Annotated in this window: 63 protein-coding genes and 1 pseudogene; 43 read left to right on the top strand and 21 right to left on the bottom strand. The window is 26.8% G+C overall.

Annotated features, from left to right (window positions below; translation table 11 throughout):
- Nucleotides 1-114: 114 nt before the first annotated feature.
- A complete protein-coding gene (locus tag B8869_RS00590) occupies nt 115-804 on the bottom strand; it encodes a hypothetical protein (RefSeq protein ID WP_084229832.1) in 690 nt (229 codons plus the stop codon).
- A gap of 315 nt (nt 805-1,119) precedes the next feature.
- Between B8869_RS00590 and B8869_RS00585 the strand changes: the two genes are divergently transcribed.
- From B8869_RS00585 to B8869_RS00570, 4 genes are all read left to right on the top strand, one after another.
- Nucleotides 1,120-1,440 (top strand): hypothetical protein, encoded by a 321-nt coding sequence (locus B8869_RS00585; protein ID WP_234989694.1) that lies wholly within the window; start codon nt 1,120-1,122, stop codon nt 1,438-1,440.
- 197 nt (nt 1,441-1,637) lie between these two features.
- Complete coding sequence (locus B8869_RS00580; RefSeq protein WP_084229828.1) at nt 1,638-1,877, top strand: hypothetical protein; 240 nt, start codon at nt 1,638-1,640, stop codon at nt 1,875-1,877.
- 197 nt (nt 1,878-2,074) lie between these two features.
- Complete coding sequence (locus tag B8869_RS00575; RefSeq protein WP_084229826.1) at nt 2,075-2,368, top strand: hypothetical protein; 294 nt, start codon at nt 2,075-2,077, stop codon at nt 2,366-2,368.
- A 365-nt stretch (nt 2,369-2,733) separates the two neighbouring features.
- Nucleotides 2,734-3,294 carry a recombinase family protein gene (locus B8869_RS00570; RefSeq protein WP_084229824.1) on the top strand — a complete coding sequence of 187 codons (561 nt, stop codon included), beginning with the start codon at nt 2,734-2,736 and terminating at the stop codon, nt 3,292-3,294.
- A 110-nt stretch (nt 3,295-3,404) separates the two neighbouring features.
- Here B8869_RS00570 and B8869_RS00565 read toward each other — a convergent pair whose 3' ends face one another.
- Both B8869_RS00565 and B8869_RS00560 read right to left on the bottom strand, forming a co-directional pair.
- Nucleotides 3,405-4,490 carry an IS30 family transposase gene (locus B8869_RS00565; RefSeq protein WP_084229822.1) on the bottom strand — a complete coding sequence of 362 codons (1,086 nt, stop codon included), beginning with the start codon at nt 4,488-4,490 and terminating at the stop codon, nt 3,405-3,407.
- A 174-nt stretch (nt 4,491-4,664) separates the two neighbouring features.
- Nucleotides 4,665-5,006 carry a hypothetical protein gene (locus tag B8869_RS00560; protein ID WP_084229821.1) on the bottom strand — a complete coding sequence of 114 codons (342 nt, stop codon included), beginning with the start codon at nt 5,004-5,006 and terminating at the stop codon, nt 4,665-4,667.
- A gap of 105 nt (nt 5,007-5,111) precedes the next feature.
- On the opposite strand from B8869_RS00560, the gene B8869_RS00555 reads away from it, so the two are divergent.
- On the top strand, nt 5,112-5,480 hold the full coding sequence (locus B8869_RS00555; protein WP_084229819.1) for a phage holin family protein: 369 nt from the start codon (nt 5,112-5,114) through the stop codon (nt 5,478-5,480).
- A 37-nt stretch (nt 5,481-5,517) separates the two neighbouring features.
- Here B8869_RS00555 and B8869_RS00550 read toward each other — a convergent pair whose 3' ends face one another.
- Together B8869_RS00550 and B8869_RS00545 are read right to left on the bottom strand one after the other, a co-directional pair.
- Nucleotides 5,518-6,186 carry a hypothetical protein gene (locus tag B8869_RS00550; RefSeq protein WP_084229817.1) on the bottom strand — a complete coding sequence of 223 codons (669 nt, stop codon included), beginning with the start codon at nt 6,184-6,186 and terminating at the stop codon, nt 5,518-5,520.
- A 97-nt stretch (nt 6,187-6,283) separates the two neighbouring features.
- Nucleotides 6,284-6,748 (bottom strand): hypothetical protein, encoded by a 465-nt coding sequence (locus B8869_RS00545; protein WP_084229815.1) that lies wholly within the window; start codon nt 6,746-6,748, stop codon nt 6,284-6,286.
- 256 nt (nt 6,749-7,004) lie between these two features.
- On the opposite strand from B8869_RS00545, the gene B8869_RS00540 reads away from it, so the two are divergent.
- Nucleotides 7,005-9,407 carry a glycoside hydrolase domain-containing protein gene (locus B8869_RS00540; protein WP_084229813.1) on the top strand — a complete coding sequence of 801 codons (2,403 nt, stop codon included), beginning with the start codon at nt 7,005-7,007 and terminating at the stop codon, nt 9,405-9,407.
- A 709-nt stretch (nt 9,408-10,116) separates the two neighbouring features.
- The gene (locus tag B8869_RS00530; RefSeq protein ID WP_084229809.1) at nt 10,117-10,683 is read left to right on the top strand and encodes a peptidoglycan recognition protein family protein; all 567 of its coding nucleotides are present in this window, start codon (nt 10,117-10,119) and stop codon (nt 10,681-10,683) included.
- Nucleotides 10,684-10,790: 107 nt separating this feature from the next.
- Here B8869_RS00530 and B8869_RS00525 read toward each other — a convergent pair whose 3' ends face one another.
- Genes B8869_RS00525 through B8869_RS00515 form a run of 3 tightly spaced genes read right to left on the bottom strand, consistent with a single transcriptional unit; the run spans nt 10,791 to nt 12,788 of the window.
- Complete coding sequence (locus B8869_RS00525; RefSeq protein ID WP_084229807.1) at nt 10,791-11,972, bottom strand: HD domain-containing protein; 1,182 nt, start codon at nt 11,970-11,972, stop codon at nt 10,791-10,793.
- Nucleotides 11,969-12,307 (bottom strand): HD domain-containing protein, encoded by a 339-nt coding sequence (locus B8869_RS00520; RefSeq protein ID WP_084229805.1) that lies wholly within the window; start codon nt 12,305-12,307, stop codon nt 11,969-11,971. Before B8869_RS00520 ends, B8869_RS00525 begins: the two co-directional genes overlap by 4 nt.
- Nucleotides 12,297-12,788, bottom strand: coding sequence for a hypothetical protein (locus B8869_RS00515; RefSeq protein ID WP_084229803.1), 492 nt, complete (start codon nt 12,786-12,788; stop codon nt 12,297-12,299). The genes B8869_RS00520 and B8869_RS00515 overlap by 11 nt, the downstream gene beginning before the upstream one ends.
- A gap of 177 nt (nt 12,789-12,965) precedes the next feature.
- On the opposite strand from B8869_RS00515, the gene mobC reads away from it, so the two are divergent.
- The 7 genes from mobC to B8869_RS11535 all read left to right on the top strand — a co-directional run bounded on the left by mobC (nt 12,966) and on the right by B8869_RS11535 (nt 16,952).
- Nucleotides 12,966-13,313: a plasmid mobilization relaxosome protein MobC gene (mobC, locus tag B8869_RS00510; protein ID WP_084229801.1), complete on the top strand. Its 348-nt coding sequence runs from the start codon at nt 12,966-12,968 to the stop codon at nt 13,311-13,313.
- A gap of 33 nt (nt 13,314-13,346) precedes the next feature.
- Entirely contained in the window at nt 13,347-14,102 is a 756-nt protein-coding gene (locus tag B8869_RS00505; protein WP_084229799.1) for a Fic family protein, read from the top strand.
- Nucleotides 14,103-14,150: 48 nt separating this feature from the next.
- A complete protein-coding gene (gene fic, locus B8869_RS00500) occupies nt 14,151-14,747 on the top strand; it encodes a protein adenylyltransferase Fic (RefSeq protein ID WP_084229797.1) in 597 nt (198 codons plus the stop codon).
- A 27-nt stretch (nt 14,748-14,774) separates the two neighbouring features.
- Nucleotides 14,775-14,969 (top strand): hypothetical protein, encoded by a 195-nt coding sequence (locus tag B8869_RS00495; protein WP_084229795.1) that lies wholly within the window; start codon nt 14,775-14,777, stop codon nt 14,967-14,969.
- Between the two features lie 18 nt (nt 14,970-14,987).
- Nucleotides 14,988-15,881, top strand: a complete 894-nt coding sequence (locus B8869_RS00490; protein ID WP_084229793.1) for a HipA domain-containing protein — start codon at nt 14,988-14,990, stop codon at nt 15,879-15,881.
- A gap of 292 nt (nt 15,882-16,173) precedes the next feature.
- Entirely contained in the window at nt 16,174-16,821 is a 648-nt protein-coding gene (locus B8869_RS00485; protein WP_084229791.1) for a nucleotidyl transferase AbiEii/AbiGii toxin family protein, read from the top strand.
- Nucleotides 16,803-16,952 (top strand): hypothetical protein, encoded by a 150-nt coding sequence (locus B8869_RS11535; protein ID WP_159445215.1) that lies wholly within the window; start codon nt 16,803-16,805, stop codon nt 16,950-16,952. The genes B8869_RS00485 and B8869_RS11535 overlap by 19 nt, the downstream gene beginning before the upstream one ends.
- Here B8869_RS11535 and B8869_RS00480 read toward each other — a convergent pair.
- Together B8869_RS00480 and B8869_RS00475 are read right to left on the bottom strand one after the other, a co-directional pair.
- Entirely contained in the window at nt 16,944-17,930 is a 987-nt protein-coding gene (locus tag B8869_RS00480; protein ID WP_084229742.1) for an IS30 family transposase, read from the bottom strand. The genes B8869_RS11535 and B8869_RS00480 overlap by 9 nt on opposite strands.
- 240 nt (nt 17,931-18,170) lie before the next feature.
- Nucleotides 18,171-19,070 (bottom strand): type IV toxin-antitoxin system AbiEi family antitoxin domain-containing protein, encoded by a 900-nt coding sequence (locus B8869_RS00475; RefSeq protein ID WP_084229789.1) that lies wholly within the window; start codon nt 19,068-19,070, stop codon nt 18,171-18,173.
- 316 nt (nt 19,071-19,386) lie between these two features.
- Here B8869_RS00475 and B8869_RS00470 point away from each other — a divergent pair.
- Nucleotides 19,387-19,764 (top strand): annotated as a pseudogene (locus B8869_RS00470) (IS30 family transposase); the annotation flags it as partial.
- Between the two features lie 283 nt (nt 19,765-20,047).
- Here the strand turns inward: B8869_RS00470 and B8869_RS00465 are convergent.
- From B8869_RS00465 to B8869_RS00430, 8 genes are all read right to left on the bottom strand, one after another.
- Complete coding sequence (locus B8869_RS00465; RefSeq protein ID WP_084229787.1) at nt 20,048-20,773, bottom strand: hypothetical protein; 726 nt, start codon at nt 20,771-20,773, stop codon at nt 20,048-20,050.
- Nucleotides 20,774-20,999: 226 nt separating this feature from the next.
- Nucleotides 21,000-21,434 (bottom strand): hypothetical protein, encoded by a 435-nt coding sequence (locus B8869_RS00460; protein WP_084229785.1) that lies wholly within the window; start codon nt 21,432-21,434, stop codon nt 21,000-21,002.
- A 27-nt stretch (nt 21,435-21,461) separates the two neighbouring features.
- The gene (locus B8869_RS00455) at nt 21,462-22,223 is read right to left on the bottom strand and encodes a DUF3801 domain-containing protein (protein WP_084229783.1); all 762 of its coding nucleotides are present in this window, start codon (nt 22,221-22,223) and stop codon (nt 21,462-21,464) included.
- Nucleotides 22,224-22,241: 18 nt separating this feature from the next.
- Nucleotides 22,242-23,888 (bottom strand): relaxase/mobilization nuclease domain-containing protein, encoded by a 1,647-nt coding sequence (locus B8869_RS00450; RefSeq protein WP_084229781.1) that lies wholly within the window; start codon nt 23,886-23,888, stop codon nt 22,242-22,244.
- Nucleotides 23,889-24,068: 180 nt separating this feature from the next.
- The gene (locus tag B8869_RS00445) at nt 24,069-24,311 is read right to left on the bottom strand and encodes a hypothetical protein (RefSeq protein ID WP_084229780.1); all 243 of its coding nucleotides are present in this window, start codon (nt 24,309-24,311) and stop codon (nt 24,069-24,071) included.
- On the bottom strand, nt 24,308-24,487 hold the full coding sequence (locus tag B8869_RS00440) for a hypothetical protein (RefSeq protein ID WP_084229779.1): 180 nt from the start codon (nt 24,485-24,487) through the stop codon (nt 24,308-24,310). Before B8869_RS00440 ends, B8869_RS00445 begins: the two co-directional genes overlap by 4 nt.
- Nucleotides 24,488-25,064: 577 nt before the next feature.
- Nucleotides 25,065-26,186, bottom strand: coding sequence for a ParB/RepB/Spo0J family partition protein (locus B8869_RS00435; RefSeq protein ID WP_084229778.1), 1,122 nt, complete (start codon nt 26,184-26,186; stop codon nt 25,065-25,067).
- A complete protein-coding gene (locus tag B8869_RS00430; RefSeq protein ID WP_084229777.1) occupies nt 26,179-26,970 on the bottom strand; it encodes a ParA family protein in 792 nt (263 codons plus the stop codon). The genes B8869_RS00435 and B8869_RS00430 overlap by 8 nt, the downstream gene beginning before the upstream one ends.
- 679 nt (nt 26,971-27,649) lie before the next feature.
- Between B8869_RS00430 and B8869_RS00425 the strand changes: the two genes are divergently transcribed.
- The 6 genes from B8869_RS00425 to B8869_RS00400 all read left to right on the top strand — a co-directional run bounded on the left by B8869_RS00425 (nt 27,650) and on the right by B8869_RS00400 (nt 31,146).
- Complete coding sequence (locus B8869_RS00425; RefSeq protein ID WP_084229776.1) at nt 27,650-28,810, top strand: replication initiation protein; 1,161 nt, start codon at nt 27,650-27,652, stop codon at nt 28,808-28,810.
- A gap of 464 nt (nt 28,811-29,274) precedes the next feature.
- Nucleotides 29,275-29,493, top strand: a complete 219-nt coding sequence (gene relB / locus B8869_RS00420; RefSeq protein ID WP_084229775.1) for a type II toxin-antitoxin system RelB family antitoxin — start codon at nt 29,275-29,277, stop codon at nt 29,491-29,493.
- Nucleotides 29,490-29,759, top strand: coding sequence for a type II toxin-antitoxin system RelE family toxin (locus B8869_RS00415; RefSeq protein WP_459550380.1), 270 nt, complete (start codon nt 29,490-29,492; stop codon nt 29,757-29,759). The genes relB and B8869_RS00415 overlap by 4 nt, the downstream gene beginning before the upstream one ends.
- A gap of 191 nt (nt 29,760-29,950) precedes the next feature.
- Nucleotides 29,951-30,214: a type II toxin-antitoxin system Phd/YefM family antitoxin gene (locus B8869_RS00410; protein WP_084229774.1), complete on the top strand. Its 264-nt coding sequence runs from the start codon at nt 29,951-29,953 to the stop codon at nt 30,212-30,214.
- The gene (locus tag B8869_RS00405) at nt 30,195-30,455 is read left to right on the top strand and encodes a Txe/YoeB family addiction module toxin (protein WP_084229773.1); all 261 of its coding nucleotides are present in this window, start codon (nt 30,195-30,197) and stop codon (nt 30,453-30,455) included. The genes B8869_RS00410 and B8869_RS00405 overlap by 20 nt, the downstream gene beginning before the upstream one ends.
- Nucleotides 30,456-30,615: 160 nt before the next feature.
- Nucleotides 30,616-31,146 (top strand): hypothetical protein, encoded by a 531-nt coding sequence (locus B8869_RS00400; RefSeq protein ID WP_084229772.1) that lies wholly within the window; start codon nt 30,616-30,618, stop codon nt 31,144-31,146.
- 374 nt (nt 31,147-31,520) lie between these two features.
- Here the strand turns inward: B8869_RS00400 and B8869_RS00390 are convergent, their stop codons facing one another.
- Complete coding sequence (locus B8869_RS00390; RefSeq protein WP_084229742.1) at nt 31,521-32,507, bottom strand: IS30 family transposase; 987 nt, start codon at nt 32,505-32,507, stop codon at nt 31,521-31,523.
- A 154-nt stretch (nt 32,508-32,661) separates the two neighbouring features.
- Nucleotides 32,662-33,255, bottom strand: a complete 594-nt coding sequence (locus tag B8869_RS00385) for a tyrosine-type recombinase/integrase (protein WP_159445213.1) — start codon at nt 33,253-33,255, stop codon at nt 32,662-32,664.
- A gap of 258 nt (nt 33,256-33,513) precedes the next feature.
- On the opposite strand from B8869_RS00385, the gene B8869_RS00380 reads away from it, so the two are divergent.
- From B8869_RS00380 to B8869_RS12355, 13 genes are all read left to right on the top strand, one after another.
- Nucleotides 33,514-33,789, top strand: coding sequence for a hypothetical protein (locus tag B8869_RS00380; protein ID WP_084229769.1), 276 nt, complete (start codon nt 33,514-33,516; stop codon nt 33,787-33,789).
- Nucleotides 33,786-34,241 (top strand): hypothetical protein, encoded by a 456-nt coding sequence (locus B8869_RS00375; protein ID WP_084229768.1) that lies wholly within the window; start codon nt 33,786-33,788, stop codon nt 34,239-34,241. Before B8869_RS00380 ends, B8869_RS00375 begins: the two co-directional genes overlap by 4 nt.
- A 34-nt stretch (nt 34,242-34,275) precedes the next feature.
- Nucleotides 34,276-35,616 carry a VirD4-like conjugal transfer protein, CD1115 family gene (locus B8869_RS00370; RefSeq protein ID WP_234989693.1) on the top strand — a complete coding sequence of 447 codons (1,341 nt, stop codon included), beginning with the start codon at nt 34,276-34,278 and terminating at the stop codon, nt 35,614-35,616.
- A complete protein-coding gene (locus B8869_RS00365) occupies nt 35,613-35,972 on the top strand; it encodes a hypothetical protein (protein WP_084229766.1) in 360 nt (119 codons plus the stop codon). Before B8869_RS00370 ends, B8869_RS00365 begins: the two co-directional genes overlap by 4 nt.
- A 76-nt stretch (nt 35,973-36,048) precedes the next feature.
- A complete protein-coding gene (locus tag B8869_RS00360) occupies nt 36,049-36,405 on the top strand; it encodes a hypothetical protein (protein ID WP_084229765.1) in 357 nt (118 codons plus the stop codon).
- A gap of 18 nt (nt 36,406-36,423) precedes the next feature.
- Nucleotides 36,424-38,967: a Rib/alpha-like domain-containing protein gene (locus tag B8869_RS00355; RefSeq protein ID WP_084229764.1), complete on the top strand. Its 2,544-nt coding sequence runs from the start codon at nt 36,424-36,426 to the stop codon at nt 38,965-38,967.
- 72 nt (nt 38,968-39,039) lie between these two features.
- Nucleotides 39,040-39,738, top strand: a complete 699-nt coding sequence (locus B8869_RS00345) for a copper amine oxidase N-terminal domain-containing protein (protein ID WP_144017915.1) — start codon at nt 39,040-39,042, stop codon at nt 39,736-39,738.
- 82 nt (nt 39,739-39,820) lie between these two features.
- Nucleotides 39,821-40,627, top strand: coding sequence for a hypothetical protein (locus B8869_RS00340; RefSeq protein ID WP_084229762.1), 807 nt, complete (start codon nt 39,821-39,823; stop codon nt 40,625-40,627).
- A 4-nt stretch (nt 40,628-40,631) separates the two neighbouring features.
- Complete coding sequence (locus B8869_RS00335) at nt 40,632-41,045, top strand: PrgI family protein (protein ID WP_084229761.1); 414 nt, start codon at nt 40,632-40,634, stop codon at nt 41,043-41,045.
- A 537-nt stretch (nt 41,046-41,582) separates the two neighbouring features.
- Nucleotides 41,583-41,660: a putative holin-like toxin gene (locus B8869_RS12360; protein ID WP_412458514.1), complete on the top strand. Its 78-nt coding sequence runs from the start codon at nt 41,583-41,585 to the stop codon at nt 41,658-41,660.
- 185 nt (nt 41,661-41,845) lie between these two features.
- Nucleotides 41,846-44,227 carry a VirB4-like conjugal transfer ATPase, CD1110 family gene (locus tag B8869_RS00330; protein WP_084229760.1) on the top strand — a complete coding sequence of 794 codons (2,382 nt, stop codon included), beginning with the start codon at nt 41,846-41,848 and terminating at the stop codon, nt 44,225-44,227.
- A gap of 16 nt (nt 44,228-44,243) precedes the next feature.
- Entirely contained in the window at nt 44,244-45,539 is a 1,296-nt protein-coding gene (locus B8869_RS00325; RefSeq protein ID WP_084229759.1) for a hypothetical protein, read from the top strand.
- Between the two features lie 157 nt (nt 45,540-45,696).
- The gene (locus B8869_RS12355; RefSeq protein WP_412458513.1) at nt 45,697-45,783 is read left to right on the top strand and encodes a putative holin-like toxin; all 87 of its coding nucleotides are present in this window, start codon (nt 45,697-45,699) and stop codon (nt 45,781-45,783) included.
- Nucleotides 45,784-45,994: 211 nt separating this feature from the next.
- Here the strand turns inward: B8869_RS12355 and B8869_RS00320 are convergent, their stop codons facing one another.
- A complete protein-coding gene (locus tag B8869_RS00320; protein WP_084229742.1) occupies nt 45,995-46,981 on the bottom strand; it encodes an IS30 family transposase in 987 nt (328 codons plus the stop codon).
- 125 nt (nt 46,982-47,106) lie between these two features.
- Here B8869_RS00320 and B8869_RS12275 point away from each other — a divergent pair, with 125 nt between their 5' ends.
- From B8869_RS12275 to B8869_RS00275, 9 genes are all read left to right on the top strand, one after another.
- Nucleotides 47,107-50,841 (top strand): peptidoglycan DD-metalloendopeptidase family protein, encoded by a 3,735-nt coding sequence (locus B8869_RS12275; RefSeq protein ID WP_084229758.1) that lies wholly within the window; start codon nt 47,107-47,109, stop codon nt 50,839-50,841.
- Between the two features lie 373 nt (nt 50,842-51,214).
- Nucleotides 51,215-52,177 carry a hypothetical protein gene (locus tag B8869_RS00310; RefSeq protein WP_084229757.1) on the top strand — a complete coding sequence of 321 codons (963 nt, stop codon included), beginning with the start codon at nt 51,215-51,217 and terminating at the stop codon, nt 52,175-52,177.
- Between the two features lie 9 nt (nt 52,178-52,186).
- Nucleotides 52,187-52,426, top strand: a complete 240-nt coding sequence (locus B8869_RS00305; RefSeq protein WP_084229756.1) for a hypothetical protein — start codon at nt 52,187-52,189, stop codon at nt 52,424-52,426.
- The gene (locus tag B8869_RS12170) at nt 52,423-53,235 is read left to right on the top strand and encodes a DNA topoisomerase (RefSeq protein ID WP_084229755.1); all 813 of its coding nucleotides are present in this window, start codon (nt 52,423-52,425) and stop codon (nt 53,233-53,235) included. Before B8869_RS00305 ends, B8869_RS12170 begins: the two co-directional genes overlap by 4 nt.
- Nucleotides 53,236-53,261: 26 nt before the next feature.
- Nucleotides 53,262-54,221, top strand: a complete 960-nt coding sequence (locus B8869_RS12165; RefSeq protein ID WP_268802051.1) for a DNA topoisomerase — start codon at nt 53,262-53,264, stop codon at nt 54,219-54,221.
- Between the two features lie 97 nt (nt 54,222-54,318).
- A complete protein-coding gene (locus B8869_RS00290) occupies nt 54,319-55,305 on the top strand; it encodes an IS30 family transposase (RefSeq protein WP_084229742.1) in 987 nt (328 codons plus the stop codon).
- Nucleotides 55,306-55,696: 391 nt separating this feature from the next.
- Nucleotides 55,697-56,491: a toprim domain-containing protein gene (locus tag B8869_RS00285; protein ID WP_084229753.1), complete on the top strand. Its 795-nt coding sequence runs from the start codon at nt 55,697-55,699 to the stop codon at nt 56,489-56,491.
- Nucleotides 56,492-56,595: 104 nt separating this feature from the next.
- Nucleotides 56,596-56,871 carry a MarR family transcriptional regulator gene (locus B8869_RS00280; protein ID WP_084229752.1) on the top strand — a complete coding sequence of 92 codons (276 nt, stop codon included), beginning with the start codon at nt 56,596-56,598 and terminating at the stop codon, nt 56,869-56,871.
- 20 nt (nt 56,872-56,891) lie between these two features.
- Nucleotides 56,892-57,671 (top strand): hypothetical protein (locus B8869_RS00275; protein WP_084229751.1); only part of this gene is annotated, 780 nt, incomplete at its 3' end.

The raw sequence follows: 57,671 nt of genomic DNA, 5'->3' as shown, positions 1-57,671 counted from the left end.
TGTTCTTTCACTGTTTGATAAATAATTATAAATAGATTTATCTTTAATAAATATAAAATAAGATATAACCAGTGAATAGATTAGAATATTTATTAATATTTTTTTCTTCATAGATTAATGATAATAATTTACAGTGTTATAGAAACTATCATAGTTATAGTCTATTTGTACAGTTCGAGCCGGGTCTTTATAAGTATATTCTTTTCTTTCTTCAAAATAAGTTATAAAATTCCCTTCTACTTTATCAATTGTTCTTTTAGCACCTAAAGTATAGTACAAATTTGTTAATGGTGACGTTCCATTAGCAACCATTCCAGCAGCAAATCCCATAATAGCATTTAAAATAGTTCCCCAGCCTATAGGCCCAAAAAGCGAAGCTAATACAGCACCTAAAGCTCCTGATTTTACAGCTTCTAACTGCATACTTGTATTCTTGTAAGTCCATTCACCTAAACTTTTATAAGAAATTTCATTTTCATTTTCAACTTTTCCAACTACTTTACCATTTAATAAAATATTTGTAGAACTATCACCATTTTTCTCATAAGTTATAACATCAATTGAGTCTAAACCATGATATATCTTTGCAGTATTCTCTATATAATCAACTTCAACTCGATCTTTTGTATTTGTATAGTTGTTATCATAAGAATAAATTATTTTAGTTGGAGTTTCTTTTATCAGTTGAAAATTATCATGCATTAACATATTTTTATCGTCATTTAGCGAACTGGCATAAATCGGTGTTATTATATTTAGTATGATAATATTTATCAATAAAAATAAACTAATTTTCTTTTTCATAAATATTTCCCCCTTATATTTTTAAAATTGTTTTTTATCTCTCTTTTAATATGTACAACGGAATCTCCTCCTTAATACAAGTGTCCTATATTCTTACTAATAATATTAGTATCATAAATTCGTTTATATGAATAGTCTGTTAATATTTTTATTTAAATGTTATAATGCAATTTAGCGTTATTAAACATTGATATAAATCCTCTTCTTGAAGGTAATTATAGCAAACAACAATTTAATTTACTCGCGGAAAGTTGCTTAAAAAATCCCGAAGAATTTAAATTTTCAGCTTTTAATAATTCTATGTCTTGGGAAGAAATGCTTGAAAGAATTGAAACTAAATCATATTTGATTGAAGACGAACATACTACTATATTAGATCTTCCTGAAGAAACAAAAAAAGAAAATTATTACCTGGTTAATATTACCCGGGAAGAATATAAAGACTTTAATATATTTTGCGAACAGAATAATATAGTGTGTACTACAGAATATACTGACAAAAATTATATAACTTTAGCATTTGAAAAAGAATATGAAAATCTTATAGCTGAATTTTTTAAACAATACGCTGAAAAACAAATTTTCTTAAAAACTAATATAACTAAGAAAAAAACCTTTAATGATATCTTTAGGTGAAATAATTAATAATTTTTATCTTAATTTTCTTTAAAATCTACAATAGAATATAATGTTTTAAAAGATAATCAAAAGACTAAATATACTTAATGATTAAAGTTGGTATAATTATTCCTTGACATTATTACTATAATATTATAGTATTCACATAAGCTTAGTTAATTGCATTTATTTATAAAAAGACTTGGAGGGAAATTATGAAAAAAATCAGAAATTTGATAGTTGTCACAATGTTTGGATTAATCGTAGTTGGTTCCACGCAGGTTAAAGCTTCCGAAATGTTTTCGGTTCAAGAAATAAATAACAGAGTTTCTAATTTTGAGGTACAATCTAATTATTTAGAAATAAATAATGAAGTAAAAAATAATTTAATAAACAAGTTAGAAAAAGGGCAATTACTAGAAAGTGAAAAAAAGATTCATTACCTATACATGTAGAAGAAAATACAAACGATAATTTTCAAAAAATAGTAACAGAAACGTTTTCTGATGGTTCTGTTATTAAAACAGAAACTTTAGATTTAGAAGCAGTAGAAAAAGCATATGGCTTAAATTCTGGACAATGGAACGCTTATATTGAAAATACTGGTACTGTTGTAAGTAGTAGTTCTCAACATACAACAATTAATGGTGCAGTGGTTAAAAAAAGTTACGGAGTTTATTGGGTCGGCTTTAGTTTTGACTATAGCACTTATAGAAGTGCTGCAAGTAGAATAGATAGAGTATATTCCCCAATAAGTTCTTGTGGTGGAGGAACATGTAGCATTGGACAACCAACTATTATTAATCAAGTTGCGTCATCCACTACTCCTGCAAGAGCTGAAACCACATATACATTCACCCCAGTTGGAGGCACAGGTTCATTTTCAGGTGCAGTTGGTATAACCGTTGGTAATGATGGAGGTTATGGCGGAGCGATCCCATATTAAATAATATGAATACATTTTTAGATAAATTACCAGTTATATTCATGATAATTTCAATATTACTCATAGGATATATCATAAAAAAATTATTAGATAGTAAATAGCATGTAACTTAATATGTAATATAAACTAAGCTAATAGTGATGTTGCAAAATAAAATTATTTATTTCTGCAACATCACTTTTCTTATTTAATATCTATTATGCGATTTCTTAGACTTAAAAAGAATAATAACCTATTAAAATTTTATAAAATAGGTGTCAAAACTTCAAACATTTGACACCTATTATTTTGTCTTGTAAAATACACATATATTATGAGCTCAAAACTTGGTGTCATTTATATATTATATTTTGGAGGTTTTTTTAGTGATTTATGGATATGCTAGAGTATCTACTCATGGACAAGAAAAATATGGTAATGGTTTACAACAACAAATTGATGAATTAAAGAGATCAGGTGCGGATGAAATTTTTCAAGAATCTTTTACAGGAACAAAAATTGATAGACCTGAACTAAATAAATTACTTTCTTTATTGGAAGATGGAGATACTTTAATGTTTACTAAACTTGATAGGGTTGCTAGAAGTGCCATTGAAGGTTCTAAATTAATTAATTCTCTTTTAGAAAAAAATGTTAGAGTCCATATATTAAATATTGGCATTATGGATAATACTCCTGCTAGTAAATTAATTAGGCAAATATTTTTTGCTTTTGCTGAATTTGAAAGAGATCTTATTGTAGAGCGTACTCAAGAGGGAAGGGCCATTGCTAAATTAAAATCAGATTATAGAGAAGGTCGCCCTAAAAAATTTTCACAAAAACAAATAAATCATGCTTTAGAGTTGAAAAAATCTTATTCATATAAACAAGTTAGTGAAATGACAGGAATTTCTGTAAGTACATTAAAACGAGCTAATCGAAAATGATTAGCCCATTTATTATAGTTGATTAAATTCAATTATTTTATCTTTTTCTAAATTGCAACAATAAGTTAGCCACTTTTGAACACTAAAGTAAACCAAGTGATATAACTTCCCTAAATATCTAGGGAAGTTTTTTCTATTAACTTTAATTCTTTAATAAACGCTTCTTCAGCAGTCATATATCCTAAAATTTTCCTTGGATAATCATTCATCCAATTCATTATTCTTTCTATTTGCCTATCTGTGTAATTACCTATTTCTTCACCCTTCTTTATAAATCTTCTTATCAATTTGTGTTGATTCTCACTTGTTCCTCTTTCATAGGAACTGTATTGATGACAGTAGTAAATTTTTACATATTCACATATCTTTGTAAGGCTTGAAAATTCAAGTCCATTGTCTGATGTTATTGTTTTAAAGCCTTGCTCTTTTAATTGATTTGTTTCTTTTAGAAAACTAAGTCCTTCTTCTACTGCTTTATTTGTTTTGGAGTCTATCTTTATTATTAGTTCATATCTTGTTTTTCTTTCTGTTAATGTTAGAAGTACTGGATCTGTTTTTTTCTTACTTCCTATGACTGTATCTATTTCCCAATCTCCAAACTCTTCTCTTGTTTCTATTTCTTTTGGTCTAAACTCTATTGATTCTCCTAATGCCATCTTGTTTTTTCTATTCTTTTTGTTGTTCTTATTAGGTTTTCTTTTTAGCTTAAGTGCCAGGTCTATATTCTTTGTTTTCATCAGACCTTTATCTATCCAGTTATACATGCTTTTTACTGATGGGATTTCATTGTCATTAAAAAGATTATTTCTTTTTGCATAACCTACGCAGGCGTCAACAGACCACTTTTCTTTAAGAATCTTCTCATCTACCCAATTTAAAAATTTTTCACAAGTTAAAAATTTAGGTCTTCTTCCACAATTTTTTCTATTTTCAAGATATATTCTATGATTAAGATCAGCGAAGTATTTTACATCTTCATAAACATAAACTTTCGAATTTTGAGATACTTGTTTCTTTTGAGTAACACTAGCTTTATTAATTGCATTGTTTATTGTTTGGTGGCATCTACCTAATTTTTCAGCAATCTTCCTATTGCTATATCCCTCGCCTTTATATGCCTCTATTAAAATCATTTCTTTTTCTGAAAGGTGGCTTCCTTTAATGTTTCTCTTTGTGTTATTATTTAGATAAGTCATGTAAATCTCCTTTGTGAATTTGGTTTTTTAGTCATTACTAATATATCACAAAGTTTACATGACTTTTTTTAGTTTGATATGGCTAACTTCATTTTACAATCTTACATTAAAATATCTTTTTAAAATTAGTCAACCTAACTTAGCTATTCTTGTACTAGTATTAATTTACATAATCTAACTAGTTCTTATAAATAGGCTTCCTCTATAAAAATAATTTATTTGGTCTAACAAATTATTTTGTCTTCTATAAAAAGTTCTTTCAGATATATACAAATACAAACATAAAGCGATGCATGATTTTTCCTTGCTTAAAAATCGATAATTAAAAATTATTTTTTCATCTATAGAAGTAGCATTCATATATTCAACAATATTTAAAATTATCTGTTCTTTTTCTATATTGATTTTTATTTCTTCATTTATTATGAATAAGTAATTTTGACTTTCTATACATCTAATATATTTTTTACAATCTTTTCTCAATTCTTTTTTTAAATCAGTTCTTATATTTTTCATAAGATTACCCCTGATACAAAAATATTATTTTAGATATTAATAAAACTGCCAATATTGGCAGTTTTATTAATATTGAAAAGATATACTAATTCAGGGGTGATTTTTATGTATTATAGTTTTAGCGAAATATTAAAAATAGTAATTCAATTAAAAAATAATATTTTTATTCATATATTATTTTTAATTGTTATATTTGATGTTTTGACAGGCATAGCCAAATCAATATTAAATAAAAAAATAAAAAGTAGTGTGGGTATTAAAGGACTAATAACACACATTATAGTTATTATTTTAATAATAACTATTTGGATATATTTGACTATTTTAGATTATGAATCAATAGCTTTATATTTAAATATATTTTTTATTTTATTCTACTGTATTTCTTTAATTGAAAATTTATCTGAGTTAGGGATTCCTATACCTAGAACAATATTCGAATATGTAAAAATATGGTTTGAAAAATTAAAGTAAAAGAGAAAGTTTTAAAACTTTCTCTTTTACTATTTTTTTACTTTGTATTAAAAGTATATACTTGATTTTCATTTATAGATACAATTTTCACTTCATTATCATCAAAAATATATACTCCTGTAGGCATAAAATCTCCCTCTTGTAAATTTGCATCTAATACATAGTTTACATATATACCTTTATACTTTTCATAACTATCATCAGTGCATAACTGGCTCCTAGAAACAAATTGAAATTTATTTCCCGCATCTCTTGTACGAAGAACCGTAGGATTATCTTTTCCCAACAATATTAATTCTTGAGCATGAGCATCAAAAGTATTATTAAATGAATTTAATTGATCTGCATTATACCCCTCTTTAAAAGGTTGAGGGCCTGGATACATATATCTAATATATGAACTATCTGAGTCTTGATCTGTACTATCATCTACATAGCGTGTTCTTGCTAATGCTGATATTTCTATATATCCATCAAAATTTTCTTGAAAAAACCCAGTACCACCTGCATAAGCACCCGATCTATAGTGCTCTAGTTTATCTACAGTTTTGATTATTCGTTCTCTACATAAAGCCTTTACACTTACATAAACATTTTTTACATCCCTATCTCTTACTCTTAATTCTTGAGCACTTCCTGAAAAATCAAAGTATCCCCCAAAAAAATCTTTAGTATCAGGATAAGAATAAGCTTTTACATCACCCATGCTTGCTGCTAATGTTATATTTCCTAAGGCAAAAATAAATAATATAGCTAAACTTAATCCTTTTATAGTTTTTTCATTTTTATATTCCTTTCATAAATTATTGTTGAGCATAAATGTATCCTATTATACTACAAGGCCCAACAAACTCTACATATACATAATCATCTTTTGACAGTGCATAAAATGAAAGAGTGGTGTCGTAATATCCACTAGATATATCAGCTTCATCTAGTTTAACTCGTTTGCCATTATGATTTGCCCATATTATTAATTTTGTAGAATGTAATGGTGATACAGTTTTAGCTACCATGGTATACATAGTTGAACCATAGAGCGCATAGTTGGTATACAGAGTAGATTGACTATATCCTATACTAAAATCATATCTAGAGCCAGGAGACATGTATTTTAAATTTCCAGGAACGTTAGTCCCATACGTAATAATTGAACCTATTTTAGGTTCAAATTTTGGTACTTCTTGACAATCAACTTTTTGAGCATACAATGTTGTAGATAGGCAAAGTATAGTTAGTAATGTAAGAATTCTAGATTTTTTTAGCATAATAATCCCTCCTAAAATTTATAAAATTCTATCTACAAAACGTTTTCTTAATCCTCCTTCCTATACTTCTGTAGATAGTTTTAAACAGTTATCTACTTAATTAAACAGTTATCTACTTAATTAAACTATTTCATACTAAAATAAAAATGTCAATAGTCTTTTATTAAATGTATCATATTATTGGCAGTTTTTTTAATTAAACTTAATTTATCATCATAGTATGTTGTACAACTAATATATTTAGGGAGATGATGTTATGGATCAAATGGTACTAGAAACACAAAAATGGCTGAATGAAACTTATGGAAAAGATTCTAGATTTAAAAAGGTTGATGAGAATGGTAAAACAGGATGGCCAACAATTAATGCATTGACACGAGCATTACAAATCGAGTTAGGCATATCAAACACAGCAGATAATTTTGGGCCAGGTACACAGTCTTTATTTTCAAAAAAATGGCCTTCAGGGATATCTGAACAAAATAAAGATGATAAAACAACTTCAAATGTATATTCAATTATTCAAGGAGCACTTTGGTGTAAAGGATACTCTGTTGGAAGTGGTATTAGTCAAAATTTCTATTCTGGTACAGGCACTGCAATAAAAAAATTAAAAGCTGATATGGGAATAGGAGGAGATTCTACAGTTACTCTTGACATTATGAAAGCGTTACTATCCATGCAACAATTCGTTTTGTTATCAAGATATTGTGGAAGGTTTGTTATTAGAGATATGCAACAAAAAATAAATAGAAAATATAGAGAGTATACGGGAATAATACCAACGGATGGGCTTTATGGCAGAGAAATGAATAAAGCTATGATTAAGATATTGCAATCTATACAGGGCTATTCGCCAACTCAAGCAACAGGGAATTTTGGAAATGGAACTAAATCAAAATTAGTAACGATTACACAAAATAATTATGGATCATATCCTGACTACCTATGGATTGCAAAGGTAATGCTTATATGTAATGGATATCATGTAGAAGAAAGCGGTTATTGGGATATTTCTTTTGAAACTAGTATAAGATTATTTCAAGAAGAATATGCTCTTAGTAAAACAGGGAAAGTGGATACTGATACATGGATGAGTCTTTTTATATCAAAAGGTAACATTAGTAGAAAGGCTATAGCATGCGATACAAGATTTGAAATAACGTCAGATTTATTAAATAAATTAAAGTCAGACGGTTATGAGATTGTAGGTAGATATTTAACTGGTGGTTCATTTAAAGAAATTCGTGAAGGAGAATTACAAAGAATAATTGATGGTGGTATGAAATATTTTCCTATTTTCCAAGAAAATGGAAGAGAAATAAGTGAATTTACCTATATAAAAGGTTTAGAACATGGGGAAAAAGCAAGTGAGGCAGCATTATCAAAAGGCATTCCATCTACAGTAATTTATTTTGCAGTAGATATGGATGTATATGATTATCAGATTGATAGCAATATAATTCCTTATTTTAAAGGCATTAATGAAACTATTGATTCAAGATATTCTGTAGGAATTTATGCGTCTAGAAATGTTTGTACAAGAGTAGCTAATGTTGGATATTCTATCTCAAGCTTTGTATCTGACATGTCTACTGGTTTTAGTGGGAACTTAGGATTTCCAATACCAAATAATTGGAATTATGACCAATTTCATGAAATAAAGAAATATGGTGGAAAATGGGATTTAGATAAAGTTGCTTATAGTGGTAAAATTTCTGCGTGTAATACAGTAGATGTTCCAAAGGAATATATTTTGAGTAGTTATCTTCCTAAAGAAGTTAATGTTAAGGATTTAAAACCTACTATTTTTAATGCGATTGATTTAGTAAAAAAGATAGAGTTGGTTTATTCAAAATATCAATTAAAATCATTCCAGAATGGTAATTTCAATATTCCATTCATATATCAAGGGGTGCTGAATTTTTTGAGTAAAAAATATCTTAAAGGTTATGGTAAGTTTTCGATTGCTGTAACACCATTTGATGATTCTTTTGATGAGTATTTTAAAGCTGAAGATATCAAGATATATAACGAAGTTAAAAGTTTTATAGAAAATGAAATAAGCGATACTAAGGTAGGACTTAATGACCTACAACATTGGGCAGTAACAACACTAGCATATTGCATTTTGAATAATAGTCCAGATACGTGGGTAGGTTGGGCTGGAGACTTAGCAACAGGAATGAGAACATTAAATGTATATATGTCCAAATATCCAAACCTTGATGTGAAAAAATCAGCTGTATCATTAATTGGAGCATATACAGAAACTGCATCGGATTATTTTATTTCAAATAAAGTTGATATTAAAAAATTAGGCAATGAATGTCATTTTATTGATTTGTGTGATGATGCAGATGCAATAGGAATATCTAGACTCGTAAATAAAGACAATGGAATTAATAATTTAAGTACAGCTATGAGTATTTATTATACTAATATAACTAAAAATAGTAGATATTCGCAATATAAGTATGATGGACTAGATTTCTCTAACATTAATTCACTAGAAAAATCTATAAAAAATGTTATGGATAGTATTTTAACAAAATTTCCTAAGTTTGGTTTGAATTCATTAAAAGGAAATTCAACTGAAGAAGAACAAAATGCATGCTGTTATGCATTTGCTTATTATTTACTACGTAATACACATTAGTAAAGAGAGGAGCTATGCTCCTCTCTTATATAAGATAGACTTTATATAGTAAATTATTATAAAAGGAAGAATAAATATTATTAAAATATAAGCCAAAACAAAAAAATAATCATCAATAGAAAAATTATATATCATATAACTTATAGGAACTATCATTATAGATAAAATCGAAGTTAATACAAATAAATTTTTCTTTATTTTTAAGGTTAATTTATTAATAAAAATAAAATGTAAAGGATATAAATATATTCCGAAATTAAGTATCAGTGCAATGAAGAAAGTTCTGTCGTCTATATATTGAAAAGCATGTGGGTTATGAATTTTTGAAAGATCAGGTTCAGGAATGAATATAGTAATCCAATCAAGAAACAGTGGTATAAATATCATAAAAAAAATATATAAATAAAAATAAATTTTCTGTTTTTTAGACATTACTGACATCTCCTTTATAATTTGTACATTTTATCATAAACTATATTTTGTTAAAAGAAGATAGATTTAAACAGTTATATACTTAATTAAACTATTTCATAAAATAATCTCCCAAAATTTAAATCACATTGAGTATATCATAGTTTTTTATTTTATTGCATTAATATGAGCGTAGTACAAAATTAAAGCGTCTATATTAATATCAAATACAAATAGTATAAAGATATATGTCCCAAATAAATTAAAAAAATACTATTTAATGTAAGGGGTTAGAAAAATGAATTTAAAAAAATTAATATTAAGAAATAATGAATGTTATAAAGTAGGTAAAATTTTTGAGCCAAAAGGAATAATGCTTCATTCAACAGGTGCAAATAATCCTTGGTTAAAAAGATATATTGGTCCTAATGATGGAATTCTTGGAACTAATAAATATAATAATCATTGGAATCAGTTTCGTCCTGACGGAAGGCAAGTTTGTGTACATGCATTTATAGGTAAATTAGAAAATGGTAGTATAGCAACATATCAGACTCTTCCATGGAAAATTAAAGGATGGCATTGTGGTGGAAAAGCTAATAATTCTCACATAGGAATTGAAATTTGTGAAGATGATTTAAATAATGAAAATTATTTTAAATCTGTATATATAGAATCTTTAGAATTATGTGTGTATTTATGTAAGATATATAATTTAACAGAAAAAGATATACTTTGTCATAGCGAAGGTTTTAAATTAGGGATAGCATCAAACCATTCAGATGTTATGCATTGGTTTTCTAGACACAATAAAGATATGGATAAATTTAGGTTTGAATTAAAACATTTACTCAATTATTGTTAATAATAAAAATGTTTGTCATAATTAAATTAAATAAAAAATGGTCTACTCATAACAAATAAGCCATTTTTTATTTACGTCTATTTTGTAACAGACCGTTTTTATACATATTATTTATATTTTCTTAATATTATAACTCTTAAATTCCATAGTGTCTTTATTAAAGATCTATTATCTTCGCTTAATAGTCTAACATCATCACCATCTTTAATACAAATGCATTCCATTAACCTTCTAATTTTCAAATTTTCAATATCTTCTTTAATATATTCTGTAATATCTTCTTTAATATATTCTGTAATATCTTCTCCTGTTTCAAAATTTCTTTCAAATTTTTCTTTTAAAATTTTATCATATATCTTTTTTGGAATTTGTTTACTAAGCCTATATTCATGCATTAACACAATTTCTTTATTAGAATTATCAATATTTTTGTATGTATCTGATTCCGTTATTATCTTTTTTATTTCTTCAATATCACTAGAAACCACTTTCACTTCACTATTTTCAATATATTTAAGTTCTGAATGATTAATCAACATTTCAGAAAATTTCTTTATAAATTCTGGTGCAATTTCAGATAATTCATCATTAATAACGTTATGCAAAGCTCTCCAAAAATGATTGTCCGTAAATTCAATATATTTTTTTGTACTTTCATTATCTTCAAACTTAGTCCAATTTTGCAATACATTCTTTCTAGGGAAAAAAGCATTATTCTTTTGCATCCAATCAATAATTTTTTCAGCCATAAATTCCGTAACACTTATATGTTTATTAAACACAACTTGTGAAAATGAAAAAAATTTATTTATTAAATACTGATCTGCCGCCGCAATTCCTTTAGGATTGATGCATAAAACTTTATTATTTTTATACTCTCCTATCTCCATACACCCTATGAGTTGCTCCATTTCAAATTGTCCAAAACTCGTTCCTGAAAACATAGCATCTCTCATCAAATAATCAATTCCATCTGCATCTAACTCAGAATGTAATATTTGTACTAGAATTGGATTTGTAATATCTTTTCTTTCAGTATTCCCCGTAATCATATCTGATATTATAGTTGGAGCATTTTCCCCGCATTCTTTCTCTATATACTCACGAATTTCTTTATTATTTAAAACCACAAAAGAACCTATATTCTCATGGTGGCAACCTTCTGATTTAGTCATAAATTCATATTTTAAATTTGAATTATTAATATATTTTTCCAAATCTTCTTTTATTTTTTTATTATGTTTTTCATAAAAATCTATATTCTCAATATTATTTTTTTCAACATTCATAAGATTTTTTTATACGGGAACTCCCCTACATGAGATAGTGGATAATGACCAATATCATGTAATAGTCCGGCTAATCTTACTATCTTTCTGTCCTCTATTGAAAGATTTAATTGTACTGCTATTTTATCACAAATATACATAACTCCTAAAGAATGTATATATCTTGTATGTTCAGAGCCTGGAAAGACCCAATTTACTATACTTAATTGTTTTATATTTTGTAGTCTTTTAAATAAATTACTATTTATTATTTTTTCTTCTGTTCCAGTATAATATATAAAGCCATGAACATTATCCAAAACTTTCCCAACAAAATTTAATTTGTTACTTTCCATTACAATTCTCACTAAATAATTTATTTATTTCTGATATTGCTGTTAAATTTGCATTATCATTATTAAGGTGTTTTTTTCTTTTTTTTAATTCCTCATTTATTTTATCATCTGATACTTTCGATTTCATAACATTAGTTTTTATATAATATATCGAGCCTAAACACTCTAACCAATGAGCTTTATCATATTCTGTATTAATATCCACCATTCCTTTAATATAATTCATTGTATCAATAGCATCATCTGAATATTTTATACTACAATCTTGAATACTTTCGTTATATGATATTATATCATTCTGCAATTCTTGTGAATAAGGACCATATTTATACCAATAAAAATTATAATTACCTACTTCTATTCCCATAACTTTCATAAGATATACAATTTTTTGCATTTTCATTCTTTCAAGGAATATACTAGAATCAAAACTTTCCCCAATTATTTGTTGATATATAGAATCTAAAACCTTATTTGACATTTTATACGCCCCCCATTAATTATTTAAAGTATATCATAAAAATTATTTTTCGGGCTATTATAAATTTTCAATGTTTGAGTGATTTAATAAATAAATTAAATCTCTCTTTCTTTGTGTTTGAATAACTTACATTAATGTAATATAATTAACACAAATGTAAATTATGTAGGTGATTAAATGGCATACGAAACTAACGATAATAGGACAAGAAACAAAAAGATAAGTATCTTTTTAAATGACAAAGAATTAATTAAATTACAACATCTTAAAGAAAAAACTGCTAGTAAAACTTATAGTCAGGTAATAAGAGATTTATTAATTAAAGGAAAAATTGAAAATTTTGAAGTTAAAAAAGAAAATTTAGATAATATCAGAAATTTAACTCAAGAAATAAATGCTATTGGAAAAAATATTAATCAGATTTCAAGAATGGTTAATTCCGGACAACCTGTTTTTCAATCTGATATAGATTATATGAAAAAAGAAATTGAAAATATAAAGTTAAAAGTCATGGATTTGTTATAGTATTTAAAATGTTCTTGATGAAAGGAAATAAATATGAACGAATATAATTTAAAAGTTTTAAAGAATTATGTAAATAAAAATAAATATTATCTTTCTGAAAACACAATTTATAGCTTAGAAAAAGACTTTGAATTAAGATTTCATCATGAATCAACTAAGATAGAAGGAAATACTTTAACTTTAAATGAAGTAAAAACAGTACTTGTAGATGGAGTATCTATAGGAGGCAAGTTATTAAGAGAAATATATGAAGTAACTAATAATAATAAGGCTTATGAATATGTTAAAAATCAAGTTTTTGAAAATAAAGAATTATCAGAAGATACTATAAAGGATATTCATGAAATAGTTGTTGAAAATATTTTTCATGGAGGAATTTATAGAACAGAAAATGTAAGAATACTAGGAGCATCTTTTATTCCGCCTACATGGGAAAAGATAAGAAATGAAATGAAATTTTTTATGGAAGATATGAAGAGATACCCTGAAGGCATAGAAAAAGCTACCTGGATTCATGCTGAATTTGTTAGAATACATCCTTTTGCTGATGGAAACGGAAGAACAGCAAGATTATTATTAAATTATGAATTAATGAAATTAGGATACTTATCTATTAATATAAAATCAGAAAATAGAGTAGAATATTATGAAGCTTTAGATAATTATGGTAAAAATAAGGATATAAAATTATTTTTAGATTTAATTTATAAACTTGAAGAAGAGAGACTTTTAGATTATAAAAAAGAAATAAATATGATTAAGTATAAAGAAAATAATTTAGAAAGATAAGGTTCAAGTTGAACCCTATTATTTTAAAAGGATAGAAAGGAATATTTTATGCAGGTTATAGATGAAGAATATTTAAGTAAGAAAAATGCTATAGATTTTTGGGAAAATAAAATATATGAAAAAATAGAAATTGGAACAACTAAAGGGCTACAACAAATACATAAATATTTATTTGAAGATGTTTTTGATTTTGCAGGAGAAATAAGGAAATTAAATATAGCAAAGGGTAACTTTAGATTTGCACCAGTATTATTTTTAGAAGATAATTTAAAAATAATTGATAAAATGCCGGAGAATAACTTCAAAGAAATATTGAATAAATATGTAGAAATGAATGTGGCTCATCCGTTTTTGGAAGGGAATGGAAGATCTACTAGAATCTGGTTAGATCTAATACTTAAAAAGAATTTATCGCAGTGTATAGATTGGAGTTTAATAGACAAATACAACTATTTGCAAGCGATGGAAAGGTCTCCCATAAATAGTCTTGAATTGGAATTTCTATTAAAAACAGCACTAACTGATAAAATAAATGATAGGCAAGTATATATGAGGGGAATACAAGCTTCCTATGAGTATGAAGGGCTTAATAGGTATAATATTATGTCCATTTCAAGAGATATTAAAAACAATTTAGAAAGATAGGGTTCAACTTGAACCTTGAGGTGATTAATGAGTAGAGATGAAAGAACTTTGCCTGAATATTTACAGAAAGATATTAACGCATATAAAGAAGGAATTCGAACAAAATCAACTGTCATAGACTGCTTGTGGGGAGAACTTTATGGTTCTATAAATTCAGCTCAATATGATTTTTTAATTTCAAAAGAGGAAGCTGATTATTTAAGAAAAAAATATTTATTTTAATCAAGGAGAACTAATGAAATGAATATAGATTTTACAAATTGTACGGTTAATCCTTTAAAAATATATGGTGGAGCAAATGGAAGTAAAATAGGAGTTATATATAATAATAAAAATTATATGTTAAAATTTCCCCCTATAGCTAAAAACAATCATCTTATGAGTTATGCGAATAGTAGTTTTAGTGAATATATCGCTTGTAATATTATTAAAACTTTAGATGTTCCTGTTCAAGAAACTTTATTGGGTTTATATAATGATAAAATAGTTGTAGCCTGTAAAGATTTAGCTATTAATAATTATGTGATTAAGGATTTTGCTTTTTTAAAAAATACTATAGTGGATAGTCTGGAAAATGGCTATGGAACAGATTTAAATGAAATATTAAATACAATTGAGACACAAAATTTAATAGATAATAAAGTGTTAAAAGAATATTTTTGGGATATGTTTGTAATAGATGCTTTTTTAGGAAATTTTGATAGACATAATGGAAATTGGGGATTTTTGATAAATGATATGAAACAAGATGTAAAAATAGCTCCAATATATGATTGTGGTTCTTGTTTATATCCTCAGTTGCTAGATGAACAAATGAAAAATATATTATTATCTCAAGCTGAAATAGATAAAAGAATATACACTTTCCCAAATTCAGCATTAAAAGAAAATGGTGTTAAAATAAATTATTATAATTTTCTTACAACTACTAACAATACTGATTGTATAAAATCTCTAAAAAAGATTAAATCTAGAATAGATTTAATACAAATAAATAAAATTATAGAAAATACACCTTATATTTCAAAAACGTATAAGGAGTTTATCTGTAGAATGCTTTCTGAAAGAAAGCATAAAATATTAGATAAAGCCTATAATTTACAAAAAAATAGAGAAAATAGCTTAGAAAGATAGGGTTCAACTTGAACCTTACAAATTTAAATCCTATGTACTATTCTAATGAATTTATACTAACAACTCATTAAATTTTTACATTAAGTCAATTCCTATGAGTAATACTTTTAACTATTTCTTTTAGTTAAATTATCCGTGTGTTATTATACCATTTTGTTAAGACATAGTCAGTGATTAGTATTACATAGGATTTAGTTATTTATTGGTACTCTTAAATTATATAATAAGTTATAAAATAGCAATATCAAATTTATGATGTGTCAATTTATTGTGCAGAAAGGTAAACAAAATTATGGATTTAACTCTAAAAGATATACGGAAATTAGTAATATTATCTTTATTTTCTGATGATACTTTAATGGAAATTCTTTCTCTTAAGGGAGGTAATGCTATAGAACTAGCTCATAATTTACATTCTAGAGCCTCTATAGATATTGATTTTTCTATGGAAAAAGATTTTATAGATTATAACTTAACTCCTGAAGAGGTTTTAAAAAAATTAAAGTTACAATTGGATTTTCAATTTAACAAATACGGTTTATGTGTTTTTGATGAAAAAATTATAGAAAAGCCTAAGATAAATATATCGAGACGTTATAACTGGGGCGGCTACAACATTTCTTTTAAATTTATTGAACAAGAATTGTTTGAAACTTTAAAAAATGATATAGATTCACTTAGAAGACAAGCTTCTATTGTTACTGAAAATTCTAATAAAAGAACTTTTGAAATTGATATTAGCAAATATGAATATATCGACTCTAGTCAATTAATTGAATTAGATGATTATACTATTAGGGTTTATACTCCTTTAATGATAGTGTTTGAAAAACTACGTGCTATATGTCAACAAACTGAAGAGTATAAGAAAAAATGTTATGTACTACTAGCTCACGTGCTAGAGATTTTTATGATATTTATATGGTGTCTGAAGAACTAATCCCTCAATCTGAATTAATTAATTTAAAAAGTATTGAAATTTTAAAAGCTATGTTTGAAGTTAAGGATGTTCCGTTATCTCTACTTTTACAAATAGACGAATTGTCAAATCAAATGCAACACCTATGGTAAGAGACCAAAAAGTTCTTCTTTAGGTGTTTTATATTTTATACATTTTCTAGGTCTATTATTCATTAAACTTAAGTTATAATTTAATTCATCAATATTCACTTCTGATAAATCCATACCCTTAGGATAAAACTCCCTCAAAAGTCCGTTACTATTTTCATTTGTACCTTTTTGCCATGCACAATAGGGATCACAAAAATAAGTTTTGCATCCTAATTCTTTTTCTATTTTCTCAAATTCTGAAAATTCTTTACCTCTATCAAAGGTTATTGTTTTTACTAATTCTTTTGGATAATCTTTTAATGCATTTATTATTGCTGGTGTTACGCTTTCCGACTTTCTATTTTCAACTAGGATTGCTATATAATATCTAGATTTTCTTTCTGCTAAAGTTACGAAACAACATCTACTTTTCCTTTTATGATCTAATCTGCCTGATTCCACTGTATCTGCTTCCCAGTGGCCTAATTCTTGCCTTCTGTATATCTCTTTAGGTCTTTTCTTAATTGTTCTACCTTTATCATTGAATTTTCCTCTTTTTTCTGCTGGCCTTTTAAATTTAGCTTTTCTTCTCAAATTTTTCATACTAGTTTTTGGCAGCTTTTTGGCGTGTATCATTCTATATATCGTTGATGTAGATGGTAATTCATGAATCTCATTTGTGTTTCTATTTGATATTTGTTCAGGGGACCAATGTTCGTTAATCTTTACAGTTAAATAATCAATAACATCTTTAGAAAATTTACTTTTTCTATGGCAGTCTTTTCTTCTATCAATATATTTATCATTTGCCTTTATCGGAAAGTACTTAGTGTAACTTCCCCTACTAACTTTTATCTTAGATGAATTTCTTTTAATTTCTCTAGATATTGTACTAGGTGACCTTTTAAGTGCTTGTGCAATTTTCCTTATACTCATTCCTAAATTTAAAAATTGGTAAATACAAGATCTTTCTTCTATGGTAAGATGGTTATAGCTCATAGTTAATCACTCCTTTTAATATGTTTTGTTTGGTCACTTACATATTAACACAGCTGATTAGCTATGAGTTTATTTATGTTGCACTTGTTATGATAAATTATCAATAAAAAATGAAGATGTTTATAATCTTCATTCGCTTACTTACAATACTCTAAAAGCTAGTGTCCCTGGAAATGTGAATTTAGAAGAGTTTTCTTTTTACTATAATTATGTTCTTAACTTAATTGAAAAATTAGTACCTTATATTAATCCTGAAGGATAAAATATTTTCCATCTACTTGAAAATTCTTTTTTATTAATTTCATTAGTAAGATAAAAGTTATATTCTATTGGAAATTCTTCCATAAACTTTAAAGCTAATTCACTATATCCTGTATGTTCTAAGTAAAACCCTACTACTTGATGATAAGGATAAGTGTAATTAGCTTTTTTTAAATAGGCTTTTAGCTTATTCGAAGATACTTGTCCTTTAGCTCTTTTATATATTTCTAATACTTCAGCAACTCCTCCAGCATATTCCGGTCTAACTGATATATCTATCAATGTTTTTTCTATATCTGTGAAGTTTATAAATTTGTTATTTTTTTTATCTAACTTCTTTAATATCCCTTCATCTCTAAATGTATTTTCCAATAATACTATTTTGTAAATATCATATACAAGGAAATTATTTGTAAGTCTAGCAGGTTTACTAAAAGCCATATCTATATTTTCCTGCAATAATTTTTTAGTTGGTTTATTGTTTGTGGAATTTTTATAACTAAAATATATATTTTTTACAATGTTATTTGTAAGTCCATGAATAAACGCAGCCGTATAATGAGAAAAGTATCCTTTTGAAGTAATTGTACTAACAATATTTAATAAATCATCATATTTAATATCTTGGCTACATTTGCTGATATATCTTATTACCGTTTTCCTCGGAAAGTTTAATTGAATTCCTTCTAATATTTGGTTATCCTCTAAAAATTCAATTAATTCTTCTATTTTTAAAGTTTTAGGTAAATTTAAACTTCTGGCATCCTCATCTAAAAAATGATTTAATTCCTCAATACTATATACTAATTTATTTTCTAATTTTTCTTTTATTTTCTTTTTTGATTTATTTAATATTTGTTTTTTACTTAATCTTGGCATATTGTTAAACCTCTTAAATAAATTTAAGTGTAGAAACTATAATGTGTATACACATTATAGTGTATTTGATTAAAGTTGTCAAATTACAACTAAATATCTGTAAATAACTAGAGTTTAATTACAGATATTATAAATAACTAATGTTTATAATGTGTATACACATTATAAACCAAATGAATTTTTTTGTCAAATTAAAAACTAAAGTAAAAAAATGACCACAGGATCAGACCCTTTAATCGCTTTTTATACTAATATCCGTTAAACAACAGATACAATTGTGTGATTTAATGTAGTATAATAATATTATGAAAGATATACAAAAACAAATAAAGCAGTAGAAGAAGGACTTAGTTTTCTAAAAGAAACAAATCAATTAAAAGAGCAAGGCTTTAAAACAATAACATCAGACAATGGACTTGAATTTTCAAGCCTTACAAAGATATGTGAATATGTAAAAATTTACTACTGTCATCCATACAGTTCCTATGAAAGAGGAACAAGTGAGAATCAACACAAATTGATAAGAAGATTTATAAAGAAGGGTGAAGAAATAGGTAATTACACAGATAGGCAAATAGAAAGAATAATGAATTGGATGAATGATTATCCAAGGAAAATTTTAGGATATATGACTGCTGAAGAAGCGTTTATTAAAGAATTAAAGTTAATAGAAAAAACTTCCCTAGATATTTAGGGAAGTTATATCACTTGGTTTACTTTAGTGTTCAAAAGTGGCTAACTTATTGTTGCAATTTAGAGAAAATTTATTTATTTTATCTTTCATTTTTTTTACATATAATTAATAATAACGCAACTACTACTAATCCTATAATATCTATATGATATCTTCCAATAAAACTACTCGTAACGTATTTTGCATATATTTCATCTATGCTAATTCCAAAATAATGAATAAATAATATTTTAAAAATTATTATAAATAAAGTCGTAAATAAAATATATTTCAATTTTTCCATTTATAGCGTAAACCAATAATTTTTATATCTATCATACTTTGGTCCATGATACACAATATTTTTATTTACGAGTTTAGGACGAGTTGTTATTATTGGAGTTTCATAATAGTATTCAGTTATTACGGATATATAGTATTCATCAAAACTACCGCCTGATACAAGTCCAACTACCGCTCCACCTACTATAGAAAACACTTGACCCAAACGGCCACCAATTTTAGCTCCTACTACTCCTCCTACTATACCACCTATTACACTCGGAGCTAAACCAATAACGTTATATTCTCTTCTTTTTTCATCATATTTTACCAATGAGCTAGCCGACATTCTTTCGTTGCCAGTTATACTTCTTGCTTTTTCCTCAACTACGATTCTACTTTTTACATTTTCTCCGTTAACCAATACTTCTTGATTAGACAAAAAATCTATTTTGTAATATCCACACGAATCTTTTACTATAGTATAATTTTCGCCAATATAATATGTAACTTTATCCCCGAGAATAAAGTAAGTTTCAACAGAATTGGCATTTTTTATATATTTTTCAATATCTTCATTGAGCTCAATCGCTTTATATTTTTCAATGTTTTCATTAACTTCAAAGGGATAATTACTGTTGCTATTGTTTTTAATAAAATTATAACTATTTTCATTAGCAAATACAGTACATGGAACGACCAATTGACTTAATGCTAAAATCAAACTTATTTTAGCCCTATTTTTCATTATATCCTCCACAATTCAATTAATTTCTTTACTAAATGTTATTCTATATATTAAAACGATAAATAACGTTTAGTAAACTTACCCATAAAATAAAAATTTTCAACTATAAACTTGATTATATAAACCTACGGTATCGTTTGCAGACTCTTTATAGCCTAAAAACAGTTTACACAAACTATTTCTGGCAACCTAATATTTATTATACTAAAACTTAGTAATAAGTCAACTAAAATTTAGTACTTGAAATATCTTTTTTTAGAGAATTTTTAGCATCTCGCACTATAAATTTAAATAAATCCTTTCTTTTTTCAGATTTTTCTATCTTTTTGTCAAGATAGTTTTCATAATACAAATCTCTTTTATAACTTGTCCATAAAGAACGTTTTTTAGCCAATCTTGAAATAAAATAAACTATAATTATATTTACTATTCCTAAATAAATTTGCCCAGTTTCAATAGCCGCTCTTGTAGCCACTAAGAATATTCCAATAAAAGCCCATTTAAAAATTCCTGCAACCAAAGATATTAGGATATTATCAACATTGTTTATACGCACAATAATATAATAAATAATATATAATCCCAAATAAGCTATTAGTAACTGTGTATCCATACTTAAATTCTTATAAAATAAATCCAAATTATTTAAAATATTATTCATACCGTACCTCTTTTGTTTTTATTAATTTCAAGCCCTTTCATATTGACCATGATCTTTATGTTTAATTTGTTCTTCTCTAATTTTGTCAATCTTAGGTTGAACATTTTTAATAATATCATCAAGAGAACTTCTTTGTTTATCTCTTTCATCTATATTAGATTTAGCATACTCTTTAAAATATGCAGAAACGTTATCAGAATATTTTTCATCAAATGATACAGTTACTTTTCCATCAGATATCTTATCTACTTCAAACTGAACACCTTGTTTCTTTGCAAATATATCGAATTCTTTATATTCTTCTTTCGCAAAAGTTGTCTCATAAATCTTATTTCTTTCATCTTTTTTAGTATCATTCTTTTCATATGTTTGTTCTTTTTCGGTATTGAAATTTTTAAATTTGTCACTCTCTTTATTAAGAGTCTCATCCTTAGTTAAGCTTTCTTTCTCTTTCATTAAAGAAATATTTCTTAGTATTTCAGATACCTTATATAAGTCATCCGAATTATAAAATAACATAACGTAATCTTTGTCTACTGTATCTTTTATATTATAAGATTTCACCTTATACTTCTTCGCCATCTCGATAAATAAATCTTTTTCTGAAGCTTTTAAATCAACAGATTTTATTTTATGAGGCATCTTTTTTTCTAAATACTTAAAACTTTTCTTAGCCTTTTTAGATAGCTTATCTCTTTTTTTATACATCAAAGATCTAATATAATAGTTTGCTGACCTACTTGCTACTCTCTTGACAAAATCCATAAACTCATCACTAAGTGTCGCCATTTTTCCACCCCCTTTAAGTTATCTTTGGTGATCAGAATTATCTTTTTCTAGTTCAAATTTTTCTTTGTTTTTATAATAAATAAAGCCGTTAACTTCTTTCAAATCTTTGTAGTCTTTTTCAATTTTTTCATACTCAGTTTTTAAATTTTCATACGAATTAATTAAACTATTAGCTTGTTCTAAATCACCTTTACTCATATAATTTTCAATTAGAATTTCAGCTTTACTTATATCATTTTTATAACTTTCAAGTCTACTTTTATATCTCATTGTAAGCTTAAATAAGTAGTCATAATTACCATTTATTTTAAATCTTTTTAATGTATCTATATACTTGTCAAGTCGTTTGTTATACGCAGCGTAATATTCAACTCCGCCTTTAACATATTTATAATTTTCATAATAAAGTTGCTTAGTAAAATCTTTTTCTTTAAACAAATTTTTTTCTATATTATGATCATTTTTCAATTTTAAAAATTTATTTTTTAAATCATAAAAATCAAAATTGTCTGACTCATTTTTTTCTTTTTTTATATGGTCCTCTTTCGAAATTTTACTATCACTTTTAACATTTTTCTCAACAAAAAATTTTCTTTTTATGTCATCAAATGTTGCTCTTTTTATAAAATTATTTTTAATTTTCTCATCTATATTTTTTAATTTATATTCCTCGCCTAGAGAACTTAATTTAAAAATATTTTTAAAATCTTTATGTCTAACTTTTAAGTATTCTTTATCTAAAGTTATATCATAAAAATTATTTTCTTCAAGCATATTTTTAAAATCTTCTACATCTTCAGCTTGTAAAATTATAGTGTCGATTAAATTTTTTAATAGTTCTTTTTTAGAAGAATTATTTACAAAAGATTCAAATTTAAAATTATTTTTTTCTCTTATTTCTATTTCTGTTTCTAAATTTTTTTCTTTAATTCTTTTTTTAATTTCATCTTCTGTATACTCATCTCCTAAACGAAATCCTCTCACAGATTTTTGAAAATCTTTATGTTTAAATGTATTATATTTTACATTTCCATACTTCAATTTGTAGCCTTTATCACTCATAATTTTTATAAAATCTTCATAAGATTTTGAATCTAAAATAGAATCATCTATATCAATTTTTATTAAATCTTTTAACGAATAATTTTCTTTTTTAGCTATCCATTCTTTATAATTTAAAGACCTATTTTTTTCATTAGGAACTATTATAGATTTATCATGTTCTTTACAAATTTTATCACTACAATCTCTTAATTTTTGTAAATTTTTGTTGTCTGCATTTAATTTTTTTCCGTCTATAAAACTCACAGAATTTATAATAATATGATTGTGAATATGTTCCTTATCTAAATGAGTTGCAAGAACAAATTCAAATTTATCTTCCAAATATTTTTTCATTGTTTCCATTCCAATGTCATGAGCTTCTATTGGAGAAATTTCATTTTTTTTAAAGCTTTGCATAACATGATACCCTAAAATTTTTTCATCATTATCTTTATTGAAAATTTTTTTAGTAGCCTTCATCATTGAATAAGCAATTTCAAAATTGTCATCACATTTGTAATTAGATACAAATATTTTTTCATCCGTTTTTTCAGGATTAGATGCATACTTAATTCGATTTTTCAAATCAGTTTTTATTGTTATTCTTTTACAATAAGCCATTATTTTTTTCTCTTTCTTTGAAAATTTTAAAGGGTATTAGGGATATCCCTAACAAGCGGTATTGTATGTGCAAGTGTTCGTACATTTGTGCGTACAATACCAATGCTTGCTAATTAATTTATTTTATGTTTTTATTATACCCCTAAAAAGAGGTATAATTCAAGTAATTTGTTGTATTTTTTAAAAAAATAAGTCATCAATACTCAAAAATAAAATTTGTTCTCCGTCTGATAATTTTTCCGATAATTCCTCAATCTTATTCAAATAAATATTAGCAGTTTTTATATTTAAATTATCTGTTCTGCTAACAACTCTTATTAAGTTTGGATAACTTATTTCTGAAAAATTTGAAAAATCTTTTAAACTTACATTTAATAAATTTATGAAATATTTTATACGATTTCCACTAATTTCTTTTTTCAAAATATCCCTTCTTTTATTTTTAAAATTCTTTCTTTTTCTTTTTTATTGATATAAATTTGTTTACATTTATCACACAAAACTCCTTCAATAAAAATTATATTTGTATCAATTTCTTTGTTTATTTTATATGGAAATTTAATTTTATTTAAGTTTCCTCCACAAAATTTACACTTCATTTTTTTCTCCTGAAATAATCAATTAGGCTTTTAGAAAAAATAATCTATTACAACTTTTTGTTCCCTTATTTTTTTTCAAACTCTTTCTTTTTTTCATTCAACTTTTTTGAATTCTCTTCATTATTTTTTTCAGAGCTTTATATTTTTATTTTTTATTTATTGCAACTTTTTGTTCCCTTATTTTTTTTCAAACTCTTTCTTTTTTTTATTCAATTTTTTTGAATTCTCTTCATTATTTTTTTCAGAGTTTTCTATTTTTATTTTTTATTTATTGCAACTTTTTGTTCCCTTATTTTTTTTCAAACTCTTTCTTTTTTTCATTCAACTTTTTTGAATTCTCTTCATTATTTTTTTCAGAGTTTTCTATTTTTATTTTTTATTTATTGCAACTTTTTGTTCCCTTATTTTTTTTCAAACTCTTTCTTTTTTTCATTCAACTTTTTTGAATTCTCTTCATTATTTTTTTCAGAGTTTTCTATTTTTATTTTTTATTTATTGCAACTTTTTGTTCCCTTATTTTTTTTCAAACTCTTTCTTTTTTTCATTCAACTTTTTTGAATTCTCTTCATTATTTTTTTCAGAGCTTTCTATTTTTATTTTTTAAATTTTCAAATAAATTAATCAAATTATTTTTTTGTTCATCATTAAATTTTTCAAACAAATCTACTAAACTTTTTTCGACTTCAATTTCATTTTCAATACAATATTTTTTAATCGAAACAGATTCTTTTTTTATTTCTTCTTTTAATTTTTTCATTTCAATCTTTTCATTTTTATTTTTCAGATTTGAATTTAAAATTTTAATTTGATCATTTAATTTTTGAATTATAATTTCTTTTTCTTTTATAATATTTTCATCAACATCATTAAGTTTTTGTTCATCAATTTCATTTTCTAAAGCTTCAATCTTATTTTGCAAATTTAATTTTTCTTCTTTGTTTTTTTCATTTTTATTTTTTAAATCTTGAATTTTATTTAATAATTTTTTTTGTTCTTTTTCATTTTTTTCTGTAAATTTTTTTAGTTCACTTAAAGTCATTTCTTCAATATTTTCATTTAAAATTTCATAAATTTTTAATTGCATTTTTTCATCAAGTTTTGCAAGTTCTTGTCCTTTTCCTGCTTTTAATTTTTCTTCATCAATTAATTTTTTTAATTCTGGAATTAATGAATTTAACTTATCAATTCTTTTAGCAGTCGATTTAGAAAGATTATAATTCTCTGCAATTTTTTCTATCTTATTTCCTTCGTAACCCATTGCTTTTAAAATTTCTTTTTCTTGTTCTATTGCCCTAGCTAAATCCATATCAGATAACTTTCTTTGTTTAATATTCGCATGAATAAGAGCTAACTTTTCTTTATTTTCATTTTCAAAACTTTTAATAATTACAGGAACATTTTTTATTTTTAAATGTTCTAAAACTCTTTTTCTCTTTTCTCCAGAAATAAGTTTATAAAAATCTGTTCCTTCTTCTTTTACAACGACAAGAGGATTTAACACTCCTACTTCTTTAATACTCTCAGCAAGATTATTAAATTCATCCTCTGTAGTATCTCTAAAAACTTTATCATTGTATTCATTTTCTTTTATTAAAGATATATCTATAAATTTAAAATTTACCCCTTCAGAAAAAGAATTTTTTTTATCGCTAATTGCACCAACAGTTTTATTTATAGAATCAACATTAAATTTAGCCATTTATTTCCCCCATATCCAATTTATTCAACATTTCATCGACCAACTTGTTATAATCTACAGATGCATTTGAATTTTTATCATAAAAATTTATAGGAATGTTAGAAAAAGGACTCTCCTCGATCCTCACATTAGTTCTAATAACCGTTTCAAATATATATTCTTTCAAGTTTGAATCCTTTAAAGAGTCTAAAATAGAATTATATACATTAGTATTTCTATACATGGTTGGAATTATCCCTAAAATTTTCAATTTTTCATTGCTTTCTTCTTGAATATAAAATATTTTTTCTTGTAATAAATCAAACCCTTCAAGAGAAAACTTATCAAGCTTAACAGGAATCATTACATAATCAGCTGCAACCATAGCATTAGTATTTAAAATATTATCCGCAGGAGAACAATCAATTAATATAAAATCAAAATTTTCTTTAATTTTATCCAACTCTTTTTTTAATCTAATATCAGATCTCCTCATAGTATCACTATCTATTTGCTTCATTGTTCTAGCTAGATTGTATAAACTTGTAGGAACCATATATAAATTTTCAACAGTAGTTTCTAAAATTATTTCTTCAAAACTATCATATTGCCCTAATAATAGCCTTGAGACTTTGTCAGAGTCGCTCAGAGACGATTTCAACCCTAAAGCACTACTAGCATTGCCTTGCGGATCAAAATCAATTATAAGTGTCTTGTAGCCCCTCTGAGCTAATATTCCCCCTATACTTATTGTTGAAGTGGTCTTCCCAACACCGCCTTTAAAATTTGTAATACTAATTATCATAAATAAATGCTCCTTTCAACTTACATTTATGTTAATTATATTACATTTATGTTAATTATTCTATCTTTATGTTACTTTAATTGCTAAATTTTAGTAAAAGGGTTTAAACTCAATAAAAGGTATTTTAAACGCTTTAATTTTTTTAAGAATATAAATGTATGCCTTAGTGTTTAAAAATTGATATAATGTTTTCTGTAGCTTCTAAAACACATTTAAAATAATAAATAAATTGGATGTTTGTTTTCATCTTAATTATTTAGACCTTTGATATTAATTTATTTAAAAAATATAACTTACAATATTTATCTCAAATACCTTTTTAATTTCATTTTACAAGTTTGAGATTTGAAAAATTTATATATAACTTATTTATATTTATTATATTATTTATATTGTCCCGAAAATTCGTGGCTTAATTTCAATGCTTACAGCGATTTATTGCAACTTTTTGTTCCCTTTATTGCAACTTTTTGTTCCCTTTATTGCAACTTTTTGTTCCCTTTATTGCAACTTTTTGTTCCTCAACTTATCCACAAGAGAATGTTATCAACAATTCCTCCACAAGATATAAACATGTTATCAACAAGGATGTACATTAAAACAAACTTAATTTAAAGTAGTTGTATTTATTTATTTTTTTTAATATACTTAAAGAAAATGAAAGTGTAGGAGTAAAAATATGGGATTAATATTAAGGTCTTTGAAGAGTGATTTATATAAAAAAAGTAATGAGTTGTCACTTGCACAATTGAACGAAGGACTATCTTTAAATGAAATGCAATTATTAGCTTTTGCAATATACAATACTCAGCAATACAACATAACTAAATTTAGAAAATCAGAATTTGAAAAATATTTTGGTTTAGAAAAACTTAATACAATAGCGGCTTATAGAATGTCAAGAAAAATAATGAACACTTTAGTTGAACTAAAAGATATAGAAAATAATTATTTTGAGTTTATTCATCTTTTTAAAAAAATGAAATATGAAAATGGAGAATTTTCTTTTGAATGGAATGAAAATATTAAGCCACATATATTAGATTTAAAACAAAAACACATAACGGTAGATTTAAGTGCTGTATCAAATTTTAAATGTTCATATTCATGGAGTTTATATGAACGTCTTAAAGCATTATATGGATATTCTTGGAAATATTATTCAAAAGAGGATTTACTACATATTCTTGATTGTGAAAAAACTAAATCTTATGTAAAAAATACAAACGCCTTTAAAAAGAAAGTTTTAGAACCTTCATTAAAAGAAATTAATGAATTTACAGAAATGAAAGTAAATGCTCTTGATGTGAAAAAAGGTAGGTCGATTATAGGGTTTAGATTTGAATGGGATTTAGGTAAGATGATAGCTTTAATAGAAAAGGAACAGATAGAAATAATAAATCTATATTTTCATAGATCTAGACAAATATTAGTTGAATTAATAGCAAATAAAATTGTAGATGACAAGGATGAAAGAGTAAAAGAATATATAGACTTATTAAACGAAGTTGAACCTATGATAAAATCTAATGAAATAACAGGAATAACCTTTGATTATGCATTGAGTTTAACTTCTCTTCTTAGTTCAATTTATCAATCGTTAAAAAGCTATTCAATAGATATTTTAGATCAAAGCGAAGAAGATAAAAAAATAGAAACATTAAGTAAATATATTGAGAGAATAGAAAACATAGGAAATAAAAAAGAAAATATTACTGCACAAAAAAGAACCAAATTTCATAATTTTGAACAAGAATCTGATAAAAAAACAAAAGAAGAAATGGAAAATATAGCTAAAAGAAAAAGAGAACAGTTTTTTGAAAAAATGCAAAAAGTGTAGATTTTTTTAAATTTAAAGGGTATAATCTTAATAGCTAGAATAATATACAATAAAAAAACAAGCTATTAAAAAAGACTAGAGGGGCTACTCTAGTCTTTTTGTTTATGCTAGCTATCTTTTTTTTAAAACCTATCTAGCCATTTGCAAATATAGTGGCTAATTATATTTACTCCGATAGGAATTAGAATAATATACAATAATTCTTTCAAGCTATTCACCTCCTTTAGCTTTAAGGAGTAAAGATAGCTTAAAAATTATAACATAAGTTACATTTATAAAGAAGGTTCAAGTTGACCCTTCTTTGCTTTTATTAAGGTGTAAATTTATCTTGTTGATGCTAAAAATACGTAGACTTAATACTCTTTTATTTCACATAGTCAGTTTACTTTACAAAACCAATATTATCTTGACAAATACCGCTTTAAGTAATACAATCGTATTACAAAAAAGAAGGGAGTATGTATATGTCTACAATTAGTTTGAGAGTTCCGGAAAACGAGCTAAATATTTTGAAATCCTACGCAAGGCTTAATAATAAGAGTCTATCTGAAATAATTAGAATGACAATGCTTGAACATATTGAAAATGAATATGATCTTAAAGTGTTTGAGGAGTATGAAGTAGAAAAGGCAAAAGGAACACTAAAAACAAGACAGATTAATGAACTTTGGGAAGATTTATGAATATGAAATACCAGATAACTACAACAGATAAGTTTGATAAAGCTTTTAGAAAGCTTGATAGGCAAATCCAAAAAATAATTAAAGTTTGGATTGAAAAGAATCTTGCAAATTGTGAAAATCCTCGTATTCATGGGAAAGGACTTACAGCAAACAGAAGCAGTCAATGGAGATATAGAATAGGAGATTATCGTATTCTTGCAGATATAAGAGACGATGAATTTGTATTAGTTTTTGTTGATATAGGACATAGAAAAAATACTTATTAATAAAACATAGCATCAGTTTATGAAGATTATCGCATCCTTTAGTTTTAAAGAATGGAGATAACTTTAGTAAGACATTGTAAATTATATTTGTAAAGAAGGTTCAACTTGAACCTTCTTTCTATTCTATTAAACAAATTAAAAGTTGTACTAAAAATTGTACTTATGCTAAAATGAAGTTAAGAGGTGATATTATGCTATCAGTAAATTATTCAGAAGTTAGAAAAAATTTTAAGGAATATTTAGATAAAACAATAGATAATTGTGAGCCAATTATTATAACTAGAAAAGAAGAAAGGAATGTAGTTATGATAAGTTTAGATGAATATAATAATTTAAAAGAAAATGAATTTATTATGAAAGACACAGATTATTATCAAGAACTAATAAGACGTAGTAAGAAAATTAATGTTAATGGGATTGAACATGAGGTAATTGATGAAGAAAATATGGGTTGATGAAGCATGGGAGGAATATTTATTTTGGCTTAAAGAAGATAAAAAAATACTAAAAAGAATAAATGATCTTATAAAAGATATTGATAGAAACAAAAATAAAGGAATAGGTAAACCAGAAGCATTAAGATTTGAACTATCTGGATTTTGGAGTAGAAGGATTAATAGTGAACATAGATTAATATATAAAATTGAAAATAATAGCATATATATTATTAGTTGCAAAGGACACTATAAGAGTTAAAAAATAATTATATCACATAATTTAATTTATTATAAGAGTAGTAAATTAAATTATAGAATGATACTTTATTATAAAGTATATATGTACATAAGTGTAGAGGAGGATTTTTATAAAGAAATTATCTTTATTTTTAGTTAGTATTTTATTAGTTGGTACAATAATGCCATCAATAATTTTTGCAAAAGAATCGAATAAAACTTATAGCTATATGACATTAGAAGAATTAGAAAAATTAAATGAGAATGAATTGAAAGATTATTTAGCATATACTTTAGAACTATATTTTTCTAAAATAGGGCATATAAACAAAGATGGTATTTATATAATAGATAACCCAGAATTATTATTGAAACAGGCTGAAGAAGGAGATGAAGTAGCTATGCAGTTGTATAATATACATAATCACGGAGATACAAATTATAATACATATGTATTATATAGCTATACAGGACATGATGCTTTTTGGAAGTGTGTATTAAAAGATCAGTTTGCATGGTTACTTGATTTTATGAATGGGGATATGTTACATGGATTAGGTCATGCTTTACAGACAGGTGCATGGCAAGCTGCATCAGAAATAATGACTCAAGCGGTTAAGATGGCAAGTAAAACGGCGGGAAAAGCTGTAGGATGGGTATATACAGCTGCATCTGTTGCTATGTCTGCATACATATGTAGAAATGAATGGTAAAAAAATCATTAGATTCATATTTTGGCAAGGTATTCAAAAGCCAAAAGGTATATTTGAACAAATAAATAGATTTTTATATATTTTTTTAGAAATATTTTATATTTTTTTGATTTTTACTTATGTACAATATACAAACATAAATATATTTTTTAAAATTATTATTATTATCTATTTAGCGCTGAATATTCTGCTATACGGAGCTTGTATGGATTTATTTCTCGAAAAAAAAATAAATACTATGCATTTACCTATAATAGTATTTTTAGGGTTTATTTTTGTAGTAAAAAGTCAAGTATAACTTATATTTATAAAGAAGGTTCAAGTTGAACCTTCTTTATTTTTTTGTAGACGAATTGTCAAATCAAATGCAACACCTATGGTAAGAGACCAAAAAGTTCTTCTTTAGGTGTTTTATATTTTATACATTTTCTAGGTCTATTATTCATTAAACTTAAGTTATAATTTAATTCATCAATATTCACTTCTGATAAATCCATACCCTTAGGATAAAACTCCCTCAAAAGTCCGTTACTATTTTCATTTGTACCTTTTTGCCATGCACAATAGGGATCACAAAAATAAGTTTTGCATCCTAATTCTTTTTCTATTTTCTCAAATTCTGAAAATTCTTTACCTCTATCAAAGGTTATTGTTTTTACTAATTCTTTTGGATAATCTTTTAATGCATTTATTATTGCTGGTGTTACGCTTTCCGACTTTCTATTTTCAACTAGGATTGCTATATAATATCTAGATTTTCTTTCTGCTAAAGTTACGAAACAACATCTACTTTTCCTTTTATGATCTAATCTGCCTGATTCCACTGTATCTGCTTCCCAGTGGCCTAATTCTTGCCTTCTGTATATCTCTTTAGGTCTTTTCTTAATTGTTCTACCTTTATCATTGAATTTTCCTCTTTTTTCTGCTGGCCTTTTAAATTTAGCTTTTCTTCTCAAATTTTTCATACTAGTTTTTGGCAGCTTTTTGGCGTGTATCATTCTATATATCGTTGATGTAGATGGTAATTCATGAATCTCATTTGTGTTTCTATTTGATATTTGTTCAGGGGACCAATGTTCGTTAATCTTTACAGTTAAATAATCAATAACATCTTTAGAAAATTTACTTTTTCTATGGCAGTCTTTTCTTCTATCAATATATTTATCATTTGCCTTTATCGGAAAGTACTTAGTGTAACTTCCCCTACTAACTTTTATCTTAGATGAATTTCTTTTAATTTCTCTAGATATTGTACTAGGTGACCTTTTAAGTGCTTGTGCAATTTTCCTTATACTCATTCCTAAATTTAAAAATTGGTAAATACAAGATCTTTCTTCTATGGTAAGATGGTTATAGCTCATAGTTAATCACTCCTTTTAATATGTTTTGTTTGGTCACTTACATATTAACACAGCTGATTAGCTATGAGTTTATTTATGTTGCACTTGTTATGATAAATTATCTGTAAAAAAGATTAAAGCGTATTTGATAAGGTTCAACTATTAAATAATGGCTTTATAAATTTAATTTTGCATATAATGCTTGGACTTCTAATTCAGTTATATCAATGTATCTTTTAGTGATATCTTCTTTACAATGATTTAAAGCTTCCATAACTAAAACAATATCCTTATTTGTAATATCATAAGCAAAATAACCCCATGTCTTTCTCATGGAGTGAGTATTAAATTCAAAATCTAAATATAACTCATGTTGAGCTTTTTTAAAAATTCTACTTACATATTGTCTAGAAATAGGTTTATTACCAGAATTATTTATAAAAACAAATTCATTTAGATCAATGTTTTTTGCATTGATTTTTTTAAATTCTAAGAATTTAAGTAAATCGTTTTTCAAGTTTAAAGATATGGGAATATTTTTAAACTTTTTATTCTTCTTTTCATAAATTTTAATAAAATTTTTAAGATGTAAAGTTTCATTTTCAATATAAAAAAATTCATTATAAGTTAAAAGTAAAATATCACTTATTCTAATTGCCAAACTTAATCCAGTAGAAAAAATTAAACCTACTTTTGGATTAAGTTCCCACAACTTATTTATAATGCAACTTATATCAGACAAGTTTTTTATAGCATTTACTCTATTCAATTTAATACCTCCTAAGGTTCAAGTTGAACCCTATCAATAAAATCATACTAAAATAATATATAAATTAAACAAATAAATTAAACAAATAAATTATAGAAGGTTCAACTTGAACCTTCTATTTTTTTATAAATTACAATTTGTACATTAAATCATAATCCAATAAAAATGGCAATATTACCTAATATTTAGCAGCCTAATATTTAGGTTGACAGAAATAGTTTGTGTAAACTGTTTTGAACAAAAAAATTTTTTAAGGAGGTGATTTTTATAGAGAAGGAGTCTGAAAAAGTTTATCAAAAAAGAAAATTTGAAGAAAGAAAAAGATTAGAAGCTAAAGGAGGAATATTAAGTGAGAGCAAAGAAGAAAATTTAGAAGAAGATCTAGAAGAAAATTTGGAGGAAGAACCAGGACAAAATATCAGATTTAAAAAGAAATCTTTTAAAGACATTGAAGAAGAAGCAAAAAAAATATTAGAGGAAAGAGAGGAAAGGTTTAAGGATAGACGAGATAAAGAAAAAGGATTAGAAAGATGAATGAAGATGAAAGGCGAGCAAAGAGGAAGAAAGAATCTTTAATTCTTCTAAGTATAGGCTATTTAGTAGTCTCAATAGTTCTGATTAGATTGAACATATTGGTTAATTTAGGGATGAAGATTAATGCTAGATTTTTAGATGATACATTGAAATCATTTTTAATAAAACCTTTTATGTTTCCTGAAACTATACAAGATTTAAAATATTTTTCTATCTTAACATTGGCTTTCATTATAACTTTTTTGAACACAATTACAGATAAAAAGAAATATTTAGATTATCAGGAGTATGGTTCTGCTAAGTGGTCTAAATTCAAAGACATAAAACCCTTTATAGATAAAGAGTATTTTAAAAACATTCTTTTTACTGAGACAGAAAGAATGTCAATGAATGGACACAAAACAAGAAGAAATTGCAATGTTCTTGTTGTAGGGGGGGTCTGGAACTGGTAAGTCAAGATTTTACGTTAAACCTAATCTGATGCAGATGCACAGTTCGTATGTTGTAACTGATCCGAAGGGTGAGTTATTTAGAGATACAGCTAAGATGTTTAAAGATGGTGGTTACAAGATTAAAGTATTTAATCTTTACGATATGGAGAACAGTAATAAGTATAATCCATTCCATTATATTAGAAATGAAACTGATATTTTAAAAGTTGTAAATAACTTTATGCAAAATACAAATCCACCAGGGAAACAAGGGGGAGATCCTTTTTGGGAGAAATCAGAAAAAGCTCTTCTTGAAGCATTGTTTGCTTTTATATGGCTTTTTATAAAAAAAGAAGAACAAAACTTTTCAATGGTTTTAAGACTTCTTGAAAAATTAGAGGTCAGAGAAGATATGGAAGATTATAAAAGTGATTTAGATGTAATCATGGAAGAATATTATGAAAAGTATCCAGGTAATTTTTCATGGAAACAATGGTGTATTTATAAGCAAGCAGGTGGGAAAACAGCTAAGTCTATAAATGTTAGTACTGCTGTTAGATTAGAAGCATTTAATACGCATGCAGTGTCTACAATAACAGATTCTGACGAGATGGAAATAGAAAGCATAGGAGAAGAAAAAACAATAGTGTATTTATTAATTCCTGATGCTGACAGTACTTTTAATTTTTTAATTAGCATGTTTTATCAGCAAATGTTCGACACTTTGTATTATGTAGCCGATTTTAAAAATAATGGTAGATTAAAAACTCCTGTTAGATGTATAATCGATGAATTTGCAAATATCGGTCAAATTCCTGAATTTGAAAAAAAGCTATCTACAATGCGTTCAAGAGAAATTAATACAAGCATAATTATCCAAAATATGGCTCAACTTGAAGCTTTATATAAAGATCATTGGAAGACCATAATAGGAAACTGCGACTCTACACTTTTTTTAGGGTCTAACGAACAATCGATATTGAAATATATGTCTGAAATGTTAGGAAAACAAACTATTGATATAAAAACTAGTGGAAAAACTAAAGGGAAACAAAGTTCTACAAGTAATAATTTCCAAAGAACTGGAAGGGAATTAATGACAATTGATGAACTTTCAAGAATGGATAATAAAAAATGTATTTTGTTATTCAGAGGATTAAGCCCATTTTTTAGCAATAAATTTCCTATTGAAAAACATAGAAGATATAAATTTTTATTTGATGAAGATGACAAAAAAATGAAAGAGAATATTTTGTCTATAGAATCTGTAGTTGACATAAATAGAGAAAAACAATTAGAAGATTTAAAAGTAAAAGAAGAATGGCAAATAATAGCAAGTAGTACTTTAGAAGAAATAAAGAAAATGAAATTTAAATTAAAGGAGAAAACAGTTTGAATATAAAGAATATATTAAAAGATGTAAATCCATTTCACGGATGGAAAAATATGGATCGTAAACAAAGAACTCAAACATTAATAGGTGCAGGAATAGGAGTGTTATTACCAACAGCTGTATACGCTTCAGGAGGAGGCGGAGCTGATACAACAAAAATTGACACAATTATAAATGATGTAATTGTGCCTTGGGTTCAGAAATTGGGACTTGTTATAGGATTTGTAGGAGCAATAATGTTTGCACTTGGATGGAGAAATGATGATGCTGATTCAAAATCAAGAGGAATACAAACTTTAATTTCAGGGTTTATGGCTTGGGGTGTAGCTTCAATGTACAGCTCATTTTCAGGGAATTAAACGATAAGGATATATTATTAACTAAAGGGTTCAACTTGAACCCTGAAGAAAATTTATAAAATAAAGGAGAAAAATTATGAATAAAAATTTAGTAAAAGTAACTTTAGCATTAACAATTATTGGAAGTTTAGGAATGGGAACAGCAGTACATGCAGAAGAAGACAATATGCCATTATGGAGACTAGATATGCCGAGTCAACAATGGGATTTTCCACTTAAAGCACCTAGGGAAAAAGCAATAGAAACAGTAAAAATAAAAATTAAATATATAGATAAAGACACTAAAAAAGAGATAAAAATTGAAGAAATAACTATAGAAAAAGGAAAGACTTTAACTTATAAAGATATACCTCAAGTAAAAGGGTATGGAATGTATTCATTTGAACAATTTAAAGCAGACAAAGACGATACTTGCACAGTTAAACTTTATTAAAAATTTAAGGAGAATGAAATGCAAAATAAAAAAAGCAAAGTAAAAAAAGTAGCACTTACATTAGCACTGGCACAAATAATGTCTGTAGGGGCAATACCATTAAATACTATTGTCGGTAGTAGTAATGCAAATGTATATGCAGCTACAACAAAAGAAATGCACAAGTGGAAAAAATTTAATATTGACACAATAAATATTGGTACAAAAAAATACAGATATATACCTCAAGGCGGAGAAATAGAACTAGTAAATGACGGATCATTTGATGAATTTGATGAAGAGCTTTCAGGTTATCCCAAAATAGAGAAGAAAGGAGCAGAAAATAAAGCGAGCTATATAGAAGTAGGAGATATAGTAAGTGGATATCCATATTTTTCGGGATCAGTTCCTGGAGTTCCTATATACACAGGAGTTGTTACTAATATTAATTTCGGAAGACTAATAATAAATAGAAATTATACACAAGAAGAAATTATGACCTCTAAAAAAGTCAAAGGTTCATATATAGAAGAGGTGACATCTTCAGATAGTAATGCTTATCCAAAATCAGGAGAAAAAGATGGATTTTGGTATGAATACTCAGGGAAGGAAAGCATACAGGTAGAAGATGAAGCAGATAAATTTATACCGAAGACAAAAACATTAAATGTAATACAAGGAGAGAGTGTAGATTTAACAACAGGGCTAACAAATAAACCAGAAAGTGCTTCTGTTGAGATAAAGAAACCTGTAGATACGAAAGAACCAGGACAAAAGACAGGGATAATAACAGTAAAATTCAAAGATAGCTCCAAAAAGGATGTAGAAATTACTGTAAATGTAGAGAAAAAGTTATCACAGGCGGATAAATTTATACCTGAAGTAAAAAAAGTAGAAGTAAGAAAAGGAGACCCAGTAGACATAACAAAAGCTATTACTAATTTACCTGAAGGAGCAACAGTAAAAGTTAAAACACCTGTAGATACAAAAGAACCAGGACAAAAAACAGGGGAAGTAACAGTAGAATTTAAAGATAAATCTACAAAAGATGTAAAAATACCTGTAACAGTAAAAGATTGGAATGAAATGGGAGTTATTACTCCGGTGCCGGAAATATCAGAAGAAAACATTGAAAAAGAAGTAGTCAAGGTAAATGGGATAGTAAATTTACTAGATAATATTAAAGGATTGCCAGAAGATGCAAAAGTAGAAGATGTTACTTCACCAAAAATTGATACAAGCGTAGCAAAAGAAACAGAAGGTAGAGTAAAAGTAACATTTAAAGACGGTTCAAGCAGAGTAGTTACAATTCCTGTTTTGATAGAGGATTTAGAAGCGGATAAATTTAATCCTGAAATAAAAGATGTGACAGTAAGAAAAGGTGATCCGGTAGACATAACAAAAGCTATTACTAATTTACCTGAAGGAGCAACAGTAAAAGTTAAAACACCTGTAGACACAAAAGAACCAGGACAAAAAACAGGGGAAGTAACAGTAGAATTTAAAGATAAATCTACAAAAGATGTAAAAATACCTGTAACAGTAAAAGATTGGAATGAAATGGGAGTTATTACTCCAGTAGAAAATATTATAGACAATATAAAAGAAGAAGTAGTAGAAAAAGGTGGGAAAATAGACCTTACAGATAATGTTATAGCTAAAAATGCAAAAAGTTTTGAAGATGTAACAACACCTGAAATAGACACAAATGTGCCAGGACAATATAAAGCTAAGGTAAAAGTAACATTTGAAGATGGTTCAAGCAGAATTGTAATTGTACCGGTGATTGTATTAGAGAATACAAAAGATTTAACAGATAAAATTTCTGATTTAGAAAAACAGTTAAGAGACAAAGAAAAAGAACTTGAAGAAGCTAAAAACAGTTGTAATACAGATAAAGCTGAACTTGAAAAGAAAATAGCAGATAAAGAAAAAGAATTAGAAAATCTTAAAAATGCAACAGATGCTGAAAAGGCTAAACTTCAAGAAGAAATAGATAATCTTAAAAAACAAATAGAAGATTTAAATAAGAAAATAGCAGATAAAGATAAAGAAATCTCAGAACTTAAAGATAAGATAGCAGATTTAGAAAAAGATAAGAAAGCGTTGGAAGACGATAAAGCTAAACTTCAAGGAGAAATAGACAAGCTTAAAAAAGAAAATTCAGATCTTAAAGATTCAGATAAAGATAACGCAGACAAAATAAAAGAACTAGAAGATAAAATAACTGAATTAGAAGCAAGAGATATTCTAAAACAAGATGAAATAGATCGTTTAGAAGATGAAATTGCAAAATTAAAAGATCAGCTTCAAGAAGCACTTTATGAAAAAGAGCAACTAAAGAAAGAAAATGAAGAAGTAAAGGACAAAATAAAAGAACTACAAGATTTATTAAAAGGAGTAGTTGGAAGTAATAAAAACAAAGATGAAAAAATAAAAGAATTAGAAAAAGAAATTGCAGATCTTAAAGCAAAAGAAAATTCTTGTAAACCACAAGACAATTCTAAAGTTAAAGAACTAGAAGATAAGATAAAAGAGCTTGAAAAAGAACTTGAAAACGCAAAGAAAAAGAAAGAAGAATAACCGAAGAAACCTCAAGAAAAAGAAGAGAATAAAAAAGAAAAAGAAGATCCTAACAAAGATTTGAAAGATAGGTTGAAAAAATTAATAAACGATGCAGATCGAGAATTAAGAAGAAATAGAGATTTATCAAGAGAACAAAAAAGAGATTTAGAAGATGCAATTGAAGATGCTAATAAAGTATTAAAAAATAAAAATTCAGATAGAAGAGATTTAAGAGATGCTATAAGAGATCTAGAAGATGCATTAGATAAAGCAAAAAATAAGTCATCTAAGAGTGAAGATATTAATAAAAAAATAGAAGACTATATTAGAAAGAATCCAGGACAAAAAGTAGGAGAAGAAACATTAAGCAAGAAAGGTCAATATAATTTCTTAAAATATATCTTTAAAATTAATTCAAATCTTTATTACCAAGCAACAAATAAATCTATGGCAAGTTATTTAATGGATACAACGCCGTTTATTCAAGATTCAAGAACTATGTTGCCACTAAGATATGTAGCATATGCTTTGGGAGCTGAAGTTAGATGGGATGAATCAACAAGAACTGCAAATTTTACTAAGGATGGTTTAACAGCTTCTATACAAATTGATGGAAATACAATAAAAATGAGCGATGGACGAACAATAACTATGGATACAAACGCTGTAATTAAAGATTCAAGAACTTTTGTGTCTCTAACTAATGTATATAAAGTTTTTGAAAAAGATCAAAATAAAATTGAATGGGATTCAGCTAAAAGAGAAGTAACTATAAATATAGTTAAGTAAATTATAAAGGTAGTCCTTCTTGGGCTACCTTTTATTTGAAGGTTCAAGTTGAACCTTGAGAAAGGAAGGTGAGGTATAGGGGATGACTAGTTTTTTGAAAGAACTTATGAAAACAGCTTCAGGGCAAGGATTACTGGAAAAATTAATAAATATATTAACAGGGTCTGTTTCTGGTGAAACTTCTTTTGTTGAACAAATAACACAGGTTTTAATTCCAATCGCTATATCTTTAGTAACAATATTTTGGCTTTTAAATTTCTTAGATAAATTAATTAGGTTTAGAGATAATAATTTTGGCTGGGAGCATATAACTATTATTTGTGTTCAACTTGTGATTGCAAAATACTGCGTACAATTTGCTCCTAAAATTTTAGATATTATGGCAACTATAGGAGATGCTGTTAGTAGTTCTATAAATATAGCTGCTCCGACAATAACTACAATAAATACAGATGAAGTCTTTAGATCGATAGAAGGAATGAATCTAATAGAAAAGTTAATTACGATAACTCAATTAGCAATTCCATCTTTAGTAGCCGCAGTAATGGCAATTGGAATGTATATAGTTGTTTATGCAAGGGGGATTGAGTTGATTTTATTGGGAGCGTTTAGTCCTTTGCCTATGTCTACAATTATGTTTGATAACGTAAAAGATGTAGGGAAAAGATATCTTCAAAATTATTTAGCAGTTTGCCTACAGGCAGGTGTTTTGATGATAATAATTATAATGGGGGGAACTTTATTTTCTGCAATTGTCACAACAAATGAAGCAGGAGATACTAGTGGGATGGTTAATTTATTATTTCAATTAATGATGTATTACGGAGTTATGCTATTTGCATTCTTTAAGAGTGGCTCATGGGCGCAAAAGATAGTTGGATTGGGGTGATAAATTGATAGAGATTAGAATACCTAAAGAGATTACTAGTTATAAGGAAAAGTTAGTTTTTGGACTTACTGTTAGACAGTTTATAACAACTACTATAGCACTTGCTATTAACATACCTTTGTATATTTACGGAAGAGATTATATAGGCGACGAAGCTATGAGTTGGATTATTATTCTTACTACTTTGCCCTTAGCAAGTATTGGATTTTTTAAATATAACGGGATGACTTTTGAAAAGTTTTTATATGTTCTTTTTCAATATATGGTTTATCCGCAAAAAAGAACTTATCAAATTAAGAGCTTTTGGGTAACTTTTGATACTAATTATGAAAAATTAATGAATATGGCTTATGAAATTGACAATGGGAAAAGAGAATATAGAAAAAGGGTTAAATCGGAAAAAAAGAAGAAAAGTTAAGAGTAAAAGAAGAACGTAAGAGACTAAAGACAGATAAAAAAGCCATGAAAGATTTAGGAATTATGAGCAAAAAACAAAACAAGAATAAGTTTAAATCAGAAGAATTGGAAAAGAAAAAGACTAATTTAAAAAAACAAAAAATAAAGAATTGAACTCAAGGTTCAACTTGAACCTTGAATAATAAAAAAGAATATAAGACAGTATGATATAATATAAATGAGGACATACAGATGGTCGCCTAATAAATATATTAGGAGGATTGACTATGAGTGATTATGAAATTCTATCAATAATAATAGAATTGGCAACACTAATAGTCATCATCTTAACACTGAATAAAAATAAGTAGTTAAATGAAAAACCACCTGTATCGCTATTACGGGTGGTTTAAATAAAAACAACTTTGCAAGGCGACCGTCTTTAACGGTGTCCTCTTTAAATAGAATATATCATAAGATTTAGAATAAATCAATTGAGATGATATAATATAAATGAGGACATACAGATGGTTGCACTCTCTATAAAGGGGGTGGTGCTATGAGTACATTTGAAGTTTTATCTTTAATGATAGCTTTTGGCACACTTATAACCCTTATCGTGAAAAAAGATAAGTAAGATGTAAGCAAAAAAGCCAGCTGTATCGACAGTACACTGGCTTTTTAGAAGTTAAACTATTGGCGACCGTCTTAAACGGTGTCCTCTTTAAGTAGAATATATCATAAGATTTAAAATAAATCAATTTAACTGTCTTTCTATAAATATGAAAGGCAGTTTTTTTATACAGAAAAGGAGGTAATTTAATGGGATTTTCATCTATTTTAAAGGGTGGAGAAATAAAAAATTCAAATAAAAATAAAAATCAAAGTAAAGACAAGGGATATAAGAATGAAATTTCAAAGTCAGTACAACAAACACTACCTTATGTTCAAGCTTTTGAAGATGGTATTTTTGAAACAAGAAAAGGATATTACACAAAAGTTGTTAAATTTGAGGATATAAACTATCAAATCGCAAGGCAAGACATGCAAGAAAATTTCTTTTTAGATTATTGTTCTTTTCTAAATTCAATGGATAGTAATTTAGATTATCAAATTACAATAATGAATACATCTATTGCTCAAGATGAGTTAGAAAGTGATATTTTAATTGATACTGATAAAAATGATAATTTTAACGAGTTTAGAGAAGAATACAATGGAATGCTACTAAGACAAATTGCTGAAGGTAGAAACGACATTAGAAAAGAGAAATATATAACATTTGGATGTTATGCAAATAATAAAAAGGATGCTAATGCTACTTTAAACAGAGTTGAACAAGAAATATCACAAAATTTTAAGAAATTAGGAAGTAAAGTAAAGAGTGTTACATTAAAAGAAAGATTGAATATATATCATAAGTTCTATAGAGGAACTGGGAAGATGAGTGAAGACTTTAGAGAAAATGCCAAGTTTGGACTTGTTACAAAAGACTTAATAGCTCCTGATAGTTTTGAGTTTAAAAGGGATTATATGATGATAGGAGATCAATATGCCAGAGCTTTATTTTTATCAGACCTAGGAAGTTTTTTATCGGATCGTATTCTTACAGAACTTACTGAATTTCCATTTAATATGAGTCTTAGTATTAACATTAAAACTTTTGAACCTCATAAAGCGCTAAGGCTTATTAATAAACAAATAACAGGTATGGAAGCTAACAAAATTGACTATCAAAAGAGAAGTATTAAAAATGGATATTTTGATGCTTTTATTCCGCATGAATTAAGAGATAAGCTGGATGAAGCTCTTAATTTAAGAACTGACATCACTAATAATAATCAGAAATTAATAACTACAAGTATAATTATAGTTCACAAAGCTGATACTTTAGAGCAACTGAATATAGATACAGAAGAAATAGCATCAGCTGCTAGGAAAAATATGTGCAATATTAGGAAATTAAACTATCAGCAAGAAGATGGTTTAGCAGCGGCTTTACCTTTTGGAAATAATAGATTTTATAAAACTCTTCAAAGAACACTTACAACTGAATCTACAGCAGTATTTATGCCATTCACATCACAAGAAGTTTATCAAAAAAATGGTATGTATTACGGATTAAATACAGTAAGTGGAAATTTAATAATGCTAAATAGAAAGAATCTTAAAAATGACAATGGATTTATATTAGGAACTCCTGGTAGTGGTAAGTCGTTTAGTGCGAAAAGGGAAATGGTGAATATATTATTAAATACTGATGATGAGGTTTTAATAATAGATCCGGAACGTGAATATACAAAGCTAGTTGAAAATTTTGAAGGACAAGTAATAAAAATTTCAGCAGGTTCATCTCATTATATAAATCCTCTTGATATGTCAGAAGAATATGCGGACGATGAGGATCCTCTTGTTCTAAAAGCAGACTTTATATTATCACTTTGTGAAGTAATCATAGGAGGAAGAACAGGATTAAATCCTACTCAAAAATCAATTATTGATAGATGTTTAAAGTTAATTTATCAAGATTATCTTCAAAGTGGATTTGATGAGGAATATTTACCTACGTTAAAGGATTTTCACAAGGCAGTTAAGAAACAGCCGGAATTTGAAGCAAAAGATATTGCAACAGCTTTAGAATTATATGCTTTAGGTTCACAAGGAGTTTTTGCTAATAAGACTAATGTAGATGTTAATAATAGGCTAGTGTGCTATGACATAAAGGATTTAGGGAAGAATTTAAAGACTATGGGGATGCTTATAGTTCTTGATGCTATTTGGAATAGAGTAACAACAAATAGAGATAAAGGTAAAAGAACATGGATCTATATGGATGAGATTTATTTACTTTTTAGCAATGAGTATTCAGCACAATTTTTGTACGAACTTTTTAAAAGAGCGAGAAAATGGGGAGCAATTCCGACAGGTATAACTCAAAATATTGAAGATTTATTAAAGAGTGATACAGCAAGAAGTATGCTTGCTAACAGTGAATTTATCCAACTTTTAAATCAAGCACCACTTGACAGAGCTGAATTAGCAACTATTTTAAATCTTTCAGATACTCAACTTAGCTATGTTACTAATGCTAACTCAGGAGAAGGATTATTAGTAGCTTCTAGTGATTGTATTCCTTTCACAGATAAATTCCCGATTGATACTAAGCTATATAAAATGATGACTACTAAAGTTGAAGAAATATAGGTAAAGGAGGGAAGTTATGGATTTAGTGGGAAAAGAAGTATTAACACAAAGATTGGGAGATAAATTATATTCTTTATATCCTGTCAAAGTTATTCAAAATAGCAGAGATTTAGAACAATTTAAAGTAAATGATGAAAATCATATTATTAAAAATGATCATGGACTAAGAAATAGAGGTAAGTCAGTTTTTTTAACTGAAGAAGAAGTTAGAAAAACTATATGGTATGGACTCAATAAATTAAAAGAGTTAGATACAGAAAATTATTCTGCTATTTTTGTAAATTTTAATAATGAATTAAATAAAGTCAATATTCAAAAAGCCGAAATTAGAGATGAAGATAATGATAAAAAGGTAGTTGTTCCTGCATTTTATAATCAAGAATTCAAATTAACTTTTGAACAATATAAAAAGTATAATGAAGAACATTCTACAAGTAAGATATTTAGGGATGTGGAAGAAGTTCAAAATAGTGTTCTAGAATTTTTTAGAAAAAAGAGTCTTATTTATGAAGTTGAGAAAAATATTGGATTAAAAGTAGATGAATTAAAAGTTGGAGATCATATAAATACTGATTGCGGATTATGTAGTGTTTTGAAAATAGATAAAGAAAATAATGACTATTTACTTCACCATGGAGAAGAGTTTATTAAAGCTCACAAGCTTTATACAGAGGGTGAAAAATTTAAGTGGGCATATGGAAGTTATTCTAATAATATTGAGGATTTAATCTTTGATATGTCTAAAGGTTCAAGCACGATAATAAATATAGCTGAAAATAACTATGAAGAATATATTAAAGGAATTTTTGCTGTAGAAAGAGGGCTGGACGATACTCAAGCATCTAGAGCTTTTCAAAAGTATTATGAAATTGATGAGGTTATATTGAATGATAATTTAAATAAAATGATTGATGAAATAGTATATTCTACAGAAAAAGAAATGAATAAAGACTATTGGATTATTAAATATCAAGAAGGACATGACCTTATCAATAAAGATTATTCAGGGAAAATAGTAGATAAAGAACTAGTAAAAGAATTAAAACGTTTAGATGAGTATATAAGAACACACAACAAAACTGTTGGGGAAGATGAATATGGACAAATGACAGATGATTGGAAAGGCTATTGTAAGTTCTATTTTGATCATATTGTAGATGGTAAAGTAGAAGAACACTTCAGAATGGATATCGGTGATGGAAACAAAGTTAATAATCCATATTTTGAAAAATTACTAGAAAAAAATCATGAAAATATAGATATTCAAAATGTAAAAAATAATTTAATTGATAAGTTTTCTATGGAGAGATAAAAATAATTAATTTAATTTGAAGCTTGAAAAACAAATAATAAAAGACAGTATTATATAATACAAATATATATCATAAGATTTAAAATAAATCAATTGAGATGATATAATATAAATGAGGACATACAGATGGTTGCCCAATTTTTAAATTGGGAGGTGTATGATGAGTGATTATGAAATCTTATCTTTGATGGTAAAGATTGCAGCACTTATTGTAGCCATCCTAACGCTTATTAAAAAGAATTAGGACATAAAAAAAGAACCTACCTGTATTAGCCCTATAGAGTAGGTTCAAGTAACTATTCAAGGGTAGCCGTCGCTTGTACTGTAAAGTATAAACGGTGTCCTCTTTAAATAAAATATATCATAAGGTTTAAAATAAATCAATTTAACTGTCTTTCTATAAATATGAAAGGCAGTTTTTTTATATAGACGAATTGTCAAATCAAATGCAACACCTATGGTAAGAGACCAAAAAGTTCTTCTTTAGGTGTTTTATATTTTATACATTTTCTAGGTCTATTATTCATTAAACTTAAGTTATAATTTAATTCATCAATATTCACTTCTGATAAATCCATACCCTTAGGATAAAACTCCCTCAAAAGTCCGTTACTATTTTCATTTGTACCTTTTTGCCATGCACAATAGGGATCACAAAAATAAGTTTTGCATCCTAATTCTTTTTCTATTTTCTCAAATTCTGAAAATTCTTTACCTCTATCAAAGGTTATTGTTTTTACTAATTCTTTTGGATAATCTTTTAATGCATTTATTATTGCTGGTGTTACGCTTTCCGACTTTCTATTTTCAACTAGGATTGCTATATAATATCTAGATTTTCTTTCTGCTAAAGTTACGAAACAACATCTACTTTTCCTTTTATGATCTAATCTGCCTGATTCCACTGTATCTGCTTCCCAGTGGCCTAATTCTTGCCTTCTGTATATCTCTTTAGGTCTTTTCTTAATTGTTCTACCTTTATCATTGAATTTTCCTCTTTTTTCTGCTGGCCTTTTAAATTTAGCTTTTCTTCTCAAATTTTTCATACTAGTTTTTGGCAGCTTTTTGGCGTGTATCATTCTATATATCGTTGATGTAGATGGTAATTCATGAATCTCATTTGTGTTTCTATTTGATATTTGTTCAGGGGACCAATGTTCGTTAATCTTTACAGTTAAATAATCAATAACATCTTTAGAAAATTTACTTTTTCTATGGCAGTCTTTTCTTCTATCAATATATTTATCATTTGCCTTTATCGGAAAGTACTTAGTGTAACTTCCCCTACTAACTTTTATCTTAGATGAATTTCTTTTAATTTCTCTAGATATTGTACTAGGTGACCTTTTAAGTGCTTGTGCAATTTTCCTTATACTCATTCCTAAATTTAAAAATTGGTAAATACAAGATCTTTCTTCTATGGTAAGATGGTTATAGCTCATAGTTAATCACTCCTTTTAATATGTTTTGTTTGGTCACTTACATATTAACACAGCTGATTAGCTATGAGTTTATTTATGTTGCACTTGTTATGATAAATTATCTATAGAAAAATGGAGGTGAAGTTTTGAATAAAGAAGATAAAAAAATTTTATCTCAAAATAAGGGAAAGGTAAGTTTTGATAGGAAGATTTCTAACAAGGTTGGTATTAATGAAAAGTTAACGTCTAAAATTAACCTTAATAACAGAGAAAGCAATGTTCAAGAGAATAAGAAACAAGAAGAGATAAAAAATAAAGTTGAAGAAAAGAATATTCTAGAGAAAAGTATAGAAGCTGAGAAAAAACGACTTTACGATAAAAAAATAGAAGAGGAAAAAGCTTATCAAAATAAAAAAGCTGAAGATGAAAGAAAGTTTTTAGATCGACAGAGACAAGAAAAAAGGAAAGCTGAATATGAAAAGCAAAGAGAAACCTCTAGAAAAGAATATGATAAGAAAAGAAATGAGGTTTTTGGGAAAAAGGAATATTCATCTGATCCTTCAAATAAACTTGAAAAGAGTTTAATAAATAAAAGTAAAGAAAGTATTAAAGAAAATACTTTGAAAAAATCAACAGTATCAAAATCTAAAGAAGGTAATTTTAGTAAAAATATTTCATCAAAAATAAATAAAGCTGATAAATTTTCAAAAAATAATATTCTAATTACTAGTGGTCTTGTTAAAGGCAAACCAATCAAGGCTAAAATTATAAAGGATGCTCAAAATAAAGAGAATTTTAAAAGAATCAATGAAAAACTGTATAGAGAAAATAAAAAAATTCGCGAAGCAGAGATTCTAAATGAAATCAAAAAGAAAGAAGATTTAAAAAAATATGAATCTGAAAGAAGAAATATTCATAGAGAAAATATTAAAAAATCAGATACAGAAACTAAATTTAGTAAAAAAATAAATTCTAAAATAGAAGATAAAAGTTTTAATGCAAGAAAAATTCAATCTAAAATTGCACAAAATAACAGTAAATCTAATGTAAATAAAAACTTAAAAGAACTATTTTTGAAAAAGAAATTAATAGACAAGCAATTAAATAAAAATGAAAATACAAGCTTCTCTAAAAATTTTAATAATGAATATATCGGGAATGTACCTGAAGGAAGTAAACTTTCTAAAATAGGTAAGATGGGATATTTAAAGCTAAAAGATAGAGCTTTAGGTCAAATTGATGAAGACAACAATACTGTAGATAGCGGAATAAAAGCAACCTTATATAATGCAAAAAAAATAAAAGCATTTAGTAAAAAAAGTAAGGTAACTGCTAGATCTATAAAAAGTCTTATAAAAACTAATGGCATAAAGAATAAAGGTAAGCTTATTTTTGCAGGGTCTATAAATAGAATTAAAACAGGGGCAATAAATAAGAAAAGACAATTAGGTGAAGGTGCAAGAGACTATTTAGCTAATGGAGATCAAACAATAGATTCAGGTACAAAATCAGTTGTAAATGCCTATGAAAAACAAAGAGATATAAGGCTTGCTAGAAAGTATTTAACAAGTAAAGATAAAAAAAGTGCTGAAAATAAAATAAAGAGTAGAGTATTTAATACTAAAGACAAAATATCAAATAAGAGATTAAATACAAGAAAAATTCAATCTAAAAATGTACAAAATAAAATAATAGAGAAAAATTTAGAAAATTTACAAAAAGATAACCTAATTCGCAAGGAAAAAGTTAAGTGGTTTAGAAGCAATCGAGAAGGGAAGACTTTAAAAAATTATTTTAAAAATTCTGCTTCAAAAGTAAGTACGTTTTTCAAAGATATCTCTATAGGAATAAAAAATTTCTTTATTAGTTCTGGAGGAGCTAAGGGAGCTGTTATAGCTATATTGCTAATAATACTTTTAAGCATTCTGGGACTTGCTAGTTTGGGCGGTGGAGGCACAACTGCTACTTCATCAATTATTTTAATTGATGACAATCAATTACAAACTTATATAGATGCATATAAAGAAGTTAAATCTCAAAAAGATCAAGAAATTACAGATTTATATAATAATGCTAAGGCAAGCTATGATGATGTTGTTTTGGTTGGAGTAAATCCAGGAGGATATGCAGATATAAATTTTAAAGAGTTTATGGCAATTATGGCTGTTAAACTTCAACAAGAATTCCATTTAGATGCATCAGATCAGTTAAATCTAAACTATGACATGTCTAATATAGATTTATCTAAAGTATCACCTAAGATGGGGAACTTTTTAAAGACTGCTCTTTCCATGTCGGGGAAACCTTATGTATTAGGGACAAGTGGACCTAATAGTGCAGATTGTTCTGGGCTTGTAATGTATTCTGGATGGCAATCAGGGTTGCTTCCTAAGGGTTATAGAACAAACGTAGCTGGAATAGCTAGCGACAGAAAGCATTTTATTCCCATTTCTAAAAGCGAACTGAGACCAGGAGATTTATGTATAAGAATGGGAACAGGAAAGACCAACCATGTGGATATTTATACAGGAGATGGAAAGACTTTTGGGGCTAGAAGTCCTAGTAGGGGAATTAGAGACGGTATTTTATATTCGGATAATTCGGAATGGAGGTATTCAGGATATTACAGAATAATAGATCCTTCTGTAAATGTATCGGATATGGGCAGCTCAGGTAGAGAAATTTCATCTAAAGAAAATAGCGGACAAGGAGCAGGGAAAAAGATAACTGTGGAAGCTACAGCTTATACACCTAGTCCAGGAGAAAATGGTGGATCTAATTTAACAGCCAATGGAAATAAATTAGAAGCATATAAATATATAGCGGTTGATCCTAAAGTTATTCCTTTAGGAACAAAAATATACATTCCATTTTTTAAAGATTATCCCAACAAAGGCGTATTTATAGCTGATGACACTGGAGGAGCAATCAAAGGAAATAGGATTGATGTTCTCCTAGCAAATTCAAAAGAGGCTAATAGATTTGGTAGAAGAAACATTGATATCTATGTAGATGGCAAAGCAGGAATAAGCGGAGTATATAGTCAAAGAGAAGTTAAAAAGGGCAATAAAGAACTTGAGTATATGAAAGAGCTTTTAGAAATGATGTTATCTTATAGAACTGAAGAAAGCACATATTATGTTAGTGAAGTAAGGTATGGTCAAAGAGGCGAGAGATATACAGTTCAAGTACCGAAAAGACGTCTAACTATAATAGGTGAAACAAAATATTACAATGATTTAAAGAATGAGCTAAATAGAAGCAAGTTTAAAGAATGGTTAAAAAATGGAGTAATTTATGGAGAAAAGGAATTTAAAGATGATCTTGAATGGATTGATAATTTACTTGAAGTAGATTCTATTCAAGAACAAGCTAATAGATTAGGCATTAACTTGCCTGATGGAAGCGGGGAATTTTCAGAGCTTACTGGAGGTTTTACAGGAACTCCTGGGGCAAGCTTAACTGCTGAACAAATTGCAAAATTTGGTGGAAAAATGATAAGCCCTAATGGCAGCAGAAATCCTAGAATTTCTTCAAAATATGGATATAGAATTCACCCAGTGTATGGAACTAAAAAATTTCATACAGGAATAGATATTCCAGGAGCAAATGGAAGTCCTATATATTCAGCTAAGGCAGGAACGGTTATTTTTGCAGGAACAAAAGGGAATGGTTATGGAAATTATGTAGTAGTTGACCATGGGAATGGAATAACTACGTTATACGCCCATTGTAGCAACGTTAATGTACGCATAGGAGATAGAGTACAAGCAGGAGATAATATAGCTAATATAGGCTCAACTGGAGTCTCTACAGGTCCACATATTCACTTTGAAGTTAGAATAAATGGGAAACATACAGATCCTACGCAGTTTTTATAAAAATAGTATCTGAAAAGTTGAAAATTAAATAATAAAAGACAGTATGATATAATGTAAATGAGGACATACAGATGGTCGCCTAATAAACATATTAGGAGGAATGGCTATGAGTGATTATGAAATTCTATCAATAATAATAGAGTTTACAACACTAGTAGTCATCATCTTAACACTTAATAAAAATAAGTAGTTAAATGAAAAAACCACCTGTATCGCAACTACGGGTGGTTTTAATAATAATCATCTATAGGGCGACCGTCTTAAACGGTGTCCTCTTTAAGTAGAATATATCATAAGATTTAAAATAAATCAATTTAACTGTCTTTCTATAAATATGAAAGACAGTTTTTTTATACAGAAAAGGGGAAAATTAATGAATAAAAATTTAGTAAAAGTAACTTTAGCATTAACAATTATTGGAAGTTTAGGGTTTGAAACAGGAGTTTATGCGACAAGTTTCGAAAGTGAAGGAACGAAAGTAACAGTTGAACAAGGTAAACCTCTAGTCATAGAACATAATGGAGAAAAGAAAGTTTTTAATAATGGTCAGAGTACAAATTATGACCCAAATATAAAAGCTCATACAGACGGAGCATACTCTGTTGAATATACAGATAAAGGACAAGTAATAAAGACTGATGTGGGAACAGTAGAGCTTGACAATAATGGTAGTTATAGGGTTAAAGATTCTACTGGGAAAATTACTGAAGAAAAAAATTCCACTGATAAAAAGAATCTTAACTCAAATACTGAAGATCAAATATTAAAAGAAGTAAGAGAAGTTAAGAAGATAGTTAAGGATAAACCTAAAATAATAGAAAAGCCAGTTATTGTAGAGAAGTCAGTAAATAATGTACAAGAAGCAGAAACAATAGAAGAAAATACTGAAGATTCATTAGCTATGGGGACAATTAGCTTTATAGCAAAAGTTCCTGAAGGTTTTAATAGAGATATTACTGTTAAATTTAATGGTGATAAATATGAAGACTCTGTTATTTTAAACAAACAGAACAATTATTATTTTTCAAAACCACTACCTATAGGAACTTATAGTGTAGTAGAGATTAAAACAGAAAAAAATGATGATTTGATTAAGTATGATGCAAATGTATTAAATGTTTATGCTGATCAAGATACTAAAAAGAACATAACAGTTGAATTACCTAAATCTTCGCTAGAAGAGACTTTAAAAAAAGATAGTGAGGTAAATCAAACTAAAAAAGAAAAAAATAAAAAGGGAATAATTTTTCCGGTTATAGTTGTAGCTATTATTGGAGGATGTGGGTTCTTTATATATAAAAATAAAGACAAACTTCTTTATAAAGATCAATTCTAAGGTGAGACTATGAATAAATTGATTGAACAAAGGAATAAATTAGAAAATCAAATTAATTCTTTAGAATTAAAAAAACAAAGATTAAGTGATGAAATTCAGAGAAAAAAAGATAGTTTAGAAAAAATAAAAATGCAGATTAAAGTTGATGAATACGAAAAAATCTTAAGAAAAGCTAATGAACAAGGAATAGATCTCCAGGAATTATTAGGAGATAACAAAGAAGAAAAAGAAAATGAGGTGAACTTATGAAACTTGTTATAGCAGAAAAACCAAGTGTAGCAAAAGATATAGCTAGAGAATTAAGAGCTAGTAAAAAAGAATTATCCTACTATGTAGGAGATGACTATATAGTAACGTGGGCTATAGGACATTTGGTTTCTTTAGCCAACCCTTATGAATATGATGAGAAATATAAAAAATGGAGTTTCGATCATTTACCAATTTTACCAAAAGAATTTAAAAAAACAATAAATAGTAAAACAAAAGTACAATTTAATGTAATCAAAGAGCTTATATTAAATACTAATGTAAATGAAATTATTTGTGCAACTGATGCAGGGCGTGAGGGTCAACTTATTTTTTCATATATTTATGACATGATAGGAACGAACATTCCAGTAAAAAGATTATGGATAAGCTCTTTAACTTCAGCGTCTATTACAAATGGGTTTAATAATCTAAAAGATAATAGAGAATTTGATAATTTAAAATTATCTGCTGAAGCAAGAGCTGAAACAGATTGGTTATATGGAATGAATTATACCGAATTATATTCATTAAGGCATGGAACAACACTAAGAGTAGGGCGTGTTCAAACTCCAACACTTAATTTAATAGTAAAAAGAGATGATGAAATTAAGAATTTTAAACCAGAAAATTATTATGAGCTAATAGCTAATTATGATGGATTAGACACAAAGCTTTATATTAATGAAGAAAGCAAGTTTAAGGATAAAGAAAATTTAGAAAGTTTATTAAATAAAGTTAGTCCATTTGGTAAAGTTACAAAAAGAGATGACATTACTTCTAAAAAAATCCACCTCTACTTTATGATTTAACTTCTCTACAAAGAGATGCTAATGATATTTATGGGTTTACTGCATCTAAGACTTTAGATATTTTGCAAGGACTGTATGAGAGTAAAAAAATTGTAACATATCCTCGTACAGATTCAAGATATTTAACTGATGATATGCAAGATGTAGCTAAATTAATTACAACATACATTAAAGAAAATTATGCTGAAGGTTCGAAATTTGCAGAAGATAATTTGAATAGAGGTATGAATTTTAAAAATACTATAAATAATGATAAAGTATCTGACCACCACGCAATAATTCCAACTGAAAATATAGTTAATATTAATAATATAGAATTAACTAATGATGAAAATTCTTTGTTAAAACTTATAATTGTAAGATTTTTAGTTGCTTTTTCTGAACCTCAAACTTTATCTAAAACAAGTATTGAAATTTTAAATGAAGGATTAGTTTTTAAAAGGAATATCACAAGCATAGTTGATGATGGTTTTAATATTATTCTTAAAGAGCTATTAAATGCAAAAAATGATAGCGAATATACAGAAATACCTTCAAGTATATTTGAAGGTAATAATGTAAGACTTTTGGAAAAGAAAATAGAAGAAAAAGTTACTACTCCTAAAAAATACTATACTGAAAGTTCTTTGTTATCTGTTATGGAAAATATTTCAAAAGTTGTAGAAAATGAAGAATTAAAAGCTTATGTCAAAGAAAGAGGATTAGGTACTCCTGCAACTAGAGCAAATATTATAGAAAATTTAATAAAAAATAATTATGTTACAAGGAAAAATAAATTCCTTCACCCAACAGAATTAGGTAAAAAGTTGATTCAAAATGTATCTGAAGAAATAAAATCTCCAGAATTAACAGCAAAAATGGAAGAAAAATTAAAAGAGATAGAAGATGGAAAACTAAATAAACAAGATTTTATAAATGATGTTAAAAATAAAATCACAAAACTTACTTCTAGTAATGCTGAAAAAGCTGAAAATTTTAATGGATAATTTATCATAACAAGTGCAACATAAATAAACTCATAGCTAATCAGCTGTGTTAATATGTAAGTGACCAAACAAAACATATTAAAAGGAGTGATTAACTATGAGCTATAACCATCTTACCATAGAAGAAAGATCTTGTATTTACCAATTTTTAAATTTAGGAATGAGTATAAGGAAAATTGCACAAGCACTTAAAAGGTCACCTAGTACAATATCTAGAGAAATTAAAAGAAATTCATCTAAGATAAAAGTTAGTAGGGGAAGTTACACTAAGTACTTTCCGATAAAGGCAAATGATAAATATATTGATAGAAGAAAAGACTGCCATAGAAAAAGTAAATTTTCTAAAGATGTTATTGATTATTTAACTGTAAAGATTAACGAACATTGGTCCCCTGAACAAATATCAAATAGAAACACAAATGAGATTCATGAATTACCATCTACATCAACGATATATAGAATGATACACGCCAAAAAGCTGCCAAAAACTAGTATGAAAAATTTGAGAAGAAAAGCTAAATTTAAAAGGCCAGCAGAAAAAAGAGGAAAATTCAATGATAAAGGTAGAACAATTAAGAAAAGACCTAAAGAGATATACAGAAGGCAAGAATTAGGCCACTGGGAAGCAGATACAGTGGAATCAGGCAGATTAGATCATAAAAGGAAAAGTAGATGTTGTTTCGTAACTTTAGCAGAAAGAAAATCTAGATATTATATAGCAATCCTAGTTGAAAATAGAAAGTCGGAAAGCGTAACACCAGCAATAATAAATGCATTAAAAGATTATCCAAAAGAATTAGTAAAAACAATAACCTTTGATAGAGGTAAAGAATTTTCAGAATTTGAGAAAATAGAAAAAGAATTAGGATGCAAAACTTATTTTTGTGATCCCTATTGTGCATGGCAAAAAGGTACAAATGAAAATAGTAACGGACTTTTGAGGGAGTTTTATCCTAAGGGTATGGATTTATCAGAAGTGAATATTGATGAATTAAATTATAACTTAAGTTTAATGAATAATAGACCTAGAAAATGTATAAAATATAAAACACCTAAAGAAGAACTTTTTGGTCTCTTACCATAGGTGTTGCATTTGATTTGACAATTCGTCAATGCAAAAAAGGAAAGTATAGGTAAATGTCCTGTTTGTGGGGCTGATGTTTATGAAGCTAAAAAATCTTACTATTGCAGTAACTATAATAGTGAAGAAAAATGTCCATTTGTCATATGGAAAAATGATAAATTCTTTGAAAGGTATGGCAAAAAAATCAATTTGAGTACAGCTAAAAAAATATTAAAGAATAAAGAAGTAACTTTTAATGACCTGGTTTCTAAAAAAGGAACTAATTATTCAGGGATTTTTTTCATAAAAAATACTATGCCTAGAGTAGAGTGGGGCTTTCGGTTTCCTGAAAGATAATCTTGATTTTAAAAAGATATCTATAGTAGATTTTTGCAATAAACAAGGGATTGAGTTGGTAGGTAACAGAAGGTGGAGATCTTTAAAACAACACAATTCTCTTGTAATAGATAGTTACAAGAATGAGTTTTATTGGAATTCTAGAGGGGAAAATGGAGATATTATAAATTTCATTATGGCTCTTTATAATGTTGATTTTAAGCATGCAAAAAGCATTTTAAACAATACTTCTAATACTTTTGTTCCTGCTTCTAAAGAATATAAAGAAGATACAAGTAACAATTTTAAGTTTAATGAAAATGAATTTATTGAACCAACATATGTATTTGATTACTTAATAAACAAAAGGAAACTAAATATGTCTACAGTGAATATATTTTATACAGAAGGTCTGCTTAAACAGGACGCTCATATGAATTGTTGTTTCATCTTTAAGGATTATATTAAAGATGAAGTAGTAGGAATCGAAAGGAAAGGTATAGGGGATAAACGCTATATTAACATCTCACAAAAAAATAACCTAGGTTTTGGATTTATACCAGGTAATATTGATAGAATTTATTCTATTTATCTTTTTGAATCTGCTATAGATTTAATGAGTTTTTATGAGTTTATGAATGTCAAAGAAGATTCTGTTCTTATTTCTATGGCAGGTTTAAAAGAGATTTGTTTATATGAGAATTTACTTAAATATAAAGATATCAGAAATATATACTTCTGCGTTGATAATGATAATGCAGGAAAAATTTTTAATGAAAAAGTCAAAAATAAATATAAAAATTATAATTGTATAGAAATATTTCCTAAAAATAAAGATTTTAACGAAGATTTAATAAAAATGAAGCTATAATCCGCTTTCTAAGAGTCTAAAAATTTTTGACAATACTAAACTATGACTTAAATTAAGCAATTAAGAGCGGATTATACGCTCAAAAAATAGTATATGGAGGAAAAATGAACAATAAAAAATATCTTGTCCCTAAAGAAATTTTTAATGAAAAATATAAAGATTTATATGTTAATTCTAAGTTGATCTACATAATTTTGTACAACTTAACTAATCGGGGAAAAATTAAAATAAATTTTGGGTTAAATGATGTCCAAAAATATATAAAGTGTAGCAATATGACCGCAACAAAAACTTTATTAGAGTTAGAAAAGAGAAATTTAATAAAAAGAGAAAAAGTGAAAATAGGGGAAGCTTTACAAATAACACTGTTAGATTTATAAATAAAGAAAGGATTTTAAATATGATATGTAATACAGGAAGTAAAATAGTTGATGCTTTACAAAAATTAAATATTACGGGTAATGTAATTCCCGTGCGTTGGTATAAAACTGTTATAAGAGAAAATGGTAAACCTCATCACCCAGCTATAGCCGTTTTAGGAGAAGTTGTATATTGGTATAGACCTCAAGAAATTGTAAATGATGCTACAGGAAAAATAATAGGTTATAGAAAGAAATTTAAGATGGAATTACTTCAAAAAAATTATCAGGAGCTTTCAGAAAAACTCAATTTAACAAAAAGAGAAGTTCAATCTGCTATAGTATTTTTAGAAAAAATAGGTGTACTTTCAAGGGTTTTTAAAACTATTACTACTAAAACATATACTAAAATACCAAATGTATTATATTTAGATATGAGCGTTACTAAATTAATAGAGCTAACTTATGCTGAAGAAGATCATGCTAAAATAGAAGCTTCTTTATATATAGTAGATCATACATTAGAATGTAACACCTATAATGCTAATGATATTCAAGATGTTGAAGATATTAATAGTACTGAAAATGAGGTATTACATCAAAACGTAACACCATCTTACACTGAAATGTATGATACCCCTACACCAAAATGTAATACAAATACAAAGAATACTACAAAGAGTTCTACAGAGATTATTTTTAAGGAGGAATATCCATCTAATCCTATCCATCTATTTTTTAAAGTCAAAAGTCATATAAAAGAAAAAATTGACTATGAACTATTAGTTACGAATAGACCTTATGATTTAAAATTAATTAAT

It is taken from the genome of Peptoniphilus asaccharolyticus DSM 20463, from assembly GCF_900176115.1.
Taxonomy (GTDB): Bacteria; Bacillota; Clostridia; order Tissierellales; family Peptoniphilaceae; genus Peptoniphilus; species Peptoniphilus asaccharolyticus.
Note: the sequence above shows the minus strand (reverse complement) of the source record. Positions and strands in the feature narration are given on the sequence as shown.

What these genes read in the sequence shown, in the direction of transcription:
- B8869_RS00590 (WP_084229832.1), bottom strand. Translation starts at nt 804, where the DNA reads ATGAAAAAGAAAATTAGTTTATTTTTATTGATAAATATTATCATACTA.
- B8869_RS00585 (WP_234989694.1), top strand. Translation starts at nt 1,120, where the DNA reads ATGCTTGAAAGAATTGAAACTAAATCATATTTGATTGAAGACGAACAT.
- B8869_RS00580 (WP_084229828.1), top strand. Translation starts at nt 1,638, where the DNA reads ATGAAAAAAATCAGAAATTTGATAGTTGTCACAATGTTTGGATTAATC.
- B8869_RS00565 (WP_084229822.1), bottom strand. Translation starts at nt 4,490, where the DNA reads ATGACTTATCTAAATAATAACACAAAGAGAAACATTAAAGGAAGCCAC.
- B8869_RS00560 (WP_084229821.1), bottom strand. Translation starts at nt 5,006, where the DNA reads ATGAAAAATATAAGAACTGATTTAAAAAAAGAATTGAGAAAAGATTGT.
- B8869_RS00555 (WP_084229819.1), top strand. Translation starts at nt 5,112, where the DNA reads ATGTATTATAGTTTTAGCGAAATATTAAAAATAGTAATTCAATTAAAA.
- B8869_RS00550 (WP_084229817.1), bottom strand. Translation starts at nt 6,186, where the DNA reads ATGGGTGATGTAAAAGCTTATTCTTATCCTGATACTAAAGATTTTTTT.
- B8869_RS00545 (WP_084229815.1), bottom strand. Translation starts at nt 6,748, where the DNA reads ATGCTAAAAAAATCTAGAATTCTTACATTACTAACTATACTTTGCCTA.
- B8869_RS00540 (WP_084229813.1), top strand. Translation starts at nt 7,005, where the DNA reads ATGGATCAAATGGTACTAGAAACACAAAAATGGCTGAATGAAACTTAT.
- B8869_RS00530 (WP_084229809.1), top strand. Translation starts at nt 10,117, where the DNA reads ATGAATTTAAAAAAATTAATATTAAGAAATAATGAATGTTATAAAGTA.
- B8869_RS00525 (WP_084229807.1), bottom strand. Translation starts at nt 11,972, where the DNA reads ATGAATGTTGAAAAAAATAATATTGAGAATATAGATTTTTATGAAAAA.
- B8869_RS00520 (WP_084229805.1), bottom strand. Translation starts at nt 12,307, where the DNA reads ATGGAAAGTAACAAATTAAATTTTGTTGGGAAAGTTTTGGATAATGTT.
- B8869_RS00515 (WP_084229803.1), bottom strand. Translation starts at nt 12,788, where the DNA reads ATGTCAAATAAGGTTTTAGATTCTATATATCAACAAATAATTGGGGAA.
- mobC (WP_084229801.1), top strand. Translation starts at nt 12,966, where the DNA reads ATGGCATACGAAACTAACGATAATAGGACAAGAAACAAAAAGATAAGT.
- B8869_RS00505 (WP_084229799.1), top strand. Translation starts at nt 13,347, where the DNA reads ATGAACGAATATAATTTAAAAGTTTTAAAGAATTATGTAAATAAAAAT.
- fic (WP_084229797.1), top strand. Translation starts at nt 14,151, where the DNA reads ATGCAGGTTATAGATGAAGAATATTTAAGTAAGAAAAATGCTATAGAT.
- B8869_RS00495 (WP_084229795.1), top strand. Translation starts at nt 14,775, where the DNA reads ATGAGTAGAGATGAAAGAACTTTGCCTGAATATTTACAGAAAGATATT.
- B8869_RS00490 (WP_084229793.1), top strand. Translation starts at nt 14,988, where the DNA reads ATGAATATAGATTTTACAAATTGTACGGTTAATCCTTTAAAAATATAT.
- B8869_RS00485 (WP_084229791.1), top strand. Translation starts at nt 16,174, where the DNA reads ATGGATTTAACTCTAAAAGATATACGGAAATTAGTAATATTATCTTTA.
- B8869_RS11535 (WP_159445215.1), top strand. Translation starts at nt 16,803, where the DNA reads ATGGTGTCTGAAGAACTAATCCCTCAATCTGAATTAATTAATTTAAAA.
- B8869_RS00480 (WP_084229742.1), bottom strand. Translation starts at nt 17,930, where the DNA reads ATGAGCTATAACCATCTTACCATAGAAGAAAGATCTTGTATTTACCAA.
- B8869_RS00475 (WP_084229789.1), bottom strand. Translation starts at nt 19,070, where the DNA reads ATGCCAAGATTAAGTAAAAAACAAATATTAAATAAATCAAAAAAGAAA.
- B8869_RS00465 (WP_084229787.1), bottom strand. Translation starts at nt 20,773, where the DNA reads ATGAAAAATAGGGCTAAAATAAGTTTGATTTTAGCATTAAGTCAATTG.
- B8869_RS00460 (WP_084229785.1), bottom strand. Translation starts at nt 21,434, where the DNA reads ATGAATAATATTTTAAATAATTTGGATTTATTTTATAAGAATTTAAGT.
- B8869_RS00455 (WP_084229783.1), bottom strand. Translation starts at nt 22,223, where the DNA reads ATGGCGACACTTAGTGATGAGTTTATGGATTTTGTCAAGAGAGTAGCA.
- B8869_RS00450 (WP_084229781.1), bottom strand. Translation starts at nt 23,888, where the DNA reads ATGGCTTATTGTAAAAGAATAACAATAAAAACTGATTTGAAAAATCGA.
- B8869_RS00440 (WP_084229779.1), bottom strand. Translation starts at nt 24,487, where the DNA reads ATGAAGTGTAAATTTTGTGGAGGAAACTTAAATAAAATTAAATTTCCA.
- B8869_RS00435 (WP_084229778.1), bottom strand. Translation starts at nt 26,186, where the DNA reads ATGGCTAAATTTAATGTTGATTCTATAAATAAAACTGTTGGTGCAATT.
- B8869_RS00430 (WP_084229777.1), bottom strand. Translation starts at nt 26,970, where the DNA reads ATGATAATTAGTATTACAAATTTTAAAGGCGGTGTTGGGAAGACCACT.
- B8869_RS00425 (WP_084229776.1), top strand. Translation starts at nt 27,650, where the DNA reads ATGGGATTAATATTAAGGTCTTTGAAGAGTGATTTATATAAAAAAAGT.
- relB (WP_084229775.1), top strand. Translation starts at nt 29,275, where the DNA reads ATGTCTACAATTAGTTTGAGAGTTCCGGAAAACGAGCTAAATATTTTG.
- B8869_RS00415 (WP_459550380.1), top strand. Translation starts at nt 29,490, where the DNA reads ATGAATATGAAATACCAGATAACTACAACAGATAAGTTTGATAAAGCT.
- B8869_RS00410 (WP_084229774.1), top strand. Translation starts at nt 29,951, where the DNA reads ATGCTATCAGTAAATTATTCAGAAGTTAGAAAAAATTTTAAGGAATAT.
- B8869_RS00405 (WP_084229773.1), top strand. Translation starts at nt 30,195, where the DNA reads ATGAAGAAAATATGGGTTGATGAAGCATGGGAGGAATATTTATTTTGG.
- B8869_RS00400 (WP_084229772.1), top strand. Translation starts at nt 30,616, where the DNA reads ATGCCATCAATAATTTTTGCAAAAGAATCGAATAAAACTTATAGCTAT.
- B8869_RS00390 (WP_084229742.1), bottom strand. Translation starts at nt 32,507, where the DNA reads ATGAGCTATAACCATCTTACCATAGAAGAAAGATCTTGTATTTACCAA.
- B8869_RS00375 (WP_084229768.1), top strand. Translation starts at nt 33,786, where the DNA reads ATGAATGAAGATGAAAGGCGAGCAAAGAGGAAGAAAGAATCTTTAATT.
- B8869_RS00370 (WP_234989693.1), top strand. Translation starts at nt 34,276, where the DNA reads ATGCACAGTTCGTATGTTGTAACTGATCCGAAGGGTGAGTTATTTAGA.
- B8869_RS00360 (WP_084229765.1), top strand. Translation starts at nt 36,049, where the DNA reads ATGAATAAAAATTTAGTAAAAGTAACTTTAGCATTAACAATTATTGGA.
- B8869_RS00355 (WP_084229764.1), top strand. Translation starts at nt 36,424, where the DNA reads ATGCAAAATAAAAAAAGCAAAGTAAAAAAAGTAGCACTTACATTAGCA.
- B8869_RS00340 (WP_084229762.1), top strand. Translation starts at nt 39,821, where the DNA reads ATGACTAGTTTTTTGAAAGAACTTATGAAAACAGCTTCAGGGCAAGGA.
- B8869_RS12360 (WP_412458514.1), top strand. Translation starts at nt 41,583, where the DNA reads ATGAGTACATTTGAAGTTTTATCTTTAATGATAGCTTTTGGCACACTT.
- B8869_RS00330 (WP_084229760.1), top strand. Translation starts at nt 41,846, where the DNA reads ATGGGATTTTCATCTATTTTAAAGGGTGGAGAAATAAAAAATTCAAAT.
- B8869_RS00325 (WP_084229759.1), top strand. Translation starts at nt 44,244, where the DNA reads ATGGATTTAGTGGGAAAAGAAGTATTAACACAAAGATTGGGAGATAAA.
- B8869_RS12355 (WP_412458513.1), top strand. Translation starts at nt 45,697, where the DNA reads ATGATGAGTGATTATGAAATCTTATCTTTGATGGTAAAGATTGCAGCA.
- B8869_RS00320 (WP_084229742.1), bottom strand. Translation starts at nt 46,981, where the DNA reads ATGAGCTATAACCATCTTACCATAGAAGAAAGATCTTGTATTTACCAA.
- B8869_RS00310 (WP_084229757.1), top strand. Translation starts at nt 51,215, where the DNA reads ATGAATAAAAATTTAGTAAAAGTAACTTTAGCATTAACAATTATTGGA.
- B8869_RS00305 (WP_084229756.1), top strand. Translation starts at nt 52,187, where the DNA reads ATGAATAAATTGATTGAACAAAGGAATAAATTAGAAAATCAAATTAAT.
- B8869_RS12170 (WP_084229755.1), top strand. Translation starts at nt 52,423, where the DNA reads ATGAAACTTGTTATAGCAGAAAAACCAAGTGTAGCAAAAGATATAGCT.
- B8869_RS00290 (WP_084229742.1), top strand. Translation starts at nt 54,319, where the DNA reads ATGAGCTATAACCATCTTACCATAGAAGAAAGATCTTGTATTTACCAA.
- B8869_RS00280 (WP_084229752.1), top strand. Translation starts at nt 56,596, where the DNA reads ATGAACAATAAAAAATATCTTGTCCCTAAAGAAATTTTTAATGAAAAA.